This is a genomic window from Chloroflexus sp., from assembly GCF_034431535.1.
Classification (GTDB): Bacteria; Chloroflexota; Chloroflexia; order Chloroflexales; family Chloroflexaceae; genus Chloroflexus.
Genome location: NZ_DAOUDC010000076.1, coordinates 1 through 57,671, shown reverse-complemented (window position 1 = coordinate 57,671; position 57,671 = coordinate 1). Strand labels below are relative to the sequence as shown.

Annotated in this window: 39 protein-coding genes; 23 read left to right on the top strand and 16 right to left on the bottom strand. The window is 59.0% G+C overall.

Annotated features, from left to right (window positions below; all coding sequences use genetic code 11):
- Positions 1 to 3 precede the first annotated feature (3 nt).
- Genes U9R61_RS19435 through U9R61_RS19425 form a run of 3 tightly spaced genes read left to right on the top strand, consistent with a single transcriptional unit; the run spans position 4 to position 2,034 of the window.
- Positions 4 to 696 carry a histidine phosphatase family protein gene (locus U9R61_RS19435; RefSeq protein ID WP_322490466.1) on the top strand — a complete coding sequence of 231 codons (693 nt, stop codon included), beginning with the start codon at positions 4 to 6 and terminating at the stop codon, positions 694 to 696.
- 4 nt (positions 697 to 700) lie between these two features.
- Complete coding sequence (locus U9R61_RS19430) at positions 701 to 1,228, top strand: DUF3090 domain-containing protein (RefSeq protein WP_322490465.1); 528 nt, start codon at positions 701 to 703, stop codon at positions 1,226 to 1,228.
- 56 nt (positions 1,229 to 1,284) lie between these two features.
- Entirely contained in the window at positions 1,285 to 2,034 is a 750-nt protein-coding gene (locus tag U9R61_RS19425; protein WP_322490464.1) for an SCO1664 family protein, read from the top strand.
- A gap of 452 nt (positions 2,035 to 2,486) precedes the next feature.
- On the opposite strand, the gene U9R61_RS19420 is transcribed toward U9R61_RS19425, so the two are convergent.
- The 6 genes from U9R61_RS19420 to U9R61_RS19395 form a co-directional block, all read right to left on the bottom strand.
- Positions 2,487 to 4,922 (bottom strand): glycoside hydrolase family 3 C-terminal domain-containing protein, encoded by a 2,436-nt coding sequence (locus U9R61_RS19420; protein ID WP_322490463.1) that lies wholly within the window; start codon positions 4,920 to 4,922, stop codon positions 2,487 to 2,489.
- A gap of 193 nt (positions 4,923 to 5,115) precedes the next feature.
- Positions 5,116 to 5,931, bottom strand: a complete 816-nt coding sequence (locus U9R61_RS19415) for a glycoside hydrolase family 16 protein (protein WP_322490462.1) — start codon at positions 5,929 to 5,931, stop codon at positions 5,116 to 5,118.
- 82 nt (positions 5,932 to 6,013) lie between these two features.
- Positions 6,014 to 7,078, bottom strand: a complete 1,065-nt coding sequence (locus U9R61_RS19410; protein WP_322490461.1) for a carbohydrate ABC transporter permease — start codon at positions 7,076 to 7,078, stop codon at positions 6,014 to 6,016.
- Entirely contained in the window at positions 7,078 to 8,067 is a 990-nt protein-coding gene (locus U9R61_RS19405) for a sugar ABC transporter permease (RefSeq protein ID WP_322490460.1), read from the bottom strand. Before U9R61_RS19405 ends, U9R61_RS19410 begins: the two co-directional genes overlap by 1 nt.
- A gap of 184 nt (positions 8,068 to 8,251) precedes the next feature.
- Positions 8,252 to 9,727, bottom strand: a complete 1,476-nt coding sequence (locus tag U9R61_RS19400; protein ID WP_322490459.1) for an ABC transporter substrate-binding protein — start codon at positions 9,725 to 9,727, stop codon at positions 8,252 to 8,254.
- Between the two features lie 151 nt (positions 9,728 to 9,878).
- Positions 9,879 to 10,898 carry a LacI family DNA-binding transcriptional regulator gene (locus U9R61_RS19395; RefSeq protein ID WP_322490458.1) on the bottom strand — a complete coding sequence of 340 codons (1,020 nt, stop codon included), beginning with the start codon at positions 10,896 to 10,898 and terminating at the stop codon, positions 9,879 to 9,881.
- Between the two features lie 479 nt (positions 10,899 to 11,377).
- Between U9R61_RS19395 and U9R61_RS19390 the strand changes: the two genes are divergently transcribed.
- Positions 11,378 to 12,172 carry a hypothetical protein gene (locus U9R61_RS19390; RefSeq protein ID WP_322490457.1) on the top strand — a complete coding sequence of 265 codons (795 nt, stop codon included), beginning with the start codon at positions 11,378 to 11,380 and terminating at the stop codon, positions 12,170 to 12,172.
- Positions 12,173 to 12,392: 220 nt separating this feature from the next.
- Here the strand turns inward: U9R61_RS19390 and U9R61_RS19385 are convergent, their stop codons facing one another.
- The 4 genes from U9R61_RS19385 to U9R61_RS19370 all read right to left on the bottom strand — a co-directional run bounded on the left by U9R61_RS19385 (position 12,393) and on the right by U9R61_RS19370 (position 21,009).
- A complete protein-coding gene (locus tag U9R61_RS19385; protein ID WP_322490456.1) occupies positions 12,393 to 14,189 on the bottom strand; it encodes a choice-of-anchor Q domain-containing protein in 1,797 nt (598 codons plus the stop codon).
- Positions 14,190 to 14,266: 77 nt separating this feature from the next.
- Entirely contained in the window at positions 14,267 to 15,292 is a 1,026-nt protein-coding gene (locus U9R61_RS19380) for a hypothetical protein (RefSeq protein ID WP_322490455.1), read from the bottom strand.
- Positions 15,293 to 15,630: 338 nt separating this feature from the next.
- A complete protein-coding gene (locus tag U9R61_RS19375) occupies positions 15,631 to 19,143 on the bottom strand; it encodes an ATP-binding protein (RefSeq protein ID WP_322490454.1) in 3,513 nt (1,170 codons plus the stop codon).
- 447 nt (positions 19,144 to 19,590) lie between these two features.
- Positions 19,591 to 21,009, bottom strand: a complete 1,419-nt coding sequence (locus U9R61_RS19370) for an aspartate ammonia-lyase (RefSeq protein ID WP_322490453.1) — start codon at positions 21,007 to 21,009, stop codon at positions 19,591 to 19,593.
- Between the two features lie 913 nt (positions 21,010 to 21,922).
- Here U9R61_RS19370 and dnaE point away from each other — a divergent pair.
- On the top strand, positions 21,923 to 25,717 hold the full coding sequence (gene dnaE / locus U9R61_RS19365) for a DNA polymerase III subunit alpha (protein ID WP_322490452.1): 3,795 nt from the start codon (positions 21,923 to 21,925) through the stop codon (positions 25,715 to 25,717).
- Between the two features lie 178 nt (positions 25,718 to 25,895).
- On the opposite strand, the gene U9R61_RS19360 is transcribed toward dnaE, so the two are convergent.
- Positions 25,896 to 27,125 (bottom strand): hypothetical protein, encoded by a 1,230-nt coding sequence (locus U9R61_RS19360; protein WP_322490451.1) that lies wholly within the window; start codon positions 27,123 to 27,125, stop codon positions 25,896 to 25,898.
- A 430-nt stretch (positions 27,126 to 27,555) separates the two neighbouring features.
- Between U9R61_RS19360 and U9R61_RS19355 the strand changes: the two genes are divergently transcribed.
- From U9R61_RS19355 to U9R61_RS19345, 3 genes are all read left to right on the top strand, one after another.
- Complete coding sequence (locus U9R61_RS19355; protein WP_322490450.1) at positions 27,556 to 28,689, top strand: hypothetical protein; 1,134 nt, start codon at positions 27,556 to 27,558, stop codon at positions 28,687 to 28,689.
- Positions 28,689 to 30,101, top strand: coding sequence for a KAP family P-loop NTPase fold protein (locus U9R61_RS19350; RefSeq protein ID WP_322490449.1), 1,413 nt, complete (start codon positions 28,689 to 28,691; stop codon positions 30,099 to 30,101). The genes U9R61_RS19355 and U9R61_RS19350 overlap by 1 nt, the downstream gene beginning before the upstream one ends.
- A 298-nt stretch (positions 30,102 to 30,399) precedes the next feature.
- Complete coding sequence (locus U9R61_RS19345; protein WP_322490448.1) at positions 30,400 to 31,644, top strand: hypothetical protein; 1,245 nt, start codon at positions 30,400 to 30,402, stop codon at positions 31,642 to 31,644.
- 470 nt (positions 31,645 to 32,114) lie between these two features.
- Here the strand turns inward: U9R61_RS19345 and U9R61_RS19340 are convergent, their stop codons facing one another.
- The 3 genes from U9R61_RS19340 to U9R61_RS19330 all read right to left on the bottom strand — a co-directional run bounded on the left by U9R61_RS19340 (position 32,115) and on the right by U9R61_RS19330 (position 34,967).
- The gene (locus tag U9R61_RS19340; protein WP_322490447.1) at positions 32,115 to 33,293 is read right to left on the bottom strand and encodes a glycosyltransferase family 4 protein; all 1,179 of its coding nucleotides are present in this window, start codon (positions 33,291 to 33,293) and stop codon (positions 32,115 to 32,117) included.
- 330 nt (positions 33,294 to 33,623) lie between these two features.
- Entirely contained in the window at positions 33,624 to 34,238 is a 615-nt protein-coding gene (locus U9R61_RS19335; protein ID WP_322490446.1) for a superoxide dismutase, read from the bottom strand.
- Between the two features lie 93 nt (positions 34,239 to 34,331).
- Positions 34,332 to 34,967 carry a helix-turn-helix transcriptional regulator gene (locus U9R61_RS19330; protein ID WP_322490445.1) on the bottom strand — a complete coding sequence of 212 codons (636 nt, stop codon included), beginning with the start codon at positions 34,965 to 34,967 and terminating at the stop codon, positions 34,332 to 34,334.
- A 178-nt stretch (positions 34,968 to 35,145) separates the two neighbouring features.
- Here U9R61_RS19330 and apbC point away from each other — a divergent pair, with 178 nt between their 5' ends.
- From apbC to htpG, 3 genes are all read left to right on the top strand, one after another.
- Entirely contained in the window at positions 35,146 to 36,240 is a 1,095-nt protein-coding gene (apbC, locus tag U9R61_RS19325; protein WP_322490444.1) for an iron-sulfur cluster carrier protein ApbC, read from the top strand.
- 216 nt (positions 36,241 to 36,456) lie between these two features.
- Positions 36,457 to 37,518, top strand: a complete 1,062-nt coding sequence (gene moaA / locus U9R61_RS19320; protein WP_322490443.1) for a GTP 3',8-cyclase MoaA — start codon at positions 36,457 to 36,459, stop codon at positions 37,516 to 37,518.
- A 143-nt stretch (positions 37,519 to 37,661) separates the two neighbouring features.
- Positions 37,662 to 39,551, top strand: a complete 1,890-nt coding sequence (gene htpG / locus U9R61_RS19315) for a molecular chaperone HtpG (protein ID WP_322490442.1) — start codon at positions 37,662 to 37,664, stop codon at positions 39,549 to 39,551.
- A gap of 167 nt (positions 39,552 to 39,718) precedes the next feature.
- On the opposite strand, the gene pulA is transcribed toward htpG, so the two are convergent.
- Both pulA and U9R61_RS19305 read right to left on the bottom strand, forming a co-directional pair.
- Positions 39,719 to 43,258, bottom strand: a complete 3,540-nt coding sequence (gene pulA / locus U9R61_RS19310) for a pullulanase-type alpha-1,6-glucosidase (RefSeq protein WP_322490441.1) — start codon at positions 43,256 to 43,258, stop codon at positions 39,719 to 39,721.
- A 159-nt stretch (positions 43,259 to 43,417) separates the two neighbouring features.
- Positions 43,418 to 43,993: a DUF1997 domain-containing protein gene (locus U9R61_RS19305; RefSeq protein WP_322490440.1), complete on the bottom strand. Its 576-nt coding sequence runs from the start codon at positions 43,991 to 43,993 to the stop codon at positions 43,418 to 43,420.
- A 205-nt stretch (positions 43,994 to 44,198) separates the two neighbouring features.
- On the opposite strand from U9R61_RS19305, the gene U9R61_RS19300 reads away from it, so the two are divergent.
- The 12 genes from U9R61_RS19300 (at position 44,199) to U9R61_RS19245 (ending at position 57,337) form a co-directional block, all read left to right on the top strand.
- Complete coding sequence (locus U9R61_RS19300) at positions 44,199 to 44,444, top strand: hypothetical protein (RefSeq protein ID WP_322490439.1); 246 nt, start codon at positions 44,199 to 44,201, stop codon at positions 44,442 to 44,444.
- A gap of 158 nt (positions 44,445 to 44,602) precedes the next feature.
- Entirely contained in the window at positions 44,603 to 46,045 is a 1,443-nt protein-coding gene (proS, locus tag U9R61_RS19295) for a proline--tRNA ligase (RefSeq protein WP_322490438.1), read from the top strand.
- A gap of 21 nt (positions 46,046 to 46,066) precedes the next feature.
- Positions 46,067 to 46,912 carry an STAS domain-containing protein gene (locus U9R61_RS19290; RefSeq protein ID WP_322490437.1) on the top strand — a complete coding sequence of 282 codons (846 nt, stop codon included), beginning with the start codon at positions 46,067 to 46,069 and terminating at the stop codon, positions 46,910 to 46,912.
- Between the two features lie 22 nt (positions 46,913 to 46,934).
- Positions 46,935 to 47,795 carry an STAS domain-containing protein gene (locus U9R61_RS19285; RefSeq protein WP_322490436.1) on the top strand — a complete coding sequence of 287 codons (861 nt, stop codon included), beginning with the start codon at positions 46,935 to 46,937 and terminating at the stop codon, positions 47,793 to 47,795.
- A gap of 130 nt (positions 47,796 to 47,925) precedes the next feature.
- The gene (locus U9R61_RS19280) at positions 47,926 to 48,783 is read left to right on the top strand and encodes an STAS domain-containing protein (protein WP_322490435.1); all 858 of its coding nucleotides are present in this window, start codon (positions 47,926 to 47,928) and stop codon (positions 48,781 to 48,783) included.
- Between the two features lie 189 nt (positions 48,784 to 48,972).
- On the top strand, positions 48,973 to 51,297 hold the full coding sequence (locus U9R61_RS19275; protein WP_322490434.1) for a sodium-translocating pyrophosphatase: 2,325 nt from the start codon (positions 48,973 to 48,975) through the stop codon (positions 51,295 to 51,297).
- 316 nt (positions 51,298 to 51,613) lie between these two features.
- A complete protein-coding gene (hoxE, locus tag U9R61_RS19270) occupies positions 51,614 to 52,135 on the top strand; it encodes a bidirectional hydrogenase complex protein HoxE (RefSeq protein ID WP_322490433.1) in 522 nt (173 codons plus the stop codon).
- Positions 52,136 to 52,137: 2 nt separating this feature from the next.
- Positions 52,138 to 53,745, top strand: coding sequence for a NuoF family protein (locus U9R61_RS19265; protein ID WP_322490432.1), 1,608 nt, complete (start codon positions 52,138 to 52,140; stop codon positions 53,743 to 53,745).
- The gene (hoxU, locus tag U9R61_RS19260) at positions 53,735 to 54,442 is read left to right on the top strand and encodes a bidirectional hydrogenase complex protein HoxU (protein WP_322490431.1); all 708 of its coding nucleotides are present in this window, start codon (positions 53,735 to 53,737) and stop codon (positions 54,440 to 54,442) included. The genes U9R61_RS19265 and hoxU overlap by 11 nt, the downstream gene beginning before the upstream one ends.
- Before the next feature lie 18 nt (positions 54,443 to 54,460).
- On the top strand, positions 54,461 to 54,994 hold the full coding sequence (locus U9R61_RS19255) for an oxidoreductase (protein ID WP_322490430.1): 534 nt from the start codon (positions 54,461 to 54,463) through the stop codon (positions 54,992 to 54,994).
- A gap of 75 nt (positions 54,995 to 55,069) precedes the next feature.
- The gene (locus U9R61_RS19250; RefSeq protein WP_322490429.1) at positions 55,070 to 56,491 is read left to right on the top strand and encodes a Ni/Fe hydrogenase subunit alpha; all 1,422 of its coding nucleotides are present in this window, start codon (positions 55,070 to 55,072) and stop codon (positions 56,489 to 56,491) included.
- A 348-nt stretch (positions 56,492 to 56,839) separates the two neighbouring features.
- A complete protein-coding gene (locus U9R61_RS19245) occupies positions 56,840 to 57,337 on the top strand; it encodes a hydrogenase maturation protease (protein WP_322490428.1) in 498 nt (165 codons plus the stop codon).
- Positions 57,338 to 57,671: the final 334 nt, after the last annotated feature.

Here is a 57,671-nt window from a genome sequence, read left to right as displayed (position 1 = left end):
GTTGTGCCAGCCCAAGAACGCCGTCCGACTACGTTGCTCTTAATCCGCCATGGGATGAACGATTGGGTGCATGGCCGGCTAGCCGGCTGGCTGCCGGGGGTGCATCTGAGCGAAGAGGGCCGGCGGCAAGCGGCGGCGTTGAGCGAACGGCTGGGTGATCTGCCGATTACGGCGCTCTATACCAGCCCGCTTGATCGCTGTATCGAAACGGCGCGGGCGATTGCCGAACCGCGCGGGTTGCCCTTGCGGATCGTCGAGCAGATCGGCGAGGTGCGGTACGGCGAGTGGGAAGGGGCCGAGCTGAAAGAATTGTACAAGCACGAGCTCTGGCCGGGAGTGCAACACTACCCCAGCGGCACCCGCTTCCCCAAAGGCGAGACGCTCGGTGAAGCGCAGATGCGCATGGTCAGCGCGCTCGACCAACTGCGCGCCCGCCATCAAGGCGAACTGATCGCAGTAGTCTCGCACGCCGATCTGATCCGGTTGGCATTAGCGTATTATATTGGTATGCATATCGATCTGTTTCAGCGGCTGGTCATTAACCCGTGCTCGTTGAGCGCCGTCGCCTTCGAGCCGATGGGGCCTCGCCTGCTGGCCTACAATGAGACCGGGTCGCTTGAACATCTTCGCCCCAAACCACCCGCTTCGCCGGCAGAACCGGTGGCAACGTCCCCGTCGTCAACGGAGGCAGCGTAGGACTATGTCAGAGTTTACGTTTGATCTCGAATCGGTGCATCGCATCACTGCCGGCGCGGTCGGGCCGCGTGGCCGGCGCGTGTTCTACTTGCAGGCCCGGCGCGGCAACCGGCTGGTGACGCTGCTGGCCGAGAAGGAGCAGATTCGCGAGTTGGCCAACGCGATCAACCGCTTGCTCGAAACAATCGGCGAACGGAATCCCCGCTTAGCAACCTCTGACGATCTGATCGTGGCCGATATGAGCCTCGAAGAGCCGCTGGAGCCGGAATTCCGCATTTATCAATTGGGTTTGGGTTACGATAGCGAGCGCGATCGGGTGGTATTGCTGGCACAAGGCACGCCCGAAGGCAACGATGACGAGCCGCTCTCGGCCCGATTTTCCGCCACCCGCGAGCAAATGAAGGCGTTGAGCATTCACGCTGAGCGGGTGGTGGCAGCCGGACGCCCGATCTGCGGCAATTGCGGTCGCCCGATCGATCCGAGCGGCCATTTCTGCCCGCACCGCAACGGCCATGGGCCAGTGTATAGCTGAGCCGCCGTTGCGTCTTGGCGTTGAGCGACCAATCCATCAGACGGCAAGGGGACGATATGGAGCTTGATCGCAGCCACTCGCGTGAATTGAGCGTTGCCCGCGTGTTGACGGCGTTGGCGCAGGGTGAGATGAACATCGAAGCGGCAATGCCGTACAGCAGCAACTACACGCTGCTGACCAGTATTGTGTATGAAGATCTGCACTTGCTGGCGGTGTACAAACCGCAGCGCGGCGAGCGCCCGCTCTGGGATTTCCCGCGCGGTACGCTCTACCGGCGCGAGGCGGCGGCGTATGTGGTCAGCGAAGCGCTTGACTTTCATCTGGTGCCGCCGACTGTTGTGCGTGACGGCCCGTATGGGATTGGCATGGTGCAACTCTTCATCGACAACAACGAAGAGGTGCATCTGTTTACGATGTTGAAGCAGGGCGGTTACGAGCAGGAGATCAAACAGCTCTGCGCGTTTGATTGTCTGGTCAATAATGCCGATCGCAAGAGCAGCCATTGCCTGCAAGGGCGAGATGGGCGCTTGTGGGCAATTGATCATGGCATCTGCTTTCACGTCGAACCCAAGCTGCGCACCGTGTTGTGGGATTTTGTCGGCGAGCCGTTGCCGGATGAGGTGATGGCGGCGTTTCGGGTGTTTCGCCAGCAGCTCGATCAGAACGATCAGGTGGCGCAGGCGCTATCGATGCTGCTCGATCGGGCTGAGGTCAAAGCGTTGCGCCGCCGCCTGAATCATCTGCTTGAGACCGGTCGCTACCCCCCGCCTGGCCCCGGCCCGCATGTGCCGTGGCCGCCGGTGTGATGGATGTGCCCCCTTTGCGGACCCGGACAGCCGTCCGGCGCTACGGTGGCTTTGGTCACGCTGCACCTTGATAGTTGCCCCCACCCCCAACCCCCTCCCCCGCTGGGTGAGGGAAGTGTACCGTAGAGGGCGCTGAGGTCGCAGAGGATGATCGCCCTCCCACAGTTCTTTGCGCCCTCTGCGTGCTTGGCGCCTTTGCGTTAAGAGTCTCTGCGGCTTAGCTCGCTCTGCGCCTTGAAGTTAGCCCTCCCCCCCCGCCCCCTCTCCCGCCTGACGGCGGGAGAGGGGGCGCTGCTCGCTCCCTCCCACAGCGGGTGAGGGAAGTATACCGTAGAGGGCGCTGAGGTCGCAGAGGATGATCGCCCTCCCACAGTTCTTTGCGCCCTCTGCGTGCTTGGCGCCTTTGCGTTTAAGAATCTGCCCTCTTTACGGCGCCGGACAGCCGTCCGGCGCTACACCAGCTCGAACGGCGCGCTCAGCCGGATGTCTGCCGCCGAACGGCCCACCAACGCCACGAATTCACCCGGTTCGGCCACCCACCCCGGCACCGCCGGATCGTAGTAGCTCAGTGCCTGCCGGTCGATGGTAAACGTCACCCTGGTGGTCTCGCCGGGTTGCAGCGTGATCTTGGCAAAGCCTTTCAGCTCTTTGTCGGGCCGGGTGAGGCGGGCCGCATTATCGCGCACGTAGAGCTGCACCACCTCGGCGCCGGGGCGCGGGCCGGTGTTGGTGACATCAACGCTCACGATGATTGTCTCGTCGGGCCGCATCGTGTGTGCCGAAAGGCGCAGATTGCGGTACGCAAAGGTGGTGTAGCTCAACCCAAACCCAAACGGGAAGAGCGGTTCGACGCTTTTGCGGTCGTAGTAGCGGTAGCCGACGAACAAGCCCTCGCCGTACAGCACATGGCCGTTTTCACCGGGATAATTGATGTAGGCCGGGTTGTCGGCCAGCCGCTTGGGGAAGGTAGTGGGCAGGCGGCCACCCGGATCGGCCACGCCAAACAGCACATCGGCAATCGCATTGCCCGCCTCTTGGCCGCCGTACCACGCCAGCGCCACCGCCGCCACCTCATCAAGCCACGGCATCTGCAATGGCGAACCGACATTCAGCACCACAATCGTGCGCGGATTCACCGCCGCCACCCGCCGGATCAGCTCATTCTGGCGGCCCGGCAGATCCATATCGATCCGATCGAAGCCTTCGCTCTCCCACTCTTTGGTCAAACCGGCAAAGACGATCGCCACGTGCGAGCGAGCCGCCAGCGCCACCGCTTCCTCGATCGGATCATCCTCCCGCTCCGGCCAGAGGCCAACCTGCACTGCCCGCCAATTGCCGGGTGCTGGCCAGCGAAATTCGACTGCCAAGCGGTAATGCTTGCCGGCCACAAGGGTGATGGTCTGGCGTCGCTCGCTGCTATCCATGAGCTCTTTGTCCCACTGGTCGAGCACCAATTCGTCATCGAGCCAGATCCGCGCTTGGCCGACGCACGATAACCCCAGTTGGTAGCGCCCGCTCTGCGGCGGCAGCAGATCGCAACTGAGCCGGGCGGCGAAGGTGGCAAGGTTTAGATACTCGATCTGGTCGCCAAACCAGCTCGCTTCGAGGGTCGCGAGGTGATCGGTGCGTACCGGCGCGCCGCTGAGGTCGAGGTTGCTGAAGTAGTCGATCCGTACCCCCGACGGGTTGCTGCCGGGCACCCGAATCCACTCTGGATCGAGGTTGGGCAAACGGCGGAAGATCGGCGTCCCGATGGCATAGTCCACGATGCACTGCGCGCTGGCACGCGCGCGGATGCCCTGCAACGGCGTGGCCACATAGTGCGGCGCGACTTCCGAGCTGCCGCCACCCATAATCGCAGCCCAATGCGCGTTAGCCCCGATCACGGCGATCGTTTGCGATTGTTCGGAATCGAGCGGCAACACCGGCCCGTCATTCTTCAGCAGCACAATCGACTCGACGCCGGCCCGTCGGATAAGCGCGCGGTGAGCGGGCCGGTCATTGGCCTGTTCCGCCGCCGGCGTGGGATTGGTAAAGCCGCCAACCCGCTCGATGGTACGTAACAACCGGCGCACCTTATCGTCGAGGTCTGCCTCGCTCAGCTCGCCCCGCTCGATCGCCGCCAACACATGCGCGCGGTTCAGCCAGCGCGCCGGCCCCGGCATCTCAAGATCGAGACCGTTGCTGGTGGCGCGCTCGCTATAGGTGCCGTACCAATCTGACATCACCAACCCATCGAACTGCCATTCGCCCTTGAGAATCTCCACCAGCAACCGGCGGTTTTCGCTGGCCCAGACGCCGTTGATCCGGTTATAGGCCGACATGATCGTCCACGGCTTGGCCTGCTTGATCGCCAGCTCGAACGGGCGCAGGTAGATTTCGCGCAACGGGCGCTCACCCACGTCAGAACTGATGCTAAAGCGTTCAAATTCCGAGTCGTTGCAGACGAAATGCTTGATGCATGCTCCCACGCCGCGGCTCTGCAAGCCGGTGATGTAGGCCGAAGCCATCACGCCGGTGAGGTACGGGTCTTCGGAAAAGCACTCGAAGTTGCGCCCAGCCAGCGGCGAGCGATGAATATTGACCGTCGGCGCAAGCAGAATATGTGCGCCTTTATCCTTCGTCTCTTCGGCCAGCGCCTCGCCGATCTGGCGCACCAGTTCCGGGTTCCACGTCGCCCCCATCGCCACCCCGATTGGGAAACAAGCCGAGGTGTGCGTACCATTGCGGCTCACGCCGCGCGCACCGTTGGGGCCATCGGTAACTTTAATCGCCGGAATGCCGAGTCGCGGGATGGCGACGGTATGCCACGCATCGGCCCCAGCCACAAGCGCAATCTTCTCGTCGAGCGTGAGTTGCGTGAGCAGGGTTTCGATATGATTGGTCATGATGTTCCTCTAAGTGTGTGTTGGGATAGCCACAAAGAGATGCAAACAGATCGTTATGGCGATGCTCGCCTATCCACCGGCGCACATCGCTTGTCATCGCAAGAGCGCAGAACGTCCGCAATCTGCCGTATCAATGCGAACAATATGTCTCCGGTAACCGCCTGCCAGCCAACGCACCAACGGCGCGCGCCGTTCACCCGTTCTTCTGATACACCCGCACATAATCAACCAACATCTGCTGCGGAAAGACGGTCGTTTCGTCGGGATACCCCGGCCAGTTGCCGCCTACAGCCAGATTGAGAATAATGAAGAACGGGTGATCGAACACCCACTCACCCGACGTCTGGCCGCGGCGTAGGGTGTGGTAGAGCTGGTCGTCAACGTACCACCGGATCTCGTCCGGCTCCCATTCGACGGCATAGAGATGAAAGTCATCGGCTAGCGACACCGGACTGGTGAACGACTTGGTGATCGCATTGCCGGCGGAATAGCCGGGGCCATGCACCGAGCCATGCACAGTGGTCGGGTCGCCAACGTTCTCCATGATGTCAATCTCGCCGCAGTTTGGCCAGCGTGCGGTAGCGACATTCTCACCCAGCATCCAAAAGGCGGGCCAGATGCCTTTGCCGCCGGGTGGCAGCTTGATGCGCGCCTCAATCCGGCCATACGTCCATGCGTGCAAGTAATGGGTCTTGATCCGGGCCGAGGTGTATTCCCACGCCAGATACTCTTCGTTGCGGGCCTCGATCACTAAAACGCCGTTTTCGATCCGGGCATTTTCGGGCCGGTCAGCATAGAATTGCCATTCGTTGTTGCCCCAACCGCCGGCCCCCTTGTCAAACAGCCAATTGCGCGGATTGAGCGCCTCGCCGTCGAACTCATCGCTCCAGACCAGCGTCCATGGCGAGACGGTTGGTGTCGGTTCTGGCGGGGCCGGCGCGGTTCCGCACCCGGCCAGCAGCAGGCCAACAGTAATGAGACAGATTGTCAGTAAGCGGAGGTAGGTCACGGTACACCTGTGTGCGTTTTGGGGTGACGATGGCTGGCGTTAAGCGGCGCTGCCGCCGCCCAACGCGATCCCGTCCCCGTTCCTACTTCTCGATATTGGTAATCACCACACCCTCAAGGAAGATCCGTTGGGCGAAGAAGAAGACCACAATCGGGATAATCGCCGAAATCAGCGATGCCGCCTGAATCAGATTGGTTGACTGCGAATAGAGATTGTTAAACGCGGTCAGACCGACGGTAATCGGGAACTTATCGGGATGACCGGCGAGATAGATCAACGGGCCGAAGAAGTCGTTCCAGGCCCAGAAGAAGTGGAAGAGGGCGACGGCGGTCAGGGCCGGACGCGACATCGGCAGAATGATCGAGAAGAAGATGCGCAACGGGCTAGCGCCGTCGATTTGAGCCGCCTCTTCCAGATCACGCGGGATGCCGAGGAAGAACTGGCGCAACAAGAAGACGTTGGTGCCCCACGAGAAGAAGGCCGGTACGATCAGCGGCAGCCACGTGCCCACCCAACCGATCTGCAAGAAGACGAAGTAGGTCGGAATGAGCGTCACCGCGCCGGGTAAGATCACAGTCGAGAGCATCATCATAAAGAGAATATTCTTGCCGGGAATGCGGAAGCGGGCGAAGCCGTAGGCCACCAGCGCCGCCGACAAGACCGCGCCGAAGGTGGTGATGCCGGCGTACAGCAACGTGTTGCGCAACAGGTTCGGGAAGTTGATCGTATTCCATGCGCGAGTAAAGTTGCTCCACTGAATATCGAGCTGCCAGACCCGTTCGAGCTGCCGCCACTGGCCTTGCCACTCAAACGGCCCCGCCGCCGGATTTTCCGGGTCGATAAACAAGCTGCTCTGGCGTCCGGGCCGGTAGAGCGCCAATTCACGGATCTCGCCATCAACCGGCACCAGATAGACATCGTACGCTTTGCCCGCGTATTCAAAGGTGCGTTCCCACGCCGGCCACCATGGTGCGCCAGTCTTGGCGATTTGGCTATCGGTTTTGACCGCGGTGGTCATACCGTAGACCATCGGGATCAAGAACAGGACCAGCACAGCAAGCGTGAGGCTGGTCAGACCGATGCGCGCAATCGCCTCACGGGTTGATTTGGTCAGTACGTTGCCGCTCGCGCGTCGTGAGAGTATCATCACCGTTCCTCCCCTGCGTAAAAGACCCAGAGCCGCGAGGTGCCGAAGAGCACAACTGTGATAATCATGGCGATAATCAGCATCAGCCATGCCAGCGTCGCGCCGTAACCCATGCTAAAGAAGCTGAACGACTGCTTGTAGAAGTAGACCATGAAGAAGCGGGTCATGCCTTCGGGGAAGCCGGTGCCGCCATTGAGCACAAACGGAGCGAGGAAGTATTGCAGCGAGCCGATCACCCCCAGCACCAGTTGGTAGAATATCACTGGCGTGATCAGCGGGATGGTGATGAAGATCAGGCGCTGAAACCAGTTAGCGCCGTCGATCTGGGCCGCTTCGTAGAGCTCGGTCGGCACGCCCTGCAAGCCGGCCAGAAAGATGATCATTGCGTTGCCGACCCCCCACAAGCCAAACATGGTGTAGGCGTAATAGACCAGATTGGGGTCGGCCAGCCAGCGCAAGCCCTGCGTACCAGTGGCGCGAATCCCGGTCAGCCGCTCGATGATCACGTTGATCCAGCCGGTCTGCTCGTTGAGCACGCCGTTCCAGATCAACACCGTCGCCACCAGCGGGATCATGGTCGGCATATAGAACAGGGTACGGTAGACGCTCTTGCCCAACACGTGTTCGGAATTGAGCAAAATTGCCAAAAAGAGCGCAAAGAGGAGTGACAACGGCAACGAAATAGCGGCGAAGTGGAAGGTGCGTTGCAGCGACAGCCAGACCTCTTGATCTTGAAACAGCGCCCGCTGCCAGTTGGCGAAGCCGACAAAGCGTGCTTGATCAGGCACCGCTGGGTTAAAGTCGTAGAGCGAGAAACCGAACGACGCCAGCATCGGCAACAAGTAAAAGAGCAGAAAGCCAATGATCCATGGGCTGATAAAGAACAAGCCCCAGCGGATCTCCTTCTTTTCCAACTTGCTCAGCTTCCGCCGCTGCGCGGCAGCGGCTCGGCTGCGCAATACGCTCCTCAGTTCTGGCAAGGGAGCCATTGTCACGCCTCCTTGTCGGTGAGTTGGCGCAGGTGCGGGGAACCTGGTCTTCAACCTCACATGCGCATCGCGTCGTTGCGTTGATCAGTCTGTCAACAAGCTCTTCCGTTTGTCCGGCTCCTCTCCCAATCCCGCTGGGGGAGGAGCCGGACTGTTCGCGGCAGAGTCGCCGCTTGCCATAGAATTACCGCTTCGCCGCGTCGAAGATCTTCTGCAGATCAGCCTTCAACTTAGCAACTTCCGCCTCAAAATCGGCATCCGGCGTGTTGGCGAGATAGTTCCAGAACTCGTTATAGCGGTCGGTCGTCTCTTGGAAGCTGGGCATCCAGCTCTCGTGGTTGGGGTTGTCGGCATACGCCATCGCTTCCACCACCACATCCCAGTTAATGTCAGTCTTGTTGGGGAAGCTGGTCTGATTATACTGGGCAAAGTAGTTGTCTTGCAGCGAGAGGCGAGCCGGCATACCGCCGTAGATGGTCAGCAATTCATTAACGTGCTCGGCGCTCAGCATATAGCTCAACACCTCGAAGGCGGCATCGGGGTAGGGGCAACCTTTGAGGATGCCGAAGGTGTCGGCGTGCATCTTAGCGGTAATCGTGCCGTTATAGCTCGGCGTGGCGGCCAGATTCCAATCGAAATCCACATCACCCAAGGCCCACGGTGCCACGTACCACATGTGGATGTGGATCATCGCCAGATTGCCCGACGAGAAGGGGCCGCCGGGGCCTTGCAGGAAGTCGGCGCCACCGTAGGGGCCGTTCGGAATGAACCAATCCTTCCACCAGCCATCGTAGGTCCACTTCCACGCCGCCTTCCAGTTGTCGGGAATTTGGGCGTTGCCGTTCTCATCAATCAGCGAGCCGGGGCCAAAGAAGGTGCCAATGCCGCGCGGGTCAGTCCACTGGTTCATCCAGCCGAACTGCACAATCTTGGTGGGATCGAAATCGGGCGAGGTGGCATCGTTGCCGTTAACATCAACGGTCAGCTTCTTAGCCAGCTCGGTCAGCGTCTCAATGTTCCACTCACGCTCGACGCCGTTCTCGTCAACCCATGGCGCACCGTGGGTAGCGGGCGGGTAAGGCAGGCCGGCCTCATCAAACAGGTCTTTGTTGTAGATGATAAACGAGGGGAAGATCGCGAACGGAATGCCGAGCTGGCCCTCTTCCTTCACCTGATAGAACTTGACCAGATTCGGATCGAAATCGCTCAGATCGTAGTTGTATTTGTCGATAAACGGTTGCAGGTCAAGCCACGCCCCCTTGAAGCTGTCGCGTCCGCGAATGCCGACCGGGCCGACGAGACAAGGAGCGTTACCGGCGGCAATCTGGGTAGCCAGTGTATCGTAGGCGACGTTGTTGTCAACAATCTCGAGCACTAACTCAATCTTATCTTGGCTGGCGTTAAACCGCTCGACAAAGGCATTCTGGCCGGGAATAGCGCCTTCATCGGTGCCGGCGCCCAACCCGACGAACCAGCGCACTGTGATGCGATTCGAGCCGGTTGCGGCTGACGTAGGGGCAACAGCGGCGGTTGGTTCACTCGCCGCGGGTGCGCTGGTGGGTTGGGCCGGCGGCGTCGCGCCGCCGCTGCCGCAGGCGGCGTTGACCAGCGCAGCCACGATCAACATAAGGCTAACGAGCAGCGGTTTCAGCGATTTCATTGAATTTCCTCCTCTGGAATGAGTCGCCATTGCTATTTACGTGCCGAAGATGGTTTGCACTAGCGGGCGAGTTGGGCATCTGCAACGACTAGATATCTTCTCCTCCCGCATCCCCAGCGCTAGATTCACGTCTGGTCGCTTGCACCCCCTTTCAATGCTGGCGAACGCAACTATCGCGGATCACCAATTCGGTTGGCAACATCACCCGCTGTGTCACGGGTGCGAGAGAATCGGTCGCGAGCCGGTCGATCAGCAACCGGGCCGCTGTTTGGCCCAATTCGCCGATCGGTTGGCGCACAGTGGTGAGTGCTGGCGTCATCGCTGCCGCCAGCGGAATATCGTCAAACCCGGCCAAGCCAATATCGCCGGGAACGCTGAGGCTGGCAGCGCGCAACGCCTTCAACGCGCCGAGCGCCATCATGTCGCTGGCGGCAAAGACCGCGTCGGGGATCGGCACCAGCCGCAAGAGCGTCTGCATCGCGGTAAACCCGCTCTGCTCGCTAAAATCGCCTTCAATCACTAGTTCCGGCAACACCGGCAACCCGACGGCATTCAACGCATCGCTATAACCGGCAAAGCGATCGCGTCCGGCTACAATATTCATCGGGCCGGTAATCGTTGCGATCCGGCGATACCCTTGCCAGATCAGATGCTCGACCAACATGCGCGCGCCGTAGCGATTATTGACATCGACATAGGGAATCGCCTGCTGCGACGTAATCCGTCCTACCGACACCACCGGGATCGTCTCTTGCGCCAGCCACTGCAAGAGGAACTGGTCTTCGACCGCTGAAGCGACAATCGCCCCTTCCAGAAACCCGCGCCGGCCAAGGTGGCGATATGGGTCGCCATCAGTCGTAGTGGCTAAATCGAGCATGATCGAAAACTGCCGTTCATTGCAGACGTGGGCAATCCCTTCGATCAGCAGCGGGAAATAGGGATCGGCAAACAAAGTATGGATCGGCTGTGGAATAATGATCCCGACCACCTGCGAGCGGCGGCTGGCCAGCGAGCGCGCCGGCAAATTGGGTTGATAATTCGTCTCACGGATCGCTTGCCACACCCGCTCGCGCACCACCGGATTGACGTGCGGGTGATTATTGATCACCCGCGAGGCGGTTGCTCGCGAAACCCCGGCCCGCCGGGCGATGTCGTCAAGGGTGATATTCATCGCTTGCCACCATTGACTGGGAACGCTTCCAACTACCCGTATAGTACCGAAACGGCGCTGCGGTGGCTTTTCAAAAAGCGCGAATCAGTTGCACAAAACCGTGAAAGCGCTTTCAGGGGGAATTACAGTTACAGCTCGCTACTTAGAGAGACGATGGGGCATTGCTTGACACACCGATGTGGCAATCCTATAGGAGTTCGAGTAGCAGATAAAACCAGCCAATCCCAACGCTCAACGCCGAAACGATCCTCACTAAATGAAAAGAGCTGCAACCAATCATTGCCACTCGACTATAAATCCGCCTCGCTGTTTGACGGGAGAGGGGGTTGGGGGTGAGGGATCACTGCAAGACGCAGAGGGAGCAAAGGCGCAGAGGGTTGGAACGCAAAGACGCAAAGAGCGCAGAGAACGCAGAGGAATCATATCCTCCGCATCCTCTGCGGTAAACCATCCCATTACCCTCCCCAATCGGCAACCCCATGTACCCTTCACTTGCCCAGATCATCACCCTCACCGCATGGGTCAATGCGGCGTTGCACGCGCCGACGGCGGTGAATCCCGGCGAAGTCTACCCGGAGAACCCTGCCTTCCGGTCGTGCGAGGTTGTCCGGTTCGTTAACCTGAACCATGCTGGCGCCGTAGGGAAGGAGACGCTGTATGCGGCGGATCCGATCGCGTGGTTGGCGCGGCTCAGGGAAGAGGGTGTCACGGCGCTGCGTCTGGTGTATGATCCGGCGCCAACCGCTGCCGCCGGCAGTCCGCCGGTGGGGTTTGGCGATGACGGCTCCTGCTGGCTGATCGAAGCGGTGAAGCTAGCAGCTTCTGATTATTGGGAGGCACGTTGGGAACTGGGTGACCGTTTTCGCGCTGATGGGCGGCGATGGCAGGTGACGTCTGGCCGGATCGTTGCCAATGCCCCCGCTGGCTACGCTACCTCTTCGGCCACCGTGGCCGAGGTGACACAGCAGATCATCGCGCACCTGCCCAAGATGATTGACTTTGCGCTTGACCACTACGCCGATCAATTCGCCCGGTCGTTTGCGATTGCGCTGCACTTCCTCACCACGCCGGCAAGCCCCCCCGATGAAGATGACCGCTTGCCCCCAGCATCCGGCCAATTGCTGGCCGCAGTGCGCGCAGCGTGGGTATGCGGCGGCATGGGATCGTGGACGGACATGAGCTTCGCCGGCGAGGTTCAAGCTGAATACGACGCGCTGACCGATGAGCTATATAGCTTGTTGCAGACAGCGATTGTCGCAGCGGTGAACAGATAGTAGCGCCTCACACTAGCTCTCATTCTGGGGAAGGGAGGGGAACACGAAGGCGCAGAGAAGGCAAAAACGCAGTAGAGCCGGACGGCTGTCCGGCTCCGCAACGGCGCAGCGGTTTTTAACGCAAAGCCGCAGAGAACGCAAAGGTCGCAAAGAGGGTTGGAATTAGGATCTTCCTCCGCACCTTCCGCGTTCTCTGCAGTAAGCATTCGGTCGCCCCACCCTAGCCCTCCCCCGCTGAGGGAGGGTGTCGGATTACCTCCCCCCAGCGGGGGGAAGACAGGAGGGGCAACCCAACGACATCAAGCAAGCACAGGCGTAGAGAACGCCACGGAACCATATCCTCCGCGCCCTCGGCACCCCTTGCGGTAAACGTCAAATAGCTTCTCCCCCAACAGCACACCTCCCGCTGCACCAACGGCACATGGAGAAAGGCGCGCTCGACCGCTCCCATATCGCACGCGCCACCCTGTGGCCGGCTGACGCCACGTTGATCAATCGAATTGCCAATCCCGCACAGACCGCTATTGATCGCCGGTGAACCGTGTTGCAAGGCATGGGTCGGCGTGAAGCCGCCGTTATTCGTCAAAGCGCCTAGCAACGGATCAAGCTGAAGATTGTTGCCGCCATCCGTGCCGCATGACCCATTCCACGATCCGCTGGTGAAGCAACCCTGCACGTCGCTATAGGCGATCGTCGGGGTACTGACGAAATTATGGATTCCACCACCGGAGGTTGCGCTGTTGCCCCAAATAATTGCGTTCCTAACCGACGGATTGCTGAAACTATCGTTGTACATGCCGCCGCCATTCGTACCGGCGCTGTTCCCCGTCACCGTTATGTTGGTCAAGGTCGGGCTGCTGTTACTGTAGAGATAGATCCCGCCGCCAAAACTGCTGGCGCTGTTTTGGCTGAACGTAACATTCACCCATGTCCCCGCCGCGCTCTGCGTAAACACGCCGCCGCCGTAATCGGCCACATTCGCGTGGATAGTAACGCCGGTCATAACAAGGGTCTGGTTGCGGCTAAAGACGCCTCCGCCCCAATTGGTAGCGGCATTGAGCGACAGCACTACATCTTCCAAAATGATAATGCTGTCAGCATTGGCCATGCCGCCGCCATTCCGATTCGCATTGTTGCTGAGGAAGGTGGCGTATCTGAGGTACGCGGCGCTGAGACTATTGTACATGCCGCCGCCGTCGCTGTTGGCATCGACTGTGGCGTCATTGCCGCTGAACGTGACGTTGCCTAGCGTCGTTTCACTGTTCAGATTGGCCATGCCGCCACCCTGCTGCACCCGGTTGCCCTGAAAGATCACGTTAAACAGGGTGGCGGAACCGCCGATATTCACCATGCCACCGCCAGTCTGGGCGTTATTTTGCCGGAAGGTGACATTGGTGACGATGGGAAAACCGTATTCATTTGCTAAACCGCCGCCTTGGCTGGCAGTGTTGCCGCCAATGATCAGATTGTTCAATTGGGGACGGCTATCGAGCAGCCAGATGCCGCCACCTTTGCCGGTGGCAGTATTGCCGCCGGTAATGGTGAACCCATCGAGAATAGCCGTGTTATTGACATCGAATGCCGTCACGACGTGGTAACTATTTGTACCGTTGATGCTCGTGACAATACTATTGCTGTTGTAGGTGTCATTGTCGTCAATATCGCCGGTGAGCACAGTACGATTCGCAGCCGGATTGCGTTCGTCCAGATTCAATTCGGTACCGGCAAATCCGCCGTAGATTGCCACGTTGTTTCTGAGGATAAAACTATCGTTCGGATCGGAACCGGGTTGGTAGAACCCCGCCACCACCCAAATCTGGCCGCACCCCAGATCCGCCAGCGCCGATTGGAGATCGTTGTAGGCATCGATCCATGCCGTGCCATTATTGCCTCCCAGTGCATTCCATTTGACGTAGCAACGTCCGCTTTCCGCCTGTATATTCGCCGTGCCCGCGCCACTCATCAGCGCTATACTGAGCGCGATCAGCAACCCTAACCGCAAATAACGGATCGTCATAAATCCTCTCCTTCATCGTTCCTATGACGGAGCGCAGCGACATTGCGCTGCGCTCCTTGCCAAGAACAGGCCTTATCTCATTCCGCGAAGGTACAACTCCAACGACCTTTCAGCCGGCCAGCCTCAAACGTGCCGGACTTCCCATCTGCCGCGACGACCACCGTCCCTTCGCCGGCAAACATTTGCGGCTCATCGGAACGGCCAAGCCCGACCTCAAAACTGGCTGGCGACGGTTGATTGGGCTTCACGCCGCCGGAAGCCGAGAGGGTAAAGACGCCGACCGGCGAGGGCGGGTCTTCACCGGGTCGCGCGATGAATGAGACGATAAACGGATCGGCTGCTGGATCGAATGAGCACATCGCAAAGCCGGCAATCGAGACGATGTTAAGACTTTCGAGCGTGGTCACGCCAGCCATATTCGCCGGCTCTTCGATCACGACTTCCATCCCGATCAGCGTACCAGATTGAGGGGCAGGCTGATTGGCCGCATCATCCGCTGGCGGCGGCGTAAACGCCACCAGCCGATCGGTCAGCAACTGGCCGATTGCGATCACTTCTTCACGGCTGAGTTTATAGCCGTCTAGGGTGACGCTCCAGCCATTCACCACGGCATACAGCGAGAATTCACCATCGCTCTCCACAATCGCTGCGCTCTCGCCAATGTCTATTTGCTCGACGGTTTTGCCTGAGTCTTGATTGAATTGGATTAACTTAGCAAAGGCTTCGGTGCCGGGATTCCGCAGATCAATGCCGAGATTGGCGTTGCTCTGATCTTGGTCGTTGAACACGTAGGCGCAGGTGGCAAAGAAGCGATCTTTCCCCGGAAACACCTCCCACAACGGCACGCCGGTAATGGCTGCCAGCTCATCAGGGTTGAAGACAGCGCACGGTTCTGCCGCGCGCGGGTCGAACTGACCGGCAGTCACGGGTACGGTGGTAGACGCGGGCGCTTGGGTAGAGGCAGGAGCCGGCGCGCTGGTGGGCGCGGGCGCTTGGGTAGAGGCAGGAGCCGGCACGCTGGTGGGCGCGTTGGTGGTAGGCGTCCCGCCGCCACAAGCGGAAAGCAGCAACAAGACAACGAGCACAAGGAGCGTTGGTCGCATACGAGCACCTCTGAGAACGTGACTGCTGATACAAAAAGCGCCCAGCCTGCAAGCGTGGCCCGGGCATACGTAGTGTAGCAGGCGAGCGTCCTCAAAACGTCCTCAGCGGTAAGCTCCTCTGGCCTCACCGCCGCAGGCGCAGAGGATGCGGTTTAGTTCAAAACCCTCTGCACCCTTTGCGTTCTCTGCGGCTTTGCGTGTTCACCCCCTCTGCACCCTTTGCGTTCTCTGCGGCTTTGCGTGTTCACCCCCTCTGCGCTCTCTGCGTTCTTTGCGCCTTTGCGGTAAGCATCTCTGCGCCTTTGCCCCCTCTGCGTCTCTGCGATAAGAACAACGGCCTACAACCCCGCCCGCCGCTTCCGCGGCGCAACCGCTCGTTCCGGCGCGTGCGGCTTCAAACTCCTGAGGCAATCCGCGCGCAACCGGCCTGCCTCGGCCAAACCGAGCGAGATCGCCAGCGGAGCAAAGGATTCGCGCGCAATGTTCTGCACTTCGGCCAACGCAGCCTGCGCGCGGCTAGCCTCGCCCAACCGCAAGCAAATGTCGCTCAGTAAGAGCAAGCTTTCGCCAAGCAACGGCATATCAGGGCAGGCGCGGGCCAGCATCACCGCCTGCTCGGCTGCCGGCACCGCTTGCGCCGCTTGGCCGCTCGCCAACCAACCGTTGGCCCGCGCCAACGCTACCAGCGCCTGCGCCGGCAATTCGCCGGCCTGCGCGGCCTCCGCGCCGAGCGCATCAAGTTCGGCCCAAAGATTGCTATGCGGTGCCATCGCCATCCGCCGGCCCAGATACCGCGTCCGCGCCGTCAAGACAAACGACGGCACATTACTCGCTTGCGCGGCGCGCCAAGCCCGCTCATACAGTGCGAGCGCCAGTTCGGATTGATTGAGCAATTCCCCAATTTGCCCTGCCAACAGGCAAGCGATGTATACCACCGGATGACTCTGGGCAGCCTCAGCCTGCGTCGCCAATTGCGCCAACGACCACGCCGGCGTCCGGCCTTGGGCCAAATCAACGAAGGTCAAGTAGCTCTGCATTAAGAGCACGCCATATTGGCTCTTAACCTGCGTCGCGATATGCAAGCCGTTCGTGAAATCACGCTGGGCCGCTTCATGTTCGCCAATACGCAGATACACCCAACCGCGACCGGCATACTTGCCCCACATCCCCGGCTTGTACGACTCGCCGGCAACTTCCAGCGAGCGCGTATACACCTGCTCGGCCTCATCGTACCGCCCGCAATTCAGCAACATCTGGCCGATCATCGTCAACGCCGCCGCTTCTAACCGGCGCAAACCGCTGCGTTGCGCGATCGCGACCGTCTGATCGAGCACATCACGGGCCTGCCGGTACTCTTGGGCAAAGACCAGCGCCGTGCCGAGATGGTTCAAGCTTTGCGCGGTTTGGGCCATCACCCCCGGCCCGTGCTCATCGTCAGGCCGGATATGTTCAATGCTAGCGCACGCTTGGCGCAGATCGGCAATCGCTTCCTCCATCTGACCCAACATCAAGGCGCTGACGCCACGAATATTGCGCGCGCGCACCAGATTGATCGTGTCGTTGAGCGATGTTGCCAGCGCCAGCGCCTGCGTCGCCGCAGCATAGGCCTCGCCAGCCCGATCGCGAGTGTAGAGGGCATACGCCTGCATAACCAGCGCCTGCACATAGAGCGCCGGGAACTCACGGCTGGCCGCCACCGCCTGCGCGAGCAGAGCGAAGGCTGGCGCCGAATCACCCTGATACAGCGCCACCACCCCGCGTTGCATCGCGGCCCGCGCCTGCAATTCACGCTCGGCGCGGCTCGCGCCAGTGAGCAACGCTTCGGCGTGGGCAATCGCCTCGCTTGCCAGCGCAAATGCCGCCAGATCGGTACTCTCGCGAGCGTGATCGAGCCAGCAACGGGCAGCGTGCAACCGGTAGCCGGCTTGCTCGTAATGATAGGCAATCCGCGCCGCATAGCCACTCTGACCGGTATAGACCGCTGCTAACGCGCGGGCGGCCTGCTCGTGCAAGAGCGACATACGATCGGCGGGAATATCGCTCACGATCAGATCGTATATCAGGTGGTGCGGAAAAGCGTAGTCGTCAGCGCCGTGGATCACCGTATCCACTAACAAGTGGCGCGCGCTCAACTCATCGAGCGCCGCAGCATACTTGGCCGGCGACCACGCAAGCATCCGTTGCAAGACCGCATCGGCGCAGGAAAAACCCAAGATGGCCGCCGCTTCCAACATTTGGCGGTTGTGCTCGCCGATCGCGCGTAACCGCAACGTGAGGATATCGCGCAAACTGGTCAAACCACTCTTGGTCACGTGGCGCATTTCACCCAATGCCGCCGCCGCTTCATGTAAGAGGAGCGGCAACCCGCCCGCATACCGCTGGATATCGGCCAGCGTGACCGCACTAAGCGATTGCCGATCCAGAATCCGGGTCAAAAAACGATCCGTTTCCTCCGCTGTGAATGGCTGTACGGTGACATCATGCGCGCATTGCTGGCGGCGCAGACTCCGCTTCAGCGCCAGCAATGCCGGTGTAATCGCGCCCGACCGGTGCGTCACAATGATCAAGAGCGGCAACGAACGGCACACTGCAGCCACTTCATTCAGCGCGTCCAGCGAAGCTTGGTCGATCCAGTGCGCATCTTCAATCAGCAACAGCAGTGGTTGGGTAGCGGCCAACGCTTGCAACGCTTGCCGGATTGCTAACCGCAGCGCAGCGGCATCGGGCTGGTCAGGCGCGATCAAGCCGGGCCGCAATAGCGCCAGTTCGGGCGCTAGCGGGACTAATCGCGCCAGCCAATCGGCATTCGCTGCCGCCTGTGCCAAACTAGTGGCAGCGGCGGTCAAGACCTGCCGCCACGGTAGATATGCCTGCTGCTCGCCGATACTGCGGGCCGGTTGGCAATACCCCCGCAGCACCTGCCATGCGGGAACGGTAGCCATCCCGTTCGAGCGGTGGATCGCCTCTTGCACCAGCGCCGTCTTGCCCACACCTGCCGGCCCAGAGACAAAGACGATCCGGCTCTGCCCTTGCCCGGTATGGTGCATCAGTTCGAGCAACTGCCGAAGCGGCTCATCACGCCCGATAAACAGCGCCGGCGATTGGCGGGCAGGTTCCGGCAGTTTCAACCGGTGATGGAGCAGATCATGATACAGAGCCGTCGTTTCCGGGGCCGGTTGAGCATCCAACTCGCGCTGTAACTCTTCGACTAGCGTGCGATACAGATCGAGCGCCGCCGCGCGCTGGCCAGACGAGGCCGCCGCCGTCATTGCCCACCGCACCACCTCTTCATCCCACGGATCGAGCGCCAGCAACCGGTGCGCCCATGCTCCGGCCCGCTGCCAATCACCACGATCGAGCCAGACGCGCGCCAGCGTTTTGAGCAAGAGCAGATAGCGCCGGTGCAAGGCTGCGCGCCAGGAGAGGATCTCGTCATCGCTATCAACGCCGGGGGCCAATTCACCGCCGTACAGCGCCGCTGCCGCCTCCATCTCCGCCACCGTCGTCCACTCCTGCTCGAAGGCAGTGACATCGAGATAGCAATTGGGCGGCGCATTCCAGACAATTGCTTGCGTCGAAACCTCCAACCATGGCCGCGCCGCCGGCGGCAACAACTCACGCAAGAGGTACAGATGCCGGCGCAGATTCGCCAACGCCTCAGCCGGTTCAGCGTCGGGCCAGAGGATAAAGGCTAGTTGCTTGCGGCCACACGGTTGGCGCGGGCGCAAAACCAAACGAACTAACAACCGGCGCAGACTCTCACGGTGCGGAAAGGTAGTGCGGTCTGATCCCGTCTCAAACCGAATATCACCGAGCAGCACAATGCGAACGGAGAGGGTCACTGACGCCATCGATGCTCTCCGAGGCGCGGAACGGATAGGCGATGCTTGGTATTATAGCTTGCCTCACCGCGAGATGCGAGTCAACGCCGCGACGTATGGAGCGACATCCGTCCGTCTCCACAACACAGAGGAAGCAACCGTACAGGAGAGCCGGACGGCTGTCCGGCTCCGCAAAGGCACCAAGCACGCAGAGGGCGCAAAGAGATGTGGGATGGCGATCATCCTCTGCGCCCTCAGCGCCTTCTGCGGTAAAAAACGCACCCCTCTTCCGCCGTCAGGTGGGGGAGTGAGCTCCGCAAAGGGTGCAAAGCCGTAAAGGGTTTAACGCAAAGACGCAGAGGACGCAGAGGGATGGGGAGTTGGGGACAAACGCGAGCATACGTTCAGCCCTCTCTGTTATTCTCTGCGCCCTCCGCAGTAAACGTATCGCACCCCCAACGGGGTAGCCGGCCTACCTTAGCCTGCTGCAGCAATGCCTTGAATACCGCCTTCAGTCATCTTGTAGACATCGAGCAGCTCGTCCACCTGTTCGGCAGTGAGCAGGCCCTTCTCGACCACCACCTCTTTGATCGTCTTGCCGGTAGCCATGGCCTCTTTCGCCACCGCCGCACCGTTCAGGTAGCCGATCACCGGATTGAGCGCCGTGACCAAAATCGCATTCTTGGCCAGCCAGCCCGCCGCCTTCTCGCGATTGGCGGTAATTCCGACCACGCACTTGGTGGTAAAGGCGTTGATCGCGCCAATCAGCACATGCATCATCTCAAACAGATTATGCGCGATAATCGGCATCATCACATTCAACTCAAGCTGGCCGGCCTGCGCCGCCAGCGCCACCGTCAGATCACAACCCTGCACGTGGTAACAAGCCATATTCAGCATTTCGGCCAGCACGGGGTTGACCTTGCCCGGCATGATCGACGACCCCGGCTGCACGGCGGGCAAGCGGATCTCATCGAGACCGGTGGCCGGGCCTGACGAGAGCAGGCGGAAGTCGTTGGCAATGCGACCCAGCGTAATGCAGAGAGTGCGCAGGCTGGCCGAAAAGTCGGCTGGGTCAGCCATGCTCTGCATCGACTCGAACAAATTCCCCGACGAACGCAACTCTTGGCCGGTTAGCCCACTCAATTTGGCTACCATCCGCGCATGGTATTCGGGGTGCGCATTGAGACCGGTGCCGGTAGCGGTGCCACCGATCCCCAACCGGCGCAAGCGATCGGCAGCAGTCGCGATCCGTTCCATATCGTTGCGCACCGCCTTCGCATAGGCACCAAACTCTTGGCCGAGCCGAACCGGAACGGCGTCTTGCAGGTGTGTGCGACCCGACTTCACCACATCATCGAACTCAACCGCCTTCGCCTCGAGTGCGCTGGCCAAACCCTCAAGCACTGCCATCAATTCAGGCAACCGCCACAAACACCCCAACCGGATCGCGGTCGGAATGGTGTCGTTGGTTGATTGGGCCATGTTCACGTGATCGTTCGGGCTGACCGGCTTCTTGGGGTCGTCAAGGCTGTAGCCCAAAATCTGGTTCGCGCGGTTGGCCAACACCTCGTTGACGTTCATGTTGTGCGAAGTACCGGCGCCGGCCTGAAACGGATCGACCACGAACTGGTCGGCGTGCTGGCCGGACAGCACTTCCTCGGCGGCTTGAATGATCGCATTGGCGATCTGCGGATCGAGCAGACCCAAATCGCGATTGACCTCAGCCGCCGCCCGCTTGATCATCGTCTGCGCCCATACAAAAGCCGGGTAGGGGCGCATCCCGCTCACCGGGAAGTTCAATACGGCTCGTTGCGTCTGCGCGCCATACAGCGCATCAGCGGGCACCTGCATCTCGCCTAACGAATCGCGTTCAATGCGGTAACGCTCAGCCATGAGTTCAGCTCCTTTCATGCGGCAGGGGCGCTCGTTGCGCCCTGTTCGGCATGGGGCGGATCACATCACATCGCGATTGTATCATAGCCGCGCCCACCTGTATGATACGGGTTGTTCAATCATCACCAGCTTCCGCTTTGATATGTTCCCCAACCCCATGAGGACTCACGTCAGACAGCACATCTAAGCGCAGATGCTGTCGATAGCTTTGGATGCACCGTTTTACCCTCACCCCCAGCCCCTCTCCCGCGCTAGTGGAAGAGGGGAGCGCACAGTTCAGCGTCGAGGCATCGCACAGCGACAACGGTTTGGACAGACCAAAGGTGCTGTCCGCCCCTCACCCCCCCTACGTCCTCAGCGCCCTCTGCGGTAAACTACTCGCCCCCTCCCCATAAACAAGATGGGGAGATGTTGTGTACCACTCCCGCCGTGCCGTTCCCTCCCATCCAGCAGATCCCCCTCTCCCACCTGACGGTGGGAGAGGGGTTGGGGGGTGAGGGCGCCCGCTCCCTCCCCCAGCGGGGCAGGGTTGGGGTGGGGGCATGATCTCCCTGCACCGGCGAGCCGGACAACCGTCCGGCTTTCCATTCATTCCCTTCGCTTCCTCTGCGCCTTTGCGTTTATATCCCTGCGTCTTTGCGTTTCCCCCTTTGCGCCTTTGCGCCTCTATAAGCCGGACAGCCGTCCGGCTGTTAAAAATCCCTTACAGTTTGATGAATCCGTGTTCGTAACCCGCCGCTGATATGCTATAATCAGGCTAAACCACCGCGCCATCGGGCGCGATTTATGTCGATATAACACCAAAAAAACGACACCGCAAGCTTCCATTCAGACAAATGTTTCAGGTTTAGATCGCCTGTTTGCCCTTGATCACACTTGTCAAGTGTAAAGAGTTTTTTGACGCGAGCACACCATGCGCGACTTTGTTCACCTGCATGTCCATTCCGAATACAGCCTGCTCGATGGCTACGCCACCACCAAAGGCATCGCTCAGCGCGCCGCCGATTTGGGCATGGACAGCATTGCCCTCACCGACCACGGGGTGTTGTACGGCGCGATGGAGTTTTACGAGGCAGCCAAGAAAGCCGGCATCCGCCCGATTCTCGGCGTCGAAGCCTATATGGCCCCCGGTTCGCTCAGCGACCCCATGACCAAAGGGGCCAAGAACTATTTCCACCTCCTGCTGCTGGCCCAAAATGAGACTGGCTACCGCAATCTGGTCAAGCTCACCACCCGCGCCCACCTTGAAGGCATGGGTAAAGGCGTCTTTGCCCGCCCCCGCATCGACCGCAATCTGCTTGAAGCGCACCACGAGGGCCTGATCGTCACGTCGGCCTGTCTGGCCGGCGAGGTGTTGCACTATCTCAAGAGCGGCGATCGCCGCACCGCTGTCGAGACAGCGGCCTATTACCGCGATCTACTCGGCCCCGACCGCTACTATATCGAGCTGCAACTGCACGATAATACGCCCGAACTCGAACCGCTCAACGATGAACTGGTGCGGATCGCCCGCGAACTCGGCATTCCCCTTGTCGCCACCAGCGATGCCCATTTCGTTCGCCCCGAAGATAAGGCCACCCAGCATAAGGTGATGGCGATGGGCATGAATATGACCTTCGCCGAGTTCTGCGCCCGCGAATACGCGATGGACGAAACCTACCACATTATGTCGGGCGAAGAGATGTGGGCGCGCTTTAAGCGGTACGGGACTGAGCCATTGGAAAATACCCGCCGCATCGCCGATATGGCCCGGCTCAAGCTGGAGTTTGGCCGCGTCCAGTTGCCGGTCTTCGAGTTGCCGGAAGGGCACGATGCCGCCTCGTACCTGCGCCTTGTCTGCGAAGAGGGCTTGATGCGCCGCTTTAACGGCCAACCGCCCGAAGAGTACATGCGCCGGTTGGAGTATGAGCTGGACGTGATCAATAAGACCGGCTTCCCCGATTATATGTTGATCGTGTGGGATTACGTCAAGTTCGCCCGTTCGCGCGGCATCCCCTGCCTGCCCCGCGGTTCGGCTGGCGCGTCGCTTGTGCTCTACGCTCTCGGTATTACCGATGTCGATCCGGTCAAGAATAAGCTGCTCTTCGAGCGGTTTCTCTCACCCGAACGGCTCGAAATGCCCGACATCGACACCGATTTCGCCGATTCGCGCCGCCACGAGATTCTCGATTACATTGCCCAGAAGTATGGCCGCGAGAATGTGGCCCAGATTATCACCTACGGCACCCTCGGCGCCAAGGCGGCTATCCGCGATATGGGTCGCGTGCTTGGTCTCGATCCCGGCGAGGTTGACCGGGTGGCGAAACTGATTCCGTCGCTGCCGGTGGGCACGACGATCGCGCAGGCACTGGAGCGGGTGCCTGAATTGAAGCAGGTCTACGAGACCCAGCCCCACTTGCGCGAGTTGATTATCGAAGCGCAGAAGGTCGAGGGCCGTATGCGCTCGGTCGGCACCCATGCCTGTGGCGTAGTGGTCAGCCGCACCCCGCTCGAAGAGCTTGTGCCGCTCCAACGCACCACCAAAGACGAGCATGCGCTGATGGCGGCGTTTGAGGGGCCGACGCTGGCCAAGATGGGTCTGCTCAAGATGGATATTCTCGGTCTCACCAATTTGTCGGTGGTGGCCGAGGCGCTGAAGTATATTGAGCAGACGACCGGTCGCCGGATGTGGCTCGATGAGATTCCGCTCGATGATCCGAAGGTGTTTGAGGCGTTGGGCCGCGGCGAGACCAAGAATGTGTTCCAACTGGAATCAGCGGGGATGACCCGCTACCTCATGCAGTTGAAACCGACCCGCGTTGAAGACCTCTACGCGATGGTCGCGCTCTATCGACCCGGACCGCTGGAGCAGATTCCGGTCTATATCCAGAATAAGAATAATCCCTCCCAAATCCGCTATCTCCACCCGGTGCTTGAGCCGATTTTGTCCGACACCTACGGCGTGATCGTCTACCAAGAGCAGATTATGCAACTGCTCCAGACGGTGGCCGATTATACACTCGGCCAAGCCTATATCGTGATTAAGGCCATTAGCAAGAAGAACAAGGAGTTGATGGCCGAGAACGAGGCGATTTTTAAGCAGGGCTGCCAGCGGAAGGGAATCAGTAAAGAGATTGCCGATCAACTGTGGGAGCTGATCTTACCTTTCGCCGGCTATTCGTTCAACCGGCCCCACGCTACCCTCTACGGCCTGCTCAGCTATCAGACGGCGTGGCTCAAGGTGAATTATCCGGTTGAGTATATGACCGCAGTACTCACCGGTGCCGGTGGGGTGATTGAAGACGTGACCAAGGCTGCCCTCGAGGCGCGCCGGCTGGGGGTGGCGGTGCTGCCGCCCGATGTTAACCGTTCGCGGAAGGGCTTTACGATCGAGCCGCTGGCGCCGCCGCTGCCCCCCGGCATGACCCACAACCGTGGCATTCGCTTCGGTCTGATGGCAATCAAGAACGTCGGCGAAGGGCCGGTCGAGGCGATTATCGCTGCCCGCGAGGCCGGCGGCCCGTTCCAATCGCTCGAAGACCTCTGCGCCCGCGTCGATCGCCACGCCCTCAATAAACGCACGCTGGAAAGTTTGATCAAAGCCGGCGCACTCGACTCGCTGCCCGGCACCCGTCGCCAAAAACTGGCCATCCTCGATCAGGCGGTAAACGCAGGCGTTGAAGCGCAAAAGGCGCGCGAAATCGGCCAGAGCAGCCTGTTCGATATCTTCGGCGAGATCAGCAACAGCGGCCCGACCGTGGCCCGCATCCCGATGCACCTCATTCCCGAGACTCCCGCCGAGCAGAAAGAGGTGTTGCTATGGGAGAAAGAGCTGCTGGGGCTGAATATTTCGGACGATCCGATCGCCAAAGCGCTGGAAGGGATTGACCTCAGCGGCGCTACTGAGCTTGGCTCAATCAACGAAGAGCTGATCGGCGAGACACTGACCTTCGTCGGCGTGCTGAGCGGCGTACGCCGGATTGCGACCAAGAAGGGTGATTCGATGCTGGTGGCGATGCTCGAAGACCTCACCGGCAGCATCGAGATCGTGGCCTTCCCCAAGGTGCTGGCGAAGTCCGCCGATCTGTTGCAGAACGATGCGGTGGTGCGGGTGACGGCAAAAGTCGATAATCGACGCGATACACCGCAGTTGGTGGTTGAGAGTGTGGAAGCGCCGAGCACGATTGATATCGCCGCTGGCGCGCAACCGGTCGAGATGGATCTGGACGGGATGAGTGAGGAGCTAATCAGCGACACGGTGATCGAGCTGCCGGCGCCTGCACCCACCGCGCAACCGGCGCCAGCACTGGCTGCTGCTCCTGCCAGCGCTCCTGCTGCTGCCGTGCCTGCCGCTACCCCGCCGCCGGCTAAGCCGCCAGCCGTGCGCCCGCGCCAGCCGGTCAAGCTGGTCAGCAACGGCAATGGCAATGGGCATAGCAACGGCAACGGCCACGGGAAGACAACCGAGCCAGCCCGCGCCGATGGCCCGCCGGTGCGCAATCTGCGCATCTACTTGCCGCGCAGCAACGACTTCGACGCCGACGTTGCCTTGATGCAGCACATTCACAGCCTGCTCAGCGCCAGCCACGGCCACGATCAGGTCACGTTGTACCTGCCCAACGGCGTTGGTATGGTCGTGCTGCAATCGCAACAAACCATCGAACTGTCAGACGCGCTGCTCAACGAATTGCGTCAGCTCCTCGGCCACGAGCGGGTCCTGGCGGCATAAGTAAGTAAAGCCGCACGCCCGTGCGGCTCAAGGCGTAGCGGTGGCAAAGGCGCAGCGATCGCAAACGCAAAGATGCAAAGGACGCAGAGATGTTAGGGTTGACACATCCTCTGCGCCCTCTGCGGTAAAACCATCACCCCCTGCGGCCTCTGCGCCCCCGGCGGTAACGTGATCGCGGCTATCTGGCCCCCACCACAAACTCACCCACAAACGTCTGCTGCGAATGGTGGCTATACAACACCAGCGTATACGTTCCCGCCGGCACGTCGCGCAGCGATAGCGTCCCGCTCACCCGGCCATCGCCATCGGCCCGCATCGTTGTCACCGTCACCGGCGGCGCGCCATCCGGCGGGTTATACCAAATCCCCACCGACTCGCCGGGAGCAAACCCGGCGGCGGCATAGGTTAACGCTTGCCCGGCCACCGTCATATCAAGCGCGCGCCAGTAGGTCAATTCCGGGCCGGGGCCGATGGTAGTGCGCGGCACATTACTCTGCCCTCGCCCCAATTCGGTCACGCCATCGCGGTACGCCAAGTGGGCCAACCGGCCAATCGCAACCCCATGCAGCGCATCATCTCGCACCCGGAAACGGATCGTCATCCTCACCAGATCGCGGTTAGCCGCCAGCGGGCCGGTACGGATCGTGATCAACCCCGGTTGCACCTCGCTCACCCACACCCCGGCCCGGCTCGGCGTCGCATCGAGCAAGATCAACGTATCCTCATCAAACGGCAGCTCGATCATCGCATCAAATACCGGCCCACGGCCATAATTCTCCACCACCAGCTCCAGCGCCACCACCTCGCCGGGTCGCACCACATCATCCACCCGCTGCGCCAACACAAGGCGGGCAGGCCGCACCCCGCGCGCCAGATCCACCGTGTACTGCACATCATCGATCAGCCACGTATCGCGCGTGCCGTTCACCTCAATCGTCGCGATGGTCTGGTTCGGCGGCGCGGTCAGCGTCACCTGATCAAGCTGACCGGTAAAGATATTCGGTTCAACCACCACCGTCCCCAACACGATGCCGCCAGCAGCAAATGCCGTGAAGGTGAGCGGGTCTGAGGTTGATACTGCTGCACTAAATGAAATCACACCCTCTGGCAGTGTAATCTCGCCAGTACCGGAACCACTCACCCGCGCAAAGCCGTTGCCGTTTACCGCAAAAGCGCAGGCACCGCCAAAGTCTGGGCATGAGTCTGGGAAAGATGCATTGTAGCGCCCGCTGCGCACATCAGCGAAGCGCCAGCCAACTTGGAACACCAGCCCGCCGTAGGCGTCGATCGATTGATTATCAGGAAACCCTTCAAAATCGAGGGTAAACGTTCGCTGCGATTGGGCAGCCGCCGCCGATACCGAAAGCAGCGACCAAACGATCAATACGATAGCAAGATAACGGCGCATGCAACCCTCCCTCGCAGCGGCAGCGGTTGCCTTCTATTATACGAGGCAGCGGTGGATGCATGGATGGCAAATTTGTCAGGAACGAGACGCAAGAGATAACGGTTTTGCGAGTAATGCGCTGCCCGCTAAGACTAGCGCTTGGCTGGCCGCCGAGCAAGCTACGACGACACTGATCGTCTCCCAATCTCGTCGTTTAGAGCGCGCGTCCAAATGCATATGGGTCAACATCTCGCCAAGACCCCATCCCAACATCCTTCTCACTGTGACGGAAATCCAAGCGATTGATCAGCTTAGATGCTATGCTGCCTCAAGAATGGTGACAAAAAATTGTTAGAAAATTTTAATTTTAGGATATTGAAAACAATACCTTTATGATATACGCTAAGAACCATTCAACACCGTGTCTAGTGTATTCGGAAAGAGATCAGTAATGATTGAGCAGCGCACCAAATCTCTCTGGTCATTCTACCTTGAGGTGGACGGGTTAGAATTCTCCAACCAACAGAAAGCTCGAGAACGTTTCGATCAAATTCTGGCCGAAGGTCTCGGCCATTACACCGGCCCACCCGATCTGTGGCACAACACCGCAATGACCGCGGGACGGGTCCAACATCATCAAGCCCAGCTCGCTGTTGTTGAAGAAGGGTTACGCGAGTGGCCAAATAACGTTGATCTCTTGTGCGATGCGCTCCAATATCGCTACTCGAGCCACTTCGATCAAGAACAAGCGCAGCGGCTGTGGCAAACGCTTGCCAGCATGCCACGCGAACAGACTGGACCATACTGGCGGTTTTGGACATATGGCGCAATTTATCACGCAACGACACTGAATGATCCAGCCACGGCGCTGCAGTTGCTTGATGATGGCCTGCTTTTCGTCAAGCGCGACGGGTTAATGGATATCTTGCGCACCTACCGCCGCGTCTTAATCGACTCGGTGCCGTTGCGCAAGCTTGACAGCATTGACCAGCTCGCCGCATACCATCAAGAGGCCTTAGACATCCTTGAGTCGCGCTACCAGATGGGCATCCAGCTTGGCATTGAGAATGCCTATGTCTTGGCGCAAGATTTGGCCCGGTTGTATCAGGAACGCGCTGGCGTCGCAGCAGACGAATCCTCCCCAAAAGAGAATGATGCCTACCTCCGTAAGGCGCTAGAATACCTTGACCTCGCCGAAAAACTCTATACCGGCGATCCCAATCATCAGGTGTGGAGCATTTATGTGCAGCGCGTTCGCATCCTAATGGCCCAACACAAATACGGTGAAGCGCTCAAGATCTTACGCAGCTTGCCGGAGCGTATGCGCGAGGGTGATCCATCACTGGCCACAATGTATAAACTTGCGGCGTACATGACCGGCGAGCCTATCGAGCCACTAGCGGATCGGAGAGCAACCGTTGCTGGTCAAGCAGCGGAGAAGACCGAAAAAGAACATCTCGAAGAGGCCCTTCAGCTCATCTTTGCTAATGAGGGGAGCCTATTGTTCGAAATCGCCAAGGATAATCCCGCGGTCGCTCACATCTTACGGCGAATTGTGCGCGCCTTGGACATGGAGAAGCGATGATGAAAAACCGGTATATTGTGCAGCGCCCTTTTCTCCGCTTCGATCACCGCATCACCGATATCGATCATTTGGTTGACGATCTCCGCCGGCACAGCCTTGCCAATATCATCGCCAATGACATTCTGAGTGAACGTCCGCCTAGCGTGATCGGGGTATACGGTACGTGGGGATCGGGCAAGTCATACTTGCTCAGCCAAGTGATTCGCGAGTTGTTGGAGCGCAACCGGAAAGGCGGCAAACAACAGGCGATTGTCTGCGCCTTTAACCCGTGGCAATACGAGATGGAGCAGAATCTGGCGGCGGGCCTGATTAAAACCCTCGCCAATATCGAAAGCCAGTTCCCAGAGCAGGAAAAGGGGTATCAATTACATAACCCATCCCTTGGCGGCAAAACCACCCATCGCTTGATTGCTTCGTATCTAATCGACCTCCTGATCGAGGTTTCCCCGCTTGTGGTTCCGGGTGGTGGTGTTGCGGCAGCGGCAGGCAAGGCGATTCGCTCAGCAACGACCACATTTCAACAGACCAAAGATCAACGCGCGCAACCCCTGCTGATCGATGAGGTGAAGGGTAAGATGGCCGAGTTGGTCGAGGCCATCCTGGATAGCGCGTACGAAGCTGATGCAACGAAGCAGAAACAATACCGGCTAGTTATCTTCATCGACGATCTTGACCGCTGTTCGCCCGAGCAGATGGTGCGCATGTTCGAGTGGCTAAAGGTGCATATGCTGGTGGAAGGATGCACCTACGTGCTGGGGCTTGACCACATCGCCGCTGCCCGAGCTATTGTTGGCCGGTACCGCGAATACTTAGGCGAAGACCAAGATCTTGCTTATGGGTTGCGCTATCTGGAAAAGTTGATCGAGGTGGAGTACGAATTAGGCATTGCGCGCGACGTCGAGCAGATGGCTATCCGGCAAGTGTATTATCCGCATAAAGTGCCGTACCGCAGAGTCAGTGAAATGGCCCAACAGTTACGTGGCGGCGACTTCCCCGGCGTGAATCAAATTGATCAATTACTGTCACTGCGCTCGCTGCTCGTGCCACGCACTATGCTCAAGATTGTGAATCGGTTTAAGCGGGTGATGGAATTTCTCAGGGAACATCCACTGACAAACCAATTGCCTGAGTCGTATCCGTTCTGGGTATTGTTCTTGATTGCTATGTACTACCGGCTCAACCCGGATCATCTTGATGATTTCGTGCGCGGACGCGGCACGATTTATGAACTGATGAAGAATCCGGGATCGGTGCAATCAAATAAATGGGAAACCGGCCCATTTCGCGAATTTTGCCAGTATGCCGATCGTATCGGTGCATCGGCTGGGACAAGTTTACAAATACTTCGGGTAGAACATCTCCTTATCTTATCGTCGATTGTCCGCGAAAGCACTTTTGACGGTCAGTTGTGAACGATCAGCAATAGCTCTTGGCGTATTACAGCACCCATATGCTCTGGCAGGATTAAGCACATGGGCGCCGATGCTTTCAGCACTGCATATCCATCTACTATCCTGAAAATTTCCCATTCCCTCCCACCCAGCGGAATGCTATAGTAGCAGTACGATCTGTCTGCCGGCAGTGCAACCTCATCTGCAGATAGTACGTACATGCATTCAAGCCATCAGGCGACGCGAATCACATTCCCAAAATCGTTTGTCGTCTTGACTGGTACAGACGGCAGGAAAGCGCTCGTTGTAGGGAGGCCGTATGTTTCTCGCTCACCGGTACTGGTTCGTCGTCCTTGTCGGTCTGCTCATCGTTGCCCTCACCGCGTGCGGCGGCGGCAACGCCGCGCCGACCGCCACCCCCACCCCCACCCAAGCCGCTGCCGCACCCACCCGCACCCCTCGCCCCACCCGCCCGCCGGAGCCGACCGCTACGCCACGCCCATCGCCGACCGTGGCATCAACCCAAAGCGGCCAGGTGGCGCTGGTCGATATTGGCCCGCTCGAAACCTACCGCCATGCGAGCGGTGTGTTTCGCATCGATGTGCCCAACAACTGGACGCTGCAAGACAATAGTTCGCCCGCTGAGCTGTTGCTAATCTGGACTGACCCGACCGGCAATGGCGCGATCTTAGTCAATATCTTTGAGGACAGCCGTAGCTTCACTGATAGCCAATTGGTTGATCTGCTCAACACTTTCCTCGAAGATCGCTTTGGTAGTCAGCCCGATTTTCTCTACGAAGATCCGCGCCCCCAGAATGATGGCAGCCAACTGGTGGTGTGGTCGTATACCGCAACCGCCGGCAACAACATCAAAGCCACCATGCTCGGCAACAGCTTTGTCGAACAGCGCGGCAACAAGATCTCGATCTTGACCACGCTCGTGCCGGATGAGCAGTTTGACACCCTGCGCAGCCAGACCGACAAAATCATCAATACGTATGCCATCAACCCCAGCGCCGCGCTCGGCGGCGGTACCACTATCGGCGGTGGCAATACCAGCGGCGGCGGTCTGGCACCGATTGAGATCGGCCAGTTGCGCACCTATTCGCACCCATCGGGCGTCTTCCGCATCGATCTTCCAGTCAATTGGACGCTCACCGACAATAGCCGGCCCGGCGAGCTGATTCTGGTCTGGACCGATCCGACGAATAATGCCGCGATTGTCGTCGATGTACTCGAAGATAGTACAGTATACAGCGATGATCAGTTAATCGAGAAGCTCGTCACCTTCCTTAAGAACTCGTTCGGCGACCAGCCCGACTTCTTCTACGATGACCCGCGCCCACAAAGCGATGGCAGCATTCTGATCATCTGGGGCTACACCTCAACCGCTTCCAACAATGTCCAAGCCTCGATGCTGGGGAATAGCTTCATCGAACAGCGTGGCGATAAGGTTTCGGTGTTAACCACCCTGGTGCCTGAAGAGCAGTTCGATACGCTCAAAAGCAAAACGGATGAGATCATCAACACCTATCGTCTTGACCCGAATGCACGGGTGCCGTAGGATTAGGATGTAGTCATCTACACGCTGTTACAGCCTAGCCAAATGACTACGAAGGAGGGCGGTTTTTTGCCCGCCCTCGTTTTTTGATAAAGTCGCATGAGACAATAAACAACTGCCACCTGTAAATGAAGTAGTGACACACTACACCGTATCACCCAATGCCAAGAGGTGTAAGGATAAATCAACGCTTTGATGCATGAATCGGCTGGACCAGCCTATTGCTAAAGGATGATTCTTTAGGAACCAATAACTTCGCATTCACCAGATAAACACCGGGCACATCAAGAATAGGGAGGAATCTTACCCTCCTCCACAATAGCTACTCCTCAAGCCAAACAAGCCGACTCATCAAGAAACTTGATCTCGGTCACTTTAGTACAGCAAAACAGATTGAAAGCATAGCAATATAAATAGAAAATAAAGACATCTAAAATTTTTACATAGTCACTGTTCGAATTCGAATTACATCTTTAGCCCTTTATCACCGAATTATAAATCTCCATAAGAGTGTTGTAGTGTGCTAAAGCAGTATAGCGTTGCTCAACAACGCTCCGAGCATAAAGACCCATTGCTAATGCCTGTTGGGGACGAGCGAGTAGCCACTCTAATTTTTGTCGCAGGTCCTGACTATCACCTGGCCGAAATAGCACGCCACTCTTGCCATCTTCCACTATGAATGGTAGGGATCCTATATTTGAAGCCAAAACCGGAGTTCCAGATGCCATACTTTCTAAGATAGCTACCGTGAAACCCTCATACCATACTGAAGGAACGATCACTACCATAGCCTGGCGCAATAATTCAAACTTTTTTTCTCCAGTTACATACCCAAGGAAATCTGCTTGAACACCTTGTTTCTGAGCTTTCATTTGCAGAGTTGTTTTTTGAGGCTCATCACCGATAATCTTTAATCTTATCTTAGGTAAACCCGTGAGTGCATCTAACAAAACATCCACTCCTTTTTCCGGTGATAACCGTCCAAGATAAGCAACGTAAGGTTCACGGTACTCAAACGATCCCGGTACAGGGAGTGGATCAGATAAAAAGTTTCCCAGAACATTAATTTTATCTGCAGAGGTTAAACCACTTTCTATCAGTTTTTGACCGACGAATTGAGTTAGAGCAATAAAACGATCAATCATTTTAAACGTCCCCCAACGCCGATGCAAATAAATGGTCAAAGCATACAACGCACTGAGCGTATGACTTCTACGGTAACATCGCCAGCGAACGGCGTGGATCGTATTGCCATATTTACAGCGCTCGCAAATCTGCCCGTGGGTATAGAAGACAGCATTTGGACACAGAAATCGATAGTTATGGATGGTTTGTACAATCGGAATACCGGCTTTTCGTAATGCTCGGTACACGGATGGTGAAATCAAGGGAAAGACATTGTGAACATGCGCTACATCAGGACGTTTGTCAAGCACGAAAGATTGCAAGTCATGGTAGGTTTGCCAATTATGGATGGTATTTATCAGAAAAACAGATTTTCGACGCAGATCGTAAGTGAAGATCTCAGAATTATCACGCTGCCATGTAAACACCTCATGACCATACTGTTGCAGTAGAGCCACTTCAGCACGGTATACAGCAGTTTCTCCACCTGGTTCTCGGTAATCGTTGTGAATAAGCAGAATTCGCATAGCCTGGTCAAATCTATCATGAGCAATTTGTCTTGGAACAATTGCTGTCTTTCACACAATCGGTCTGAAGTTCGGTGTCAAGATAGCATACAAATAAACGCCTTGCAAGGCAATCACCGAAATCCTGATTCAGACCTTGCTCTTCACGATATACAAAACAGTTCTACATAACTGACGTCCAAGAAACCTTACTTACCCTCTACATAATTACATTTACCCTATCGAAAACTGATCTAACACCTTCAACCTGCCAACAGACCATCTAACCCAATCGAAATGCACCGCACTATATCAACAGGGGCGGAGGGTTGCCCCGCCCCTGCGCATTGTTTACCCTTTCGCTGCCGCGTAGTGCTCGGCTACCTTCTTCCAGTTTACCACGTTCCACCAGGCATCGACGTAGGCGGCCCGTTTGTACTGGTACTTCAGATAGTAGGCATGCTCCCAAACATCAATGCCGAGAATAGCCGTCTTCCCCTCCATCAACGGGTTGTCTTGGTTGGGCGTGCTCATAATGCTCAGGTTACCGTCTTTATCGGTGATCAGCCAAGCCCAGCCTGAACCAAACCGACCGAGTGCTGCTGCCTTGAACTTCTCTTTGAAGGCGTCGAAGCTGCCAAAGGTGGCATCGATTGCAGCCGCCAGATCACCTTCCGGCGCACCACCGGCATTCGGCGCCATAATCTCCCAGAAGAACGTATGGTTCCAGTGCCCACCGCCGTTGTTGCGCACCGCTGTGCGGATCGCCTCCGGAATCGCCTCAAGGTTGCTCAGAAGCTCTTCAATCGACTTGATCTGTAGGTCGGGGTAATTGGCTAACGCATTGTTCAGGTTGGTTACGTAGGTCTGGTGATGGTTATCGTGATGGTAATGCATCGTCGCTTCGTCAATGTACGGCTCTAGTGCGTTGTAGTCGTAGGGGAGCGATGGAACTTCAAACGCCATGAGAAACCTCCGTGGCACTTTCAAACAACGACGGCCACCCTTGGCCGTCTTAACTTAAGCACTTCTATTGTACCGCGAATTATGGATGTAATGCTACTGCGGAATACGATACCGACAACAATGCCCACCTTCAGCAATCGTCATATCACGCTCGATCGGTGTGGCAAGCAGGTCTTCATAGAGACGTAGTTCTTGATCACAAATCTGTGGGAAACGACGAGCAACACAATCAAAGGGGCAGTTGTACTGCGTCATTAAGAGATCACCGTTCTCAAGCTGCTCGCATTCACACATATACCCCTGTTCGGCAAGCCGCTCGGCCAGTATGGCAACTTGCGTCGCCCGCACCTTCCCGGCAAGTTGTGGGGCAAGAGTGGCGTGTAAGGCGTTTCGTCGTTGTTCTAGCACCTCCTGCACCGCAACCTCGCCGCCCATCGCGGCTACACTCTCGAACAGCTCACAGACTAAACGTTCGTAGTGTTTAGGAAAAAAATGTTCGGCGCGCTCGGTGAGCGCATAGAGATGCGCCGGACGGCCTACGTTTCGGCGCAGACCACAAATGTAGACGAGACCCTCGCGCTCGAGTGCGGCAAGGTGTTGGCGGATCCCAACCGCACCGATGTCAAGTGCAGCGCTCAGTTCTACCGCACTCATCTGCCCATGCCGGCGCAGGAGCTGCAAGATGCTGCGCCGTGTCGCTCCCTGTTCTCTGCGCTCAACCTTGTGCATGGTCGATGTCACCACTTTACGAATATGATCCTATCGAATAATCTTATGGTGAGTATATCAATCGCGCTACACCCTGTCAAGCAAGATAATTGCTGTCTGTGATTTTAGTAACGTCAACCTTTCGTAATTCTCTGGTATAATGCTCAGAGACGCGGAGTCAATCAAACGGAGCAGAGCAATGGGTCTCTTTTCAAGTAACCAACCGGTACAGGTGACCGAAGAGCAGATTTTGGCTGCATTGCGGCAGGTGCAAGAGCCGGAGTTGGGCGGTGATCTGGTCTCACGCCAGATGGTGAAGCATATCGCGATTTGCGACGGTATTGTGCGCTGTACTATCGAACTGACGACACCGGCTTGTCCGCTGAAAGATCAGATGCGCAACGATATTGTCGCAGCGGTCAGTGCCGTTCCCGGCGTGAAAGAGGTGAATGTTGATTTCACCGCCAACGTTCGCCGTCCGGCCGGTATTCCTGAACAAGCAGCTATTCCCGGTGTTGCGAATGTGCTCGCAGTGGCCGCCGGCAAGGGTGGGGTCGGCAAGAGCACGGTGGCAGCTAACCTGGCCGTGGCGCTCGCCCAGATGGGTGCACAGGTTGGGTTGCTCGACGCCGATGTCTTCGGGCCGAGCTTACCACTGATGTTGGGGATACACGGTCAACCGGCTGCCGTCAGTGATGCTAATGGTCAACCGATGATGCTCCCACTGACCAACCACGGCATTAAGGTGATGTCGGTCGGCTTTTTGATTGATGAGTCGCAACCGGTGATTTGGCGTGGGCCGATGGTTAGCCAGTTGCTCCGTCAATTCCTCTATCAGGTGGCGTGGGCGCCGCTCGATTATCTGATTATCGATATGCCACCCGGTACCGGTGATGTGGCCCTCACGCTCGCGCAGAGTTTGCCGTTGACCGGCGCCCTGATCGTGACCACGCCCCAGCAGGTGGCGACGATCGATGTGATCAAGGCCATGGAGATGTTCCGCAAGGTGAATGTGCCGTTGCTCGGCGTGGTCGAGAATATGGCCTATTTCATCGCGCCTGATACCGGCAAGCGTTACGACATCTTTGGCAGCGGCGGCGCCGAACGGCTGGCTCGCCAACTAGGGGTGCCGGTGCTCGGCCAGATTCCGCTCGGCATGAGCGTGCGCGAGGGTGGAGATACCGGCCAACCCGCTGTGATCAGCGACGCGCCCGATGCCTACGCCGACATCTTCCGCGAACTCGCCCGCCAAGTCGCTGCCCGCATTTCGGTGTTGCAGTACGCATCGGTATGAGACTATTACCAAGCCTCAGCGCGTAGTATCCCCCTCCCCTAGCGGGGCGGGTCGGGGTGGGGGCAAACCGCCCCCCTCGCCGGGACGCACTTCCCCTCCTCCAGCGGGGGCGGGTCGGGGTGGGGGCCACATCCCCCGGCTGGGATGGGGGCAATGTTATTCACATCGTTTTTGGCTGTTCGTTGCGTCGTTGCGTGTTCACGATGAGGTGTATGCATGGCCGCTCAGCCGCTCTCCGGCACAATTCCGATCACCTTCTACGAACCGTCCCGCCATCCTCGCTACGCCACCGACACCCCCGCTCTTGACCAATATGGCCGCCGGATCGACTATCTGCGCGTCTCGCTCACTGACCGCTGCAATATGCGCTGCATCTATTGCATGCCCGCGGTCGGGATGCAGTTCGCCCCCCGCCCCGAATTGCTCACCAACGATGAGGTGCTGCTCGTGATGCACGCCGCCGCCCGCGCCGGTTTCCGCAAATTGCGCCTGACCGGCGGCGAGCCGACTCTGCGCCACGATCTGATCAATCTGGTGCGCGAGCTAAAACGGATTCCCGGTATTGAGCATATCGCGATGACCACCAACGCTCTGCGCTTGCGCAAGCTAGCCCAACCGCTGCGCGAGGCTGGGTTGGATCGCGTCAACATTAGCATTGATACGCTCGATCCGGTGAAGTTTCGCATGATGACCCGCGGCGGCAGTCTTGATGAGGTGTGGGCCGGCATTGAAGCGGCAGACGCCGCCGGTCTGCATCCGATTAAGCTGAACGCGGTAGTGGTGCGCGGGATGAATGATGAAGAGGTGGTGCGGCTAGCCGGCCTGACCCTCGACCGGCCATGGGAGTTTCGCTTTATCGAGGTGATGCCGCTCACCGGGGTGGCGGGGTTGGCCGAAGAGGGGATTGTCACCAGCGCCGAGCTGATTGCTCGCCTCGAACAGCACTACGGCCCGCTAGAGGAGATTGGCCATGCGCCAAGTGACCCGGCTCGCACCTACCGGTTGCCCGGCGCCAAGGGGGTGATCGGCTTTATTTCGAGCGTGAGCGACCCCTTCTGTTCGACCTGCAACCGCATGCGCCTCACCGCCGATGGCCGCCTGCACCTGTGCCTCTTGCGCGACGATGAGGTTGATCTGCGCGCCGCCGTGCGCAACGGCGCCACCGTGGATGAGATCGAGCAGATTATTCGCCACGCTGTTTACATCAAACCGTGGGGCCACGGCCTCCCCGAAGGCGTGAAACCAACCTTGCGCGGGATGTCGGAATTAGGCGGCTGAGCGGGCAGATTTCCAACATCTCTCTAACGATCAAACGCCGGCTGAGTGATTACAATGCATGGTAGTGCACTAGGTGTTGTGCGCTTGGCGTTGTTTTCGCTTGCCAATGCGCGTGCATCACTCAGGAATAGCGAGGGAGGTCTATGACAACCGAACCGTTGACCGAAACTGGCCGGCAATCCCATACCTTTAAGGCCGAAGTGCAGCAGGTGCTGTACATTCTTGCCCATTCGCTCTATACCGACCGCGAAATCTTTTTGCGCGAATTGATCTCGAACGCTTCCGACGCCATTAACCGGATGCAGTTCGAGATGCTCACCAATCGCGAGGTGCGCAACCCTGAACTCGAACCACAAATTACGATTGAGGTCAACAAAGAGGCACGCACCCTCTCTATCAGCGATACCGGCATCGGCATGACTGCCGAAGAGATGATCGATCAGCTCGGTACGATTGCCCAGTCGGCGGCGCGCGCGTTTGTGAAACAGGCCGGCGAAGGGGCCAAGCAGACGGTGAGCGAGATTATTGGCCAGTTTGGCGTCGGCTTCTACGCGGTGTTTATGGTCGCCGATAAGGTGACGGTCGTATCGCAGTCGTACCGGCCCGATGCGCCGGCGGCGATGTGGGAATCGAGCGGCGGCGATAGCTTTACCGTCGGCCCCGCCGAACGTGCCCAGCGCGGCACCACGATAACCCTCCATCTCAAAGAGGACGCGACCGATTTCGCGGATCCGTGGCGGATCGAGCAGATTGTCCGCCGCCACTCGAACTATGTCGCCTTCCCGATTATGCTCGATGGCCGCCAGATCAATGCCCGCACCGCGATCTGGCGCAAAGCGCCGCGCGATGTCACGACCGAGGAATATCACGACCACTATCGCCAACTGACCCTCGATAGCCAGCCGCCGCTGAGCTATATCCACCTCTCGACTGACGCGCCGGTTGATCTGCACGCGATTCTCTACATTCCGTCCCGCCGCGAGCGCGGCCTCCTCGAACGGCGGATCGAGGGCCAGATTAAGCTCTACTCGCGCAAGGTGTTGATCCTCGAAGAGGCGAAGGATCTGTTGCCGGCCCACTTCCGCTTTATCGAGGGTGTGGTTGACAGCGAAGACCTGCCGCTCAACGTGTCGCGCGAGAGTGTGCAGAGCGGCACTGCCGGCGGTTCGCCGGTGATGCAGCGCCTGCGCAAGACCCTCACCGCGCGCCTGAATAAAGAGCTGAACGAGCTGGCCGAACGCGATCCCGAAAAGTATCGCACCTTCTGGCACGAGTTTGGCCCCTTTATCAAAGAGGGAATCGCTACCGATTACGAGCACCGCAATGATCTGCTGAAGCTGCTGCGCGTGCAGACGACTAAGAGCGGCGAGGAGTGGATTACGCTCGCAACCTATAAAGAGCGCATGGTTCCCGGTCAGAAGGAGATTTATTACCTGATGGCGGCCAGCCGCGAGGCGGCGCTGAGCAGCCCACACCTCGATCCACTGCGCGCGCGCGACATCGAGGTCATCCTCTTCACTGACCTGATGGATGGCTTTATGCTGTCGGGGTTGCGCGAGTACGAAGGCTTGCGCCTGCGCAACATCGACGAGGGCGAGCTTGATTTGCCCGGTGAGGTGGAGCGGCCCGCGCCGGCGATCGACGATGCCCAGTTCACCGCGCTGGCCGAACGGATCGCGGCTACCTTGGGCGAGCGGCTGAAAGAGGTGCGCACCTCGAAGGTGCTGCGTGATAGTCCGGCCCGCTTGGTCGCCGATGAGGCGGCGTTTGGCCGCGAGATGCAGCGCATCCAGCAGATTTTGGGTCACGAGGTGCAAACCGGGCCGCGCATCTTGGAACTCAACCCGGCCCACCCCTTGATCGCCGCGCTGGCCCGCCACGCCGCCGCCGATCCCAACGATCCGCTGATCCCGCTGGCCGCCGAGCAGCTCTACGACAACGCGCTGCTGATCGAGGGCTTGCACCGTGACCCGGCGTCAATGGTGCCGCGCATCTTGCGGCTGCTTGAACTCGCCGCCAACGCCGAGCGGTAGCCGCGAAGGACGCAAAGAATTGTAAACGCAAAGGCGCAGAGAACGCAAAGGTCGCACAGGTGGTTGAAACAGGGGGCTTTAGTACAGCCATACTCTAGCCCCTACAACAAAAAAACCTTGGCGATCTGTGCGCCCTTTGCGTCTTTGCGTTGAGAGTCTCTGCGCCTTTACCTTCTGCGCCAGGCAACGAACAAGCCCGCGCCACCCAACGCAATCACCGCCAACACAATCCACAACCACCACGGCGCGCCACTGCTGCCGACAACCGGCGCTGGCTCGGCGGCGGGGGTGGGAGTGGAAACCGCCTCGGTCGGTGCCGGCGCTGCGGTCGCCGTTGACATAGGCGCGGATGCGGCTACCAACGGGCGCGGGCCAACAAAGACAGCGGTGGTGCGACCGGGCACGCTCAACGTGCCATCGTCGTTGTAGCGCGATTGCGTCACCCGCCCGTCGCTCGAAGCGACCTGCACGTCGTGCAAGCGCAGATCACCGGTGGCCAATTCGGGAATGGTGATCGTCACCGGATCGGGCCGGGCATTGAACAGCACCACCACCTGCCCGATGTTCGGATCAAGCCGCGCCGAGCCGTTGTCGCTGATGCTCATCACGATCAGGCCGGGGATTTGATCCGGCCCGTTATTGAAGAACGAGACCATCCGCTCGACCTCTTCAGCGGTGCGCAGCCGGAAGAGCGGCGTACTGCGGCGAATGCGCAGCATCTCGCGGAAGTGGTCGTAGGTCGCCCACATCAGCGCCTCGTCCGGCTTGAGGGCAGGGTTGGCCAGCAGCGGGGCCATGATTGGCCAGTTGCTCTGGTTATCCCCCGCCGGCGGCAACCCCGAACCGAAGGTATTCGCTTGGCCGCGCCAGTCAATCCGGTTGAACCAGTCGGACGAATTGTAGCTGTTGCGGTCGAGCGATTTCGAGCGCAGCAGTTCATCGCCGGCGTGGAAAAAGGGAATGCCCTGCGCCAGCGCGGTCAGCGACAGGCCGAGCTGCGCCATACGCACTCGCTCGGCGATCGGCGTGGTGGCCGCCGCTTTGAGCTGCACCGCATCAAACAGCGTCTCGTTGTCGTGGGCTGATACGTAGACGATCTGCTCTTGCGGATCGAGGGTGTAGCCGCCGGCGGCGCCGCGGTACTTGATCTGTTCGCCAGGCACGGTGCGGCCTTCGTAGTTAACCATGCGGTACGTCTTGAGATTGCCGGCCAAACCCAGCTTGATCAGATCAGTCTCGGCCAGCAGTTTGACCCGCTGCGCATCGGAGGTACCCTGCGGGAAGTCGCTCGGATCAGTGGCGAGGCCGGAAATGAAGCCTTGCAAGCGCGGATCGTCGAAGGGGCCGCCGCCGCGGGCCGCGTCGCGCAGCCGGTCAGAGAAGGTGCCGATGCCGGTGCCGGCCATATTGAATTGGGTCGCGTTGATACCACGCGCGTTGTTCGCCACTTCGCCGAAGTTCCACCCCTCGCCGTAAACGATGATCGACTTGCCATCCACGCCGTCGCGTTCAAGCGTCAGCGCATCGAGCGCCTCCCGCACCGCCAGCATGTTGTACTTCATGTGGTGGCCCATCAAGTCGAAGCGGAAGCCATCAACCTTGTAGTACTTCGCCCACAGCACCACCGAGTCGATCATCAACTTCTCCATCATACGGTGCTCGGTGGCGGTATTGGGGCAACAAGTCGAAGTAGTCACATTGCCATCACCGTCGAGCCGGTGGTAATAACCGGGCACAATCCGGTCAAGCACTGACCGCGGGTTTTGGCCGCTAGCGTTCGTGTGGTTATAGACCACATCCATCACCACGCGCAAACCGGTCTGGTTAAGCGCCTGCACCATCTCGCGGAATTCGAGAACGCGCTGCGGGCCATCAGGATTGGTGCTGTAGCTGCCTTCCGGAACTGAATAATGGTACGGATCGTACCCCCAGTTGAAGCCGTCGAGATCGCGGATCGGCTCGATCAGCGCCTGCTGTTCAGGTGAATCAGGCGGCAGCGCGCGCAGTTGCTCGTAGGGCAGCGGCACTTGCCGCTCGCGAATCTCTTCGATGGTGGCAATATCAAACGCCGGCAACAGATGAACGTGGGTGACGCCGGCCTCGGCCAATTCGGCCAGATGGCGCATGCCAATGCTGTCGCGCACGGTGAAGGCGCGGAAAGTGCCGCGCAGATCGGTCGGCACCGACTCGTCGAGAATGCTGAAATCGCGCACGTGCAGCTCGTAAAGCACCACATCTTCGGGCGCGGCCAGCGGCGGCTTTTGGAGCGTCGCCCAACCGGACGGCTGGAAAGCCGGATCGTTCAGATCGATAATCTGGCTGCGGGTGCTGTTGGCGCTGAGCGAAACCGAATACGGGTCAGTGACCAAATTCGTCACTACCCGGCCCACACTCGGCACATAGACATCAACCTCAAACAGATAATACTGGCCGATCCAGCTCGCCTCGCCGCGAATGCTCCAGACGCCGGTTGCAGCATCGAGCGTCATCGGCAAGACCACCGCGCGCGTATCGGGGTTAGCATCGGCGAAGCGGTGCAACCGCACTTGGCGCGCCGTCGGCGCCCACACCCGGATCACCGGCGCCCCATTCTCGATCGTCACACCGAGCGGGCCATCGTAGGGAAAGAGCGCATCGAGCGCGCCGGGGATCTGCACGCGAGTTGCATCGAGCGGCTGGCCATTTTCATCGTACATCGCCACCACCAACTGGCCGCGGGTGAGGCCGATCAGGCGCGCGCGGTCGAGCGGCGGCAACTTAAAGGCGCTAAAGCCGGCCAGATGGGGGAACTTAGCCAGCGCCGGGCCGGGGCCGGCCGGCGTAAAGGTCAGATCGATCCGTTGCCCGCCCGATACCCCCTGCGGCGTCAGCTTGATCGCACCCGACGGATCGCTAAACAGGGCATAGCGATAACGCGGCGTTCCGATCACATTCCAAACGATCGTCTCAGCATCGACCCAATAGGCGTGGGCGCGCGAAATATCGCCTTTCGGCACGCCAGCGGTCGAAATCGTCACTTCGCCACTCCCTACGTTATAGCCAACGTACACCTCACCGCCTTCGTCCACCTTGATCACGAATGGCAGGCCATTCGGGCCGCCCTCGCCAATCGCACCCTCCAGCGTCTCGCCAATCGCCAACCGCAAGCGGTACTCGCCGGCGGGGATGCGGTTGGTGGTGAAGGTATACAACCCGTCACCATCAGGGTCTTGCAGCCACGAACCGAGACAAGTAGGATCATCGGCGGCGGCGCAGCCAAGGGCGGGTTGGAAATCGCCCACCGCAACGATCAACGGCGTATTGATGCTATCTGTCACCCAGTGGGTCTTGTGGTCGTAGACAAACCGCACCGACGTTGGCGCGGGCACCTGCAACGGAATGTTTGGCCCATCACGGCGGGCATTGAGGCCATAATTCTCGGCCCAGCTATCGTTCAGCGCAACCTTGTACTCGTAATAGCCCGCCGGCAAGTCAAATCGCACGCTCCACACATCAACCGCCGGGTCGTAGGCTAGGTAGGTAATGCTACACGATGGCTGCCAATCGCCGGGGCAGCCAAGCACACTCTGGATCGTGCCGGGAATGGTGACGGTTTTGGGATCAGGCGTGGTTTGCGCCGCAATCGGCAAGGCAGCGAGCGACCAGACCAGCCACAACGAGACTGAGAGCGCCAACAACGCGCGCCGGTGCCACACACGAAGCTGCATAGCGTCCACCTATGATAGTTGGCAACGAAACTATTTGCGCGTAGTATAGCAGGTTGCGGGAATAATGCAACTGGCATAAGAAAACGTAAGGGCGGGTTTGAAACCCGCCCCTACGCAATGCCACAATTGAGCGTGCGCCTGCCTTGCGCGTACTATCCATCACCCATTGCCGCCGATCCACGCATGGAAATCGGCATCGATGGCTCGGGTAAAGCCGGTGATCATATGGTTCATCTTATGTTCCATCGCCCGCTCGCCAATCGCTTGCAACACGTTGCTAGGCATCACCCACAGCACCCGCGGCACAGGTATCGTCATCGCCAATTCGACAGTATATTCGATATCAGTGCCATGGGCATGCGGGTAAAAGACCGCCTCGGCGAAGAGCTGGCCGGGGAAGACAAACCCGGTCAGATCAATCGGCGGGCCATCATCGACCGGCATAATCCGGATCGCGCGGTGCGGCTCGAAGATCGCAGTCACATCGAAATAGCCAGCCATCGCGTGGCCATGGCCGTCGGTCGCACCGATGACGAGGCGATAGCGGTTGGGGGCATACGCAAAGACCTCGATCACATCGGGCAACAGACTAAACACCGCTGGAATGTCGCAGAAGTACTCGTAGGCGAGATCAAGCGGGCCATTGAAGCGGAAGAGATGGACAGCAGCGCCATTCAGATCGACGGCCCGGCGGCGGTCGTCACTGGCAACAGAGGGTGTGTAGGGCGCCGACATAGACGCTCCTCGGCGCAGCTTCGTCACCGAAACCACGCGAATTTCATATATGACATCAATCACGGCTAGTATAGCATCTCCATGCGGTTTGTGCAAGCGAGAACCCGCCGGCAAGGATTGACGTTTTGCTTTTTGCGTAATAGAATGGGAAACAGGACCGCGATAATAGCGCCGCAGCCGGGCTGGCGGCGGGAAGGAGCGATCAATGTCTGTCAAAGAGAGCGGCGGCATCTTTAGCATGATGTTCCGTGAAGTTGGTCTCTTCTGGGAGCAGGCGTGGAAGTGGGCCGAAGAGCAGGCTCAAGCCGATCGTGAACAAGAGAAGGTCACTCAACAGCGCCGGCTGGCTGAAGCGCAGGCCCGCCTGCTCGAGCAGATCCGGCTTGCTAAAGAGGCCGGCGTTGATGTTGATCGGATTATGGCCGTAATGCAACAAGAATTGAAGAAGTAATTCCGTTAGGAATAGTGGTGGAATGGCGGGGCGGCGATGCGTCCCGCACTTTGCGTTTTTATCGCCGCACTCTCTTCTCGCATGTCGGCTATAATAACCGGTAGGAATCAGCGCGCCGCGCTGAGCATAAGCGTTGATAACCAGCCCGAGGAAGCGGCATGCCCAAAGATGTTATTACCCAACGCAGCGTTGATTATAACCAGTGGTACCTCGATATTGTACGCGAAGCCGATCTGGCCGAAGTCGCCGAAGTCGTGCGCGGATGCATTGTAGTCAAGGCGCACGGCTGGGCAATCTGGGAATTGATGCAACGCGCGCTCGATGACCGGATCAAAGCCACCGGCCACTCCAATGTCCAGTTCCCGCTGCTCATCCCCAAGAGCTTCATTATGAAAGAGGCCGAGCACGTCGAGGGCTTCGCTCCCGAAGTGGCCGAAGTCACCCGTGCCGGCGGTGAAGAATTGGCCGAGCCGTATGTCATCCGCCCTACTAGTGAGACGATCATCGGCTATTTCTACAGCAAGTGGATCCGCTCGTACCGCGATCTGCCGCTGCTCTACAATCAGTGGGCTAACGTGATGCGCTGGGAAATGCGCACCCGCCCCTTCCTGCGCACCGCCGAGTTCTGGTGGCAAGAGGGCCATACCGCCCACGCCACCGAAGCCGAAGCCGAGGAAGAGACGTTGCGCATCCTCCACGAGGTCTACGCCGATTTTGTCGAACAAGAGATGGCGGTGCCGGTGATCCGCGGTCTCAAGACCGAAAAAGAGAAATTCCCCGGCGCGCTTCGTTCATATTGTATCGAGGCGATGATGCAAGACGGGCGCGCGTTGCAGGCTGGCACCTCGCATAACCTCGGCCAAAATTTCGCCCGCGCCTTTGATATTACGTTTACCGATCAGAACAATACCATCCAGTATGCGTGGACGACGAGCTGGGGGGTGAGCACGCGCCTGATCGGTGCGCTGATTATGACCCATTCGGACGATGAAGGGTTGGTGCTACCGCCGCGCTTGGCTCCGATTCAGGTGGTGGTGGTGCCAATTTACAAGAATGATGAAGAGCGCAGCGCAGTGATGGCAGCCGTCAACCGTATGACCGCCGCATGGAAGGGCCGGCTGCGGTTTAAGGTTGACGACCGCGATAACTATAGCCCCGGCTACAAGTTTAACGAGTGGGAACTAAAGGGGGTGCCGGTGCGGATCGAGATCGGGCCGAAAGATGTCACCAAAGAGACGGTCGCCCTCGCTCGCCGCGATGTTCCCGGCAAAGCCGGCAAGAGCTTCGTACCGCAGGCCGGCCTAACCGAGCGGATCGAGGCCCTGCTGGCCGAAATGCAGACCGGTCTCTTCCAGCGCGCCCTTGCCTTCCGCGAGGCCCATACCGCTGATGTCACGACATACGAAGAGCTGAAGGAACAGGTCGAACGCGGTTTTGCCCGCGCGTTCTGGGCTGGCGATACCGCCGACGAAAAGCGCATCCAAGAGGAGACGCGGGCAACCATCCGCTGCATCCCGCTTGAGCAACCCGGCACAGTGGGCCGCTGCAGCTATACCGGTCGCGAAACCGATCGGCAAGTCATCTTTGCCCGCGCCTATTAGTGTGTGTCGCCGAGGAGCGCCATGAGCATAACGTTAACCAATTTAGCCGCCTTCATCCGCGAGCGTATCCCACAAACGCGCGAACGTTTGTGCCAAGCCGTGCAAGCCGAGAGCAGCGGTTATGCCGCTATCCCCGCCGATGAATTAAGCCCGGCCTTGCAACGATCAGTTGAAACGATCTGCGCGCTCTTCGGTGACAACAACAGTGCGCCGATCAACGAATGGGCGCCCCAAATCGGCCAGCGCCGCGCCCGCATGGGCTTCTCGCTCGACGATATGATGACCGTGGTGACGCGCATTCGCGAGTTTTGCTGGCAAGAACTTGACGCTTTCGGCAATGATCGGGTCTCAATCGGCGATGTGCGGCGCTTTGAGGATGCGATCAACGAGTTTAATCGGCTGCTGCTGCTCGGCTACAGCCAAGCGATGCTCGCCCTCCAGCAAGAGCTACGCGATCAGGCCAAGCAGATCGAAGCCCAACAACAGACCATCCGCGAGCTGAGCACGCCGATTTTGCCACTGTACGAAGGCATCTTGGTCTTGCCATTGGTTGGCGCGATCGATAGCTTCCGCGCCGGCCAGATTATGGAACGCCTGCTCACCGCCATCGCTGAACGGCAGTCGGATATAGTCATTATCGACATCACCGGCGTGCCGGTGATTGATACCGCTGTCGCCAACTACCTCTTGCAGACCGCGCGCGCCGCCCAATTGATCGGCGCGCAAGTCATTTTGGTGGGCATTGGCCCGGAAATTGCCCAGACGATTGTCCAGCTTGGGGTTGATCTGCGCAATATCCAGATCGGCGCCAATCTGCAAGCTGGGATTGAATTGGCGCTCGGCCAGCTGGGATACGCGATTCGCTAATTGTTTGCCCGGTGATGATCCTATGCCGAAAATCTTTGCCGATATCGTCGCCTTCGCCGAAGCTCATCTGGCCGCGAACGCCGAGGCATTCGTCGATCGCTTGCGCGCGCAACAACCAAATTACGCCACAATGGATCGGGCAACGCTGCTGCAAGCCGTGACCACCTCATTGACAGCCTTGTTGCATGCGATCAGCACCGATGATTCTCAACCGTTCCGCAACCATGCCCGCGCGGTTGGCGAAACGCGCGCGGCTAGCGGCTTTATTGCCGCTGATATGTTTGCTGCCCTGAACGAATTGCGGCATGTGACATGGGATATTGTGGAAGCGTTTGACCGCGACTGCCACGTCGTGACGGTCAACCACGTCCGGCGAATTGAAGATCTCTTGCAAGAGTTCGGCAAGACGTTGCTCACCAGTTTTAGCGTCGTCTACCGCACCATGCAAGCCCAGATTCACGATCAGGCCGAGCAGATCGAAGCGCAACAACAGACCATCCGCGAGCTGAGCACGCCCATCTTGCCGCTCTACGAAGGGATTTTGGTCTTGCCGCTGGTTGGCGTTATCGACAGCTTCCGCGCTAGCCAGATTATGGAACGCCTGCTCACCGCCATCGCCGAACGCCAATCGGATATCGTGATTATCGACATTACCGGCGTGCCGGTGATCGACACCGCTGTCGCCAATTATCTCTTGCAGACCGCGCGAGCGGCGCAATTGATCGGCACACAAGTGATCTTGGTCGGGATCGGCCCCGAAATCGCGCAGACGATCGTCCAGCTTGGGGTGGATCTGAGCGGTATCGCGATTGGCGCCAATCTGCAAAACGGCATCGAGTTGGCCCTGCGCCGCATCGGGAGTGCGATCAAACCAGCAGCATAGGTCATAGGTAGAGACACACCAAGAAGCGCAGACGGGGCGGTGTGTTCTGGTTATGCCCAAGGCGGGCATCCTAGCGTTGAGTATGCCAGCGCGTGGCTGCGCTGAGCCATGAGGGCGACGAGGAGGTCGCGTGACCACCGTCTTTACTGAACTCCAAGATTTTCTCCTTGCCCGCCGGGCCGAGATGCTGGCGGAACTGGCGCAGAGTGTGCAGCGACAGAGTGCGGGGTATGCCCGTCTGGCGCAGGAAGAGTTGCTGCCCACCGTAAGCCTGACTATTGAAGCCCTCGCCGAAGCGATTGGCAACCAAGACTTGCTGCCATTTATTGCCCACGCCGAGGCATTGGGCGAAATGCGCGCCTACGAAGGGTTTATGCTCACCGATGTGCTGGTAGCAGTGAATATCTTCCGCAACTTGACGTGGGATGCCTTAGAAGATTTTGCCGCCCGCCAACCCGCCTGTACGATTGAGATCGCGCGGATCGTGGAAGACATGATCGGGCAGTTTAAGCGGGCAATGGTCACCAGTTTCACCCAAACGTACCATCAGGTGTATGACCAATTGCGCGATCAGGCCAAGCACATCGCGGTGCAGCAAGAAACCATTCGCGAGTTGAGCACCCCGATCTTGCCGCTGTATCAAGACATCTTGGTGTTGCCCCTGATTGGCGCAATCGACAGCTTCCGCGCCGGCCAGATTATGGAACGCCTGCTCACCGCCATCGCCGATCGCCAATCGGATATTGTGCTTATTGACATTACCGGCGTGCCGGTGATCGATACCGCCGTCGCCAATTATCTCTTGCAGACGGCGCGGGCAGCGCAATTGATCGGCGCGCAAGTGATCTTGGTCGGGATCGGCCCCGAAATCGCACAGACAATCGTCCAGCTTGGGGTGGATCTGAGCGGCATCGCGATTGGCGCCAATCTGCAAAACGGCATCGAGTTGGCCCTGCGCCGGCTCGGCAAACAGATTAGACGGCGGTAATGCACGACTTTCGCACTGTTTCTGCCCAACATCACATTTGTACCGCCCGTTGCAATCGTAACTCGGCTATGCTAGAATAATCCACGTCTACAGCAAGGTCTTTTCCACTATAACCAGCGCCCCGCGTATTGCGCGCCGCGCCGGCAATCACATCGGGTCGTGCATTCGTGCAACGAAGGAGTTGGGGTCATGCAGGATCTGAACGCCGTCCAAAGTCTTGCGGTCTGGGCTGTGCTCGTTGTTTCGCTGCTCGGAATTGGGTACGCTTTCTTCATCCGCAGCCAGATCCTCGCCCAAGATACGGGAACACCCCGTATGCGCGAGGTCTGGGGGTATATCAAAACCGGCGCCAATGCCTATCTGAGCCAGCAATTCCGCACCATTTCAATTTTGATCGTGATTTTGACCTTCGTCTTGGCAGCTAGTGTGTTTATCATTCCGCCAACGACCGAAGCGGTCGAGCGGTTTGGCAGCAAAGAAGCAGCGACGCTCTGGGTAGCAATTGGGCGCGCAGTGGCCTTCCTGATGGGCTCGCTTTTTAGCTACGCGGTTGGCTTCGTTGGCATGAATGTCGCGGTTGAGGGTAACGTGCGGGTGGCCGCGGCGTCACGCAAGGGCTACAATCCGGCGCTGCAAGTGGCGTATAAATCCGGCTCAGTGACCGGGATGCTCACCGTCGGTCTCGGCCTGCTCGGCGGCACGCTGATCTTTATGGTCTTCGGCATTGCCGCCCCCGATGCCTTGCTCGGCTTCGGCTTCGGCGGCTCGCTGATCGCGCTCTTTATGCGCGTCGGCGGCGGTATCTATACTAAGGCGGCTGACGTCGGCGCCGATCTCGTCGGGAAGGTTGAGGCCGGCATTCCTGAAGACGATCCGCGCAATGCGGCGGTGATTGCCGACCTCGTGGGCGATAACGTCGGCGACTGCGCCGGTATGGCCGCCGACGTGTTCGAGAGCTTCGAGGTGACGCTCGTGTCGGCGATGATCCTCGGCATTGTGCTGGGCGATGCAGTGGCCGGCATCATGGGCGATGGCCAGTATGACCTGCGCTTTATCATCTTCCCGCTGGTGCTGCGCGCGATCGGCGTGATCGCGTCGGTGATCGGCAACCAGTTCGTCACTACCGACGAGCGCAAGCGCAACGCGATGGCGGCAATGAACCGCGGTTTCTACATCGCGGCAGGCTTGGCCATTATCGCGAGCGCGGCGACAACGCCGGTCTTTATGGTTGATGCTGCCGGTAACGTTGATTGGCGCCCCTTCTTTGCGACCCTGTCGGGTGTGATTTTAGCGATTGCGCTCGATAAACTGACCGAGTACTTCACCAGCACCCATTTTAGCCCGGTCAAAGAGACCTCGAAGGCGTCGCAGACCGGCTCAGCCACCAATATCCTCTCTGGTCTGGCCCTCGGTATGGAGAGTAGCGTTTGGGCGATTTTGGTCATCTCGGCGTCGATCTTTACCTCGGTGTTGATTTACTCCGGCGAACCGGCGGCGACGCAGTTCACCGCGATTTTGTACGGCGTGTCGCTGACGGGCATCGGCATGCTGTTGTTGACCGGCAATACGATTTCGATGGATAGCTTCGGCCCGATTTCCGATAACGCGAATGGCATCGGCGAAATGGCCGGCCTCGATAAGAATGCGCGCAATGTGATGGATGACCTCGACGCAGTCGGCAATACGACCAAGGCAGTCACCAAGGGCATTGCGATCGGTTCGGCGGTAATCGCGGCGGTGGCGCTCTACGGTTCGTATTTCACCGATGTGAATAAGGTGATCAAGCAGATGATCGATGAGGGCGCCAAGGGTATCGATCTGCTCTCGTCGATCAACGTCGCTGCACCGGATGTCTTTATCGGCTTGCTGATCGGCGGTGCGGTGCCGTTCCTCTTCTCGGCGCTGACCATTCGGGCCGTGTCGCGCGCGGCAGCGCAGATCGTCAACGAGGTGCGCCGGCAATTCCGCATCCCCGGCCTGATGGAAGGCAAAGTGGTGCCTGACTATGCGCGCGCGGTGCAGATTTCGACCACGGCGGCGCAGAAGGAGCTGATCAGCCTTGGTCTGATCGCGGTGATGGTGCCGATCATCGTCGGCTTCACGCTTGGGGTTGAGGCGTTGGGCGGCTTCCTCGCCGGCATTATCCTCACCGGCCAGTTGATGGCGGTCTTCCAAGCCAACGCCGGCGGCGCGTGGGATAACGCCAAGAAGTATATCGAGGAAGGCAACTTCGGCGGCAAGCATAGCGAACCGCACAAGGCAGCCGTGGTCGGCGATACGGTCGGCGATCCGCTGAAGGATACGTCTGGCCCCGCGCTGAACCCGATGATTAAGGTGATCAATCTGGTGGCGCTGATCATCGCCCCGATCATCGTCACGATCGAGCCCGGCAACCCCGGCGTGATTGTCGCCATGATCATCTGTGTCGCGGCGCTGGTGTGGGCAATCTGGCAGAGCAAGCGCGAGAGCGAGGCGCTGAAGGAGATCGCGCAGGCGCCGGCATCGGCGGACTAGTTGTGGTGATTGCCATCAGAGCAGCTCAGGCAAGAGCGGGTCGTAAGGGCATAGGTATCCCCCCCGATGCAAAGGCAGACTCGATCAGCTTGTGTATCAGAGCAGCTCAGGCAAGAGCGGGTCGTAAGGGCGGGTTTGAAACCCGCCCTTACACGTATCTCCTAAGCACATGCCGCTTCTTGCCTCTAGCCTATCGCCCCCCCCCCCCGGCGCACCCCGACTTCGTTAACGCCGGGTAATCAACTCTTTTCGCCAAAACAGTTGCACATCGATTAATATCAAACCAGCGTCCGCTCATTAGTCAGGGAGATAGTCAATGACGACATCCACGACCGAGACCGCTGCTGACCGGGGTGCGCACCCTACCGGCGATAACCGGCGCAAGATCCTCGAAGCGACGATGAAGCGCTTTCAGTATCAGGGCGATGCGCTCATCGAAGTCCTGCACAAAGCGCAGGAGCTGTACGGGTTCCTCTCGCCAGAGCTGCTGAGCGACGTCGCGCAGCGCCTCCGCTTGCCACCGAGCCGTGTCTACGGCGTCGCCACCTTCTATCACTTCTTCTCGCTTGCCCCGCAAGGCGAACACACCTGCACCGTCTGCTTAGGCACCGCCTGCTACGTGCGCGGCGCAGCGCTCTTGCTGCGCGAACTCGAAGAGCTAAGCGGCGTGAAAGCTGGCCGCACCAGCGCCGATGGCCGCTTCTCGTTGCTCACGGCCCGCTGCCTTGGCGCGTGCGGGCTTGCGCCGGCAGCCTTGGTTGATGGCGAAGTGGTCGGCCATGCCGACCGTTCCGATTTGGCAGCGCGGATTCAGGCGCTGCTTGGCCGCGAGAGGTGATTATGGATCTCCACGAACTTGAAGCCATCGCCGAACGCGAACTCGCTCAGCGTCCACGCTTGCGCATCCTGCACTGCTCTGCCACCGGCTGCCAAGCGTCAGGTACATTAGAGGTCAAACGCCGGCTTGAAGGACTGCTGGCCGAAATGGGCCGGCAGGTCGAGATAGATATCAGCGCCGTCGGGTGTCTTGGTTTGTGCGGACGCGGGCCAATTGTACGCATCGAACCGTTAGGCGAGACGTTCGAGCATGTGAAACCAGATGATGCCGCCGAGATTGTTGCGGCGCTCGATGGTCACGCATGCCATGTGGCCCGTTGCGACCAAGACCATCCCTTCTTCACCCGCCAGTTGTTGATTGTCCGCCGTCATTGCGGTCTGATCAACCCTGACCGGATTGAAGATTATATTGCGGTGGGCGGGTATCGCTCGCTGTATCACGTCATTCACGAGATGACCCCCGCTGAAGTGATTCAGGCCATTACCCGCAGCGGCCTGCGCGGACGCGGCGGCGCCGGCTATCCGACCGGCCTCAAGTGGGCCACGGTGGCGAAAAGCCCCGGCGAGCGCAAATTTGTGATCTGCAACGCCGATGAGGGCGATCCGGGTGCGTTTATGGATCGCAGCATCCTTGAGAGCGATCCGCATCTCGTGCTGGAGGGGATGGCGATTGCCGCGTATGCCGTCGGCGCCGAGCAAGGCTTTATCTACGTGCGTGGCGAGTATCCGCTGGCGATTGAGCGATTGCAAAAGGCAATCGCGCAGGCCCGCCGGCATGGGTTGCTCGGCGCGCAAATCTTTGAGAGCGGGTTTAACTTCCGGGTTGATATCCGTGTCGGCGCCGGCGCATTTGTCTGTGGTGAAGAGACGGCCTTGATCGCCTCAATTGAAGGCCGGCGCGGCCAACCGCGCCCCCGCCCGCCCTACCCGGCTGAGAGCGGGTTGTGGGGAATGCCAACATTGATCAACAACGTCGAAACGTTCGCTAATGTCACTGCAATCATCGAAAATGGCCCGGAATGGTATAGCAGCATTGGCACCGAGAAGAGCAAAGGCACTAAGATCTTTGCTCTCACTGGCAAGATCCGCAACACCGGCCTGATCGAAGTGCCGATGGGCATTACCCTGCGCGAGATTGTGGAAGAGATGGGAGGCGGTACACCCGATGGCACTCCGGTGAAAGCTGTACAAACCGGTGGCCCGTCGGGCGGCTGCATTCCGGCCAGCCTGTTTGATACACCGGTCGATTACGAGTCGCTGGCTGCAGTTGGCTCGATTATGGGGTCGGGCGGCATGGTGGTGATGGATGAACATACCAACATGGTTGATGTCGCCCGGTTCTATATGGAGTTTTGCAAAGATGAGTCGTGCGGTAAGTGCATTCCGTGCCGGGTAGGCACGGTGCAGCTCCTGAATATGTTGACCAAACTACGCAACCGGCAAGCGCATGCCAGCGATTTGGTCAAGATTGAAGAACTCTGCGAGCTGATGCGCGAGACGAGTCTGTGCGGGTTAGGCCAATCGGCCCCCAACCCGGTGCTCAGCACCTTGCACTACTTCCGGCACGAATACGAGGAGTTGATCGGCGCGGAGGGCAACCATGGCAGCTAAAACCCTTACCATTGACGGACATCTCGTTTCGGCCCGTCCCGGTGAGACGCTGCTGACAGCCATCCGCGAGGCCGGGATCACGATTCCGACACTCTGCCATCTCGATGGCCTGTCTAATGTGGGGGCATGCCGGCTGTGTCTGGTGGAAATTGAAGGACAGCGCCGATTGCAGCCAGCCTGTATGACGATGGTCAGTGAAGGGATGGTCGTGCATACCAACACGCCGCGCCTACAGTCTTACCGGCGGCAGATCATCGAACTGCTCTTCGCTGAGCGCAACCACGTCTGTTCGGTGTGTGTGGCCAGCGGCCACTGCGAACTGCAACGGCTGGCCGGTATGGTCGGGATGGATCACGTGCGCTATGAATACCTCTCACCCGACTGCCCGGTGGATATTTCGCATCCACGGTTCGGCATCGACCACAACCGCTGCATACTCTGCACCCGCTGCGTACGCGCCTGTGACGAGATCGAAGGCGTGCATACGTGGGATGTGGCCGGACGAGGGGTTGATGCGCGGGTGATTACTGATATGAACCAGCCGTGGGGGACATCGACTACCTGCACCAGTTGCGGCAAGTGCCAACTCGCCTGCCCGACCGGCGCGATCTTCCCGCGCGGTGTCACGGTTGGCGAGCGGCCCCTTGCCAGCGAACGGATTGCATTAATTGTCGAAGCGCGCAAACAGCGCTGGTAGGCGTGCAAGGAGAGGTGCATGAGCCGGCTACGTATTGCTACCATCTGGTTAGGCGGCTGTTCGGGCTGCCACATGTCGTTGCTCGATCTCGACGAATGGCTGATCGAGCTGGCCGCGCGCGCCGATTTGGTCTATAGCCCGATCGCCGATACCAAACGCTTCCCGCCCAATGTTGATCTGACCCTGATCGAAGGCGCAATCGCCAACGACGAACATCTCGAATTGGCCCATACGGCGCGCCGCCACAGCAAGATCATCGTCTCGTTCGGCGACTGCGCCGTCACCGGTAACGTCACCGCGCTGCGCAATCCGCTCGGCCCGGCCCAGAACGTCTTGCAACAGGTCTACATTGAGCACGGCGATCCGGGTGGCATCATTCCGCACGATCCGGGGATCGTGCCGGTGCTGCTCGATAAAGTGGTGCCGGTGCATCATGTTATTCCGGTTGACTACTACTTGCCGGGGTGCCCGCCTTCGGCGCCACGGATTCGGGCCTTGCTGGAAACGTTGATTGAAGGGCGCGAACCGGCGGCTGATATTCGCTACGGCTAGACTCATAGCGGCAGCGACGCGACCACCATTGTCACGTTGCAACGCTGCTCTCACCATACATACAAGGAGTGCGCGATGGGCCAACGTATCGTCATCGATCCTGTCACGCGCATCGAGGGCCATGCCAAGATTAGCATTCACCTCGACGAAGCGGGTGATGTCGCCGAGACTCGATTTCACGTCACCGAGTTTCGCGGCTTCGAGCGCTTCTGCATCGGGCGACCCTTCTGGGAGATGCCCGGCATTACGGCGCGCATTTGCGGCATCTGCCCGGTCAGCCATTTGCTGGCCTCGGCCCGCGCCGGTGACGGCCTGCTGGCGGTGCTGATTCCACCGGCAGCCGAAAAATTGCGCCGGTTGATGAATCTCGGCCAGATTATCCAATCGCACGCGCTGAGCTTCTTCCATCTCAGCGGCCCCGATTTAATGCTCGGCTTTGACAGCGATCCGGCACAGCGCAACGTCTTCGGGTTGATCGCTGCCGATCCCTATCTTGCCCGCAACGGCATCCGGTTGCGCCAGTTTGGGCAAGAAGTGATCGAGTTGCTGGGAGGGCGCAAGATTCACCCGGCATGGGCCGTGCCGGGAGGGGTGCGCAATGGACTGAGCCAGAGCGGGCGCGACCAGATTCGCGCCAAGATCCCTGAGATGCTGACGATTGCGCTCGATGCGATCGGGCGGCTGAAACATCTGGCCGAACGCTACCAGCGCGAAATCGAGACCTTTGGCGTCTTTCCCAGCCTGTATCTGGGAATGGTCGGGCCGAGCGGGCGCTGGATGCACTACGGCGGCAAGTTGCGCGTGATCGATCATACCGGCAAAATTCTGATCGACGAGCTCGATCCGATCGATTATCGCGATGTCATCGGCGAAGCGGTCGAACCGTGGAGCTACCTGAAGTTCCCCTACATTCGGGCACTCGGTTATCCGGGTGGGATGTACCGGGTTGGGCCATTGGCGCGGATTAACGTCTGCTCTACCATGGGAGCGCCACGGGCCGATACCGAGCTGCACGAACTGCGCGAGCAAGCCGGGCCGGTGATCGAGGGCAGCTTCTACTACCACCACGCCCGGCTGATCGAGATTATTGCTGCGCTCGAACGCATGGAGATGCTGGTCGAAGACGACGATCTGCTCTCGAATGAGCTCCGTGCCAACGCCGGCGTCAATCGCCGCGAGGCGGTCGGCGTGAGCGAAGCGCCGCGCGGCACGCTCTTCCACCACTACAAGGTCGATGACAAGGGTTTGATCACAGATGTGAACTTGATCATCGCCACCGGCCAGAACAATTTGGCCATTAATCGCACGGTCGGCCAGATTGCCCAGAGCTACATCCGCAACGGCCAATTTGATCAAGGCATTCTCAACCGGATCGAAGCCGGAGTGCGCGCCTACGATCCGTGCCTAAGCTGCTCGACCCACGCCGTGGGGCAGATGGCGATGGAAGTCGAGTTGTACAACCCACAAGGCGAGTTGCTTGATCGGGTACGCCGTTAAGGCAGTGGTAAAGGAACGCGGCTCGCGATCACGAGCCGCGCCAATCATCGTATCGTTGCTGCGGCCGGAATTGGTCAACCCCTCTCATGTCCAAGTCCGCCCGCAGCCATTTCCACTGTAGCAACGGCGTCGCTATCGATGCGCGAACCAACAGCCAGCGATGGACGAGAGCACACTGTATATTGCAATGATAGAGGATAAGGAGGGAGAAGCAACCAAAAAGATATTATTCACAGACAACAAAGTTCAAACAGTAGAAATTTTACAACGATACCCTATCGTCATATCAAGTTTTTTGCGTTATAATTGTTACTACTCTTACCAAGCACCTCGCGGAAAGGGTTGGCTATGGGGCACATCTGCCAGCGTCGATGCCCGGCAGTAGCACCGCAGGGTCTGATCATCGGGTACGGCAGCCCGGTACGTGGCGATGATTACGCTGGGCAAGCCGCAGCCGAGCTGATGCGGCAATGGCGTGTTACCGGCTTACAAGTGATCACGCAGGCCCAACTGACACCGGAACTCGCGGCGGTCATTGCCCGCTCACGGCGGGTCATCTTCCTCGATGCCGCAGTTGATCGCACGAACGTCGAAGTGCGCCTCATTGAACCGGCCACCGTCCTCACCTCAAGTCACCAGAGTGATCCGGCAACGTTATTAACCCTTGCCCGCATCCTCTACGGTCACGCGCCGCGCGCAGTCTTAATCACTATCCCCGCCTACGATACCTCACTCAGTTTAGTGCTCAGTCCTGCTACAGCGCGAGCGGTCGCGCATGCCGCCCGACTCGCACGGGCTTATCTCAGACGGCGTTATTGGCCATTGCAAGCGCGGGCCGTTGGTTAATCGCTAGTAGTGGCACGGTGTTGCAGCACATCACCGGGGATAGGCCTATCACAGACCTGGCCGGCAAAAGCTAGCGTATGTTACGCAATAAATCAACGCTTCGGCAGCTCCAATTGTGGAGTGCGGCAGTCTACTGCTGCACTCCATAACTAATCGTGTTTGGGTAGCCGTCGCCACAGCAAGGACCACCTGAGCGACCTCGCTCTGACGCCAATGCTACCGGCGTAGAACAACTTCAGAACAGCGCTCGCCGGCGCGCGGGCGGCGAAAAACACAACCCCCTAGCCTACTGGCTAGGGGGTGAGAGCGTTGGCACCTGAACAGGCACGCGTGG

Coding starts and splice junctions, on each gene's coding strand:
- U9R61_RS19430 (WP_322490465.1), top strand. CDS start 701: ATGTCAGAGTTTACGTTTGATCTCGAATCGGTGCATCGCATCACTGCC.
- U9R61_RS19425 (WP_322490464.1), top strand. CDS start 1,285: ATGGAGCTTGATCGCAGCCACTCGCGTGAATTGAGCGTTGCCCGCGTG.
- U9R61_RS19420 (WP_322490463.1), bottom strand. CDS start 4,922: ATGACCAATCATATCGAAACCCTGCTCACGCAACTCACGCTCGACGAG.
- U9R61_RS19410 (WP_322490461.1), bottom strand. CDS start 7,078: ATGATACTCTCACGACGCGCGAGCGGCAACGTACTGACCAAATCAACC.
- U9R61_RS19405 (WP_322490460.1), bottom strand. CDS start 8,067: ATGGCTCCCTTGCCAGAACTGAGGAGCGTATTGCGCAGCCGAGCCGCT.
- U9R61_RS19400 (WP_322490459.1), bottom strand. CDS start 9,727: ATGAAATCGCTGAAACCGCTGCTCGTTAGCCTTATGTTGATCGTGGCT.
- U9R61_RS19395 (WP_322490458.1), bottom strand. CDS start 10,898: ATGAATATCACCCTTGACGACATCGCCCGGCGGGCCGGGGTTTCGCGA.
- U9R61_RS19390 (WP_322490457.1), top strand. CDS start 11,378: ATGTACCCTTCACTTGCCCAGATCATCACCCTCACCGCATGGGTCAAT.
- U9R61_RS19385 (WP_322490456.1), bottom strand. CDS start 14,189: ATGACGATCCGTTATTTGCGGTTAGGGTTGCTGATCGCGCTCAGTATA.
- U9R61_RS19380 (WP_322490455.1), bottom strand. CDS start 15,292: ATGCGACCAACGCTCCTTGTGCTCGTTGTCTTGTTGCTGCTTTCCGCT.
- U9R61_RS19375 (WP_322490454.1), bottom strand. CDS start 19,143: ATGGCGTCAGTGACCCTCTCCGTTCGCATTGTGCTGCTCGGTGATATT.
- U9R61_RS19370 (WP_322490453.1), bottom strand. CDS start 21,009: ATGGCTGAGCGTTACCGCATTGAACGCGATTCGTTAGGCGAGATGCAG.
- dnaE (WP_322490452.1), top strand. CDS start 21,923: ATGCGCGACTTTGTTCACCTGCATGTCCATTCCGAATACAGCCTGCTC.
- U9R61_RS19360 (WP_322490451.1), bottom strand. CDS start 27,125: ATGCGCCGTTATCTTGCTATCGTATTGATCGTTTGGTCGCTGCTTTCG.
- U9R61_RS19355 (WP_322490450.1), top strand. CDS start 27,556: ATGATTGAGCAGCGCACCAAATCTCTCTGGTCATTCTACCTTGAGGTG.
- U9R61_RS19350 (WP_322490449.1), top strand. CDS start 28,689: ATGAAAAACCGGTATATTGTGCAGCGCCCTTTTCTCCGCTTCGATCAC.
- U9R61_RS19345 (WP_322490448.1), top strand. CDS start 30,400: ATGTTTCTCGCTCACCGGTACTGGTTCGTCGTCCTTGTCGGTCTGCTC.
- U9R61_RS19340 (WP_322490447.1), bottom strand. CDS start 33,293: ATGCGAATTCTGCTTATTCACAACGATTACCGAGAACCAGGTGGAGAA.
- U9R61_RS19335 (WP_322490446.1), bottom strand. CDS start 34,238: ATGGCGTTTGAAGTTCCATCGCTCCCCTACGACTACAACGCACTAGAG.
- U9R61_RS19330 (WP_322490445.1), bottom strand. CDS start 34,967: ATGCACAAGGTTGAGCGCAGAGAACAGGGAGCGACACGGCGCAGCATC.
- apbC (WP_322490444.1), top strand. CDS start 35,146: ATGGGTCTCTTTTCAAGTAACCAACCGGTACAGGTGACCGAAGAGCAG.
- moaA (WP_322490443.1), top strand. CDS start 36,457: ATGGCCGCTCAGCCGCTCTCCGGCACAATTCCGATCACCTTCTACGAA.
- htpG (WP_322490442.1), top strand. CDS start 37,662: ATGACAACCGAACCGTTGACCGAAACTGGCCGGCAATCCCATACCTTT.
- pulA (WP_322490441.1), bottom strand. CDS start 43,258: ATGCAGCTTCGTGTGTGGCACCGGCGCGCGTTGTTGGCGCTCTCAGTC.
- U9R61_RS19305 (WP_322490440.1), bottom strand. CDS start 43,993: ATGTCGGCGCCCTACACACCCTCTGTTGCCAGTGACGACCGCCGCCGG.
- U9R61_RS19300 (WP_322490439.1), top strand. CDS start 44,199: ATGTCTGTCAAAGAGAGCGGCGGCATCTTTAGCATGATGTTCCGTGAA.
- proS (WP_322490438.1), top strand. CDS start 44,603: ATGCCCAAAGATGTTATTACCCAACGCAGCGTTGATTATAACCAGTGG.
- U9R61_RS19290 (WP_322490437.1), top strand. CDS start 46,067: ATGAGCATAACGTTAACCAATTTAGCCGCCTTCATCCGCGAGCGTATC.
- U9R61_RS19285 (WP_322490436.1), top strand. CDS start 46,935: ATGCCGAAAATCTTTGCCGATATCGTCGCCTTCGCCGAAGCTCATCTG.
- U9R61_RS19275 (WP_322490434.1), top strand. CDS start 48,973: ATGCAGGATCTGAACGCCGTCCAAAGTCTTGCGGTCTGGGCTGTGCTC.
- hoxE (WP_322490433.1), top strand. CDS start 51,614: ATGACGACATCCACGACCGAGACCGCTGCTGACCGGGGTGCGCACCCT.
- U9R61_RS19265 (WP_322490432.1), top strand. CDS start 52,138: ATGGATCTCCACGAACTTGAAGCCATCGCCGAACGCGAACTCGCTCAG.
- hoxU (WP_322490431.1), top strand. CDS start 53,735: ATGGCAGCTAAAACCCTTACCATTGACGGACATCTCGTTTCGGCCCGT.
- U9R61_RS19255 (WP_322490430.1), top strand. CDS start 54,461: ATGAGCCGGCTACGTATTGCTACCATCTGGTTAGGCGGCTGTTCGGGC.
- U9R61_RS19250 (WP_322490429.1), top strand. CDS start 55,070: ATGGGCCAACGTATCGTCATCGATCCTGTCACGCGCATCGAGGGCCAT.
- U9R61_RS19245 (WP_322490428.1), top strand. CDS start 56,840: ATGGGGCACATCTGCCAGCGTCGATGCCCGGCAGTAGCACCGCAGGGT.